Annotated in this window: 53 protein-coding genes (1 of these 53 running past the window's edge); 27 read left to right on the plus strand and 26 right to left on the minus strand. The window is 53.4% G+C overall.

Annotation, left to right across the window (positions count from 1 at the left end; all coding sequences use genetic code 11):
* Nucleotides 1-608: 608 nt before the first annotated feature.
* Both H8L32_RS24995 and H8L32_RS25000 read right to left on the minus strand, forming a co-directional pair.
* Nucleotides 609-1142, minus strand: a complete 534-nt coding sequence (locus H8L32_RS24995) for a PaaI family thioesterase (protein WP_186950535.1) — start codon at nucleotides 1140-1142, stop codon at nucleotides 609-611.
* Nucleotides 1142-1624: a PaaI family thioesterase gene (locus tag H8L32_RS25000; protein ID WP_186950537.1), complete on the minus strand. Its 483-nt coding sequence runs from the start codon at nucleotides 1622-1624 to the stop codon at nucleotides 1142-1144. The genes H8L32_RS24995 and H8L32_RS25000 overlap by 1 nt, the downstream gene beginning before the upstream one ends.
* A gap of 99 nt (nucleotides 1625-1723) precedes the next feature.
* On the opposite strand from H8L32_RS25000, the gene H8L32_RS25005 reads away from it, so the two are divergent.
* The gene (locus tag H8L32_RS25005; RefSeq protein ID WP_186950539.1) at nucleotides 1724-2749 is read left to right on the plus strand and encodes a GlxA family transcriptional regulator; all 1026 of its coding nucleotides are present in this window, start codon (nucleotides 1724-1726) and stop codon (nucleotides 2747-2749) included.
* Between the two features lie 192 nt (nucleotides 2750-2941).
* On the plus strand, nucleotides 2942-3604 hold the full coding sequence (locus H8L32_RS25010; protein ID WP_186950541.1) for a PilZ domain-containing protein: 663 nt from the start codon (nucleotides 2942-2944) through the stop codon (nucleotides 3602-3604).
* Nucleotides 3605-3643: 39 nt separating this feature from the next.
* Here H8L32_RS25010 and H8L32_RS25015 read toward each other — a convergent pair whose 3' ends face one another.
* Nucleotides 3644-4369, minus strand: a complete 726-nt coding sequence (locus tag H8L32_RS25015; protein ID WP_222619486.1) for a glycine-rich domain-containing protein — start codon at nucleotides 4367-4369, stop codon at nucleotides 3644-3646.
* A 271-nt stretch (nucleotides 4370-4640) separates the two neighbouring features.
* Between H8L32_RS25015 and H8L32_RS25020 the strand changes: the two genes are divergently transcribed.
* The 6 genes from H8L32_RS25020 to H8L32_RS25045 all read left to right on the plus strand — a co-directional run bounded on the left by H8L32_RS25020 (nucleotide 4641) and on the right by H8L32_RS25045 (nucleotide 11806).
* Nucleotides 4641-6320 (plus strand): methyl-accepting chemotaxis protein, encoded by a 1680-nt coding sequence (locus tag H8L32_RS25020; RefSeq protein ID WP_186950544.1) that lies wholly within the window; start codon nucleotides 4641-4643, stop codon nucleotides 6318-6320.
* A 61-nt stretch (nucleotides 6321-6381) separates the two neighbouring features.
* Complete coding sequence (locus H8L32_RS25025; RefSeq protein WP_186950546.1) at nucleotides 6382-7233, plus strand: HDOD domain-containing protein; 852 nt, start codon at nucleotides 6382-6384, stop codon at nucleotides 7231-7233.
* A gap of 163 nt (nucleotides 7234-7396) precedes the next feature.
* Nucleotides 7397-8377 (plus strand): MBL fold metallo-hydrolase, encoded by a 981-nt coding sequence (locus H8L32_RS25030; protein ID WP_186950548.1) that lies wholly within the window; start codon nucleotides 7397-7399, stop codon nucleotides 8375-8377.
* Between the two features lie 78 nt (nucleotides 8378-8455).
* Nucleotides 8456-9694 carry a cytochrome P450 gene (locus H8L32_RS25035; RefSeq protein ID WP_186950549.1) on the plus strand — a complete coding sequence of 413 codons (1239 nt, stop codon included), beginning with the start codon at nucleotides 8456-8458 and terminating at the stop codon, nucleotides 9692-9694.
* Nucleotides 9695-9726: 32 nt separating this feature from the next.
* Complete coding sequence (locus H8L32_RS25040; protein ID WP_186950551.1) at nucleotides 9727-10893, plus strand: ABC transporter substrate-binding protein; 1167 nt, start codon at nucleotides 9727-9729, stop codon at nucleotides 10891-10893.
* 16 nt (nucleotides 10894-10909) lie between these two features.
* The gene (locus tag H8L32_RS25045) at nucleotides 10910-11806 is read left to right on the plus strand and encodes a polysaccharide deacetylase family protein (protein ID WP_186950553.1); all 897 of its coding nucleotides are present in this window, start codon (nucleotides 10910-10912) and stop codon (nucleotides 11804-11806) included.
* 3 nt (nucleotides 11807-11809) lie between these two features.
* Here H8L32_RS25045 and H8L32_RS25050 read toward each other — a convergent pair whose 3' ends face one another.
* The 3 genes from H8L32_RS25050 to H8L32_RS25060 all read right to left on the minus strand — a co-directional run bounded on the left by H8L32_RS25050 (nucleotide 11810) and on the right by H8L32_RS25060 (nucleotide 13629).
* Complete coding sequence (locus H8L32_RS25050; RefSeq protein WP_186950555.1) at nucleotides 11810-12130, minus strand: DMT family transporter; 321 nt, start codon at nucleotides 12128-12130, stop codon at nucleotides 11810-11812.
* A gap of 368 nt (nucleotides 12131-12498) precedes the next feature.
* Nucleotides 12499-12720, minus strand: coding sequence for a SlyX family protein (locus H8L32_RS25055; RefSeq protein ID WP_186950557.1), 222 nt, complete (start codon nucleotides 12718-12720; stop codon nucleotides 12499-12501).
* A gap of 81 nt (nucleotides 12721-12801) precedes the next feature.
* A complete protein-coding gene (locus tag H8L32_RS25060; RefSeq protein WP_186950559.1) occupies nucleotides 12802-13629 on the minus strand; it encodes an NIPSNAP family protein in 828 nt (275 codons plus the stop codon).
* Between the two features lie 285 nt (nucleotides 13630-13914).
* On the opposite strand from H8L32_RS25060, the gene H8L32_RS25065 reads away from it, so the two are divergent.
* On the plus strand, nucleotides 13915-15324 hold the full coding sequence (locus H8L32_RS25065) for a glycoside hydrolase family 18 protein (protein ID WP_186950561.1): 1410 nt from the start codon (nucleotides 13915-13917) through the stop codon (nucleotides 15322-15324).
* Nucleotides 15325-15364: 40 nt separating this feature from the next.
* Here the strand turns inward: H8L32_RS25065 and H8L32_RS25070 are convergent, their stop codons facing one another.
* Together H8L32_RS25070 and H8L32_RS25075 are read right to left on the minus strand one after the other, a co-directional pair.
* Nucleotides 15365-16747, minus strand: coding sequence for a formylglycine-generating enzyme family protein (locus H8L32_RS25070; RefSeq protein ID WP_186950562.1), 1383 nt, complete (start codon nucleotides 16745-16747; stop codon nucleotides 15365-15367).
* 257 nt (nucleotides 16748-17004) lie between these two features.
* Nucleotides 17005-18033 (minus strand): alpha/beta hydrolase, encoded by a 1029-nt coding sequence (locus H8L32_RS25075; RefSeq protein WP_230412409.1) that lies wholly within the window; start codon nucleotides 18031-18033, stop codon nucleotides 17005-17007.
* A 281-nt stretch (nucleotides 18034-18314) separates the two neighbouring features.
* On the opposite strand from H8L32_RS25075, the gene H8L32_RS25080 reads away from it, so the two are divergent.
* Nucleotides 18315-19373 carry an HDOD domain-containing protein gene (locus H8L32_RS25080; protein WP_186950564.1) on the plus strand — a complete coding sequence of 353 codons (1059 nt, stop codon included), beginning with the start codon at nucleotides 18315-18317 and terminating at the stop codon, nucleotides 19371-19373.
* Between the two features lie 207 nt (nucleotides 19374-19580).
* Here the strand turns inward: H8L32_RS25080 and H8L32_RS25085 are convergent, their stop codons facing one another.
* Nucleotides 19581-19910, minus strand: a complete 330-nt coding sequence (locus H8L32_RS25085; protein WP_186950566.1) for a hypothetical protein — start codon at nucleotides 19908-19910, stop codon at nucleotides 19581-19583.
* A gap of 434 nt (nucleotides 19911-20344) precedes the next feature.
* Between H8L32_RS25085 and H8L32_RS28060 the strand changes: the two genes are divergently transcribed.
* Together H8L32_RS28060 and H8L32_RS25090 are read left to right on the plus strand one after the other, a co-directional pair.
* Nucleotides 20345-20467, plus strand: a complete 123-nt coding sequence (locus H8L32_RS28060) for a hypothetical protein (RefSeq protein WP_268977653.1) — start codon at nucleotides 20345-20347, stop codon at nucleotides 20465-20467.
* 198 nt (nucleotides 20468-20665) lie between these two features.
* The gene (locus tag H8L32_RS25090) at nucleotides 20666-22231 is read left to right on the plus strand and encodes a B12-binding domain-containing radical SAM protein (protein WP_186950568.1); all 1566 of its coding nucleotides are present in this window, start codon (nucleotides 20666-20668) and stop codon (nucleotides 22229-22231) included.
* A 100-nt stretch (nucleotides 22232-22331) separates the two neighbouring features.
* On the opposite strand, the gene H8L32_RS25095 is transcribed toward H8L32_RS25090, so the two are convergent.
* The 6 genes from H8L32_RS25095 to H8L32_RS25120 all read right to left on the minus strand — a co-directional run bounded on the left by H8L32_RS25095 (nucleotide 22332) and on the right by H8L32_RS25120 (nucleotide 26715).
* A complete protein-coding gene (locus H8L32_RS25095) occupies nucleotides 22332-22766 on the minus strand; it encodes a hypothetical protein (RefSeq protein WP_186950570.1) in 435 nt (144 codons plus the stop codon).
* A gap of 102 nt (nucleotides 22767-22868) precedes the next feature.
* Nucleotides 22869-23234, minus strand: coding sequence for an Imm41 family immunity protein (locus H8L32_RS25100; RefSeq protein ID WP_186950572.1), 366 nt, complete (start codon nucleotides 23232-23234; stop codon nucleotides 22869-22871).
* Between the two features lie 49 nt (nucleotides 23235-23283).
* The gene (locus H8L32_RS25105) at nucleotides 23284-24129 is read right to left on the minus strand and encodes a substrate-binding periplasmic protein (protein WP_186950574.1); all 846 of its coding nucleotides are present in this window, start codon (nucleotides 24127-24129) and stop codon (nucleotides 23284-23286) included.
* 32 nt (nucleotides 24130-24161) lie between these two features.
* The gene (locus H8L32_RS25110) at nucleotides 24162-24476 is read right to left on the minus strand and encodes a metal-sensitive transcriptional regulator (RefSeq protein ID WP_329605228.1); all 315 of its coding nucleotides are present in this window, start codon (nucleotides 24474-24476) and stop codon (nucleotides 24162-24164) included.
* Nucleotides 24477-24562: 86 nt separating this feature from the next.
* On the minus strand, nucleotides 24563-26041 hold the full coding sequence (locus tag H8L32_RS25115; RefSeq protein ID WP_186950578.1) for a sensor histidine kinase: 1479 nt from the start codon (nucleotides 26039-26041) through the stop codon (nucleotides 24563-24565).
* Complete coding sequence (locus H8L32_RS25120) at nucleotides 26041-26715, minus strand: response regulator (RefSeq protein ID WP_186950580.1); 675 nt, start codon at nucleotides 26713-26715, stop codon at nucleotides 26041-26043. The genes H8L32_RS25115 and H8L32_RS25120 overlap by 1 nt, the downstream gene beginning before the upstream one ends.
* 356 nt (nucleotides 26716-27071) lie before the next feature.
* Between H8L32_RS25120 and H8L32_RS25125 the strand changes: the two genes are divergently transcribed.
* From H8L32_RS25125 to H8L32_RS25170, 10 genes are all read left to right on the plus strand, one after another.
* Complete coding sequence (locus tag H8L32_RS25125) at nucleotides 27072-28187, plus strand: ABC transporter substrate-binding protein (RefSeq protein ID WP_186950582.1); 1116 nt, start codon at nucleotides 27072-27074, stop codon at nucleotides 28185-28187.
* 77 nt (nucleotides 28188-28264) lie between these two features.
* Entirely contained in the window at nucleotides 28265-29275 is a 1011-nt protein-coding gene (locus H8L32_RS25130) for a Bug family tripartite tricarboxylate transporter substrate binding protein (RefSeq protein WP_230412410.1), read from the plus strand.
* Nucleotides 29276-29408: 133 nt separating this feature from the next.
* Nucleotides 29409-30485 (plus strand): ABC transporter substrate-binding protein, encoded by a 1077-nt coding sequence (locus H8L32_RS25135; RefSeq protein WP_230412416.1) that lies wholly within the window; start codon nucleotides 29409-29411, stop codon nucleotides 30483-30485.
* 120 nt (nucleotides 30486-30605) lie between these two features.
* Entirely contained in the window at nucleotides 30606-32384 is a 1779-nt protein-coding gene (locus H8L32_RS25140) for an ABC transporter permease (protein WP_186950586.1), read from the plus strand.
* 73 nt (nucleotides 32385-32457) lie between these two features.
* Nucleotides 32458-33522, plus strand: a complete 1065-nt coding sequence (locus H8L32_RS25145; protein WP_186950588.1) for an ABC transporter ATP-binding protein — start codon at nucleotides 32458-32460, stop codon at nucleotides 33520-33522.
* Nucleotides 33523-33692: 170 nt separating this feature from the next.
* Entirely contained in the window at nucleotides 33693-34112 is a 420-nt protein-coding gene (locus H8L32_RS25150; protein WP_186950590.1) for a hypothetical protein, read from the plus strand.
* A gap of 54 nt (nucleotides 34113-34166) precedes the next feature.
* Nucleotides 34167-35108 (plus strand): 4-hydroxy-tetrahydrodipicolinate synthase, encoded by a 942-nt coding sequence (dapA, locus tag H8L32_RS25155; protein WP_186950591.1) that lies wholly within the window; start codon nucleotides 34167-34169, stop codon nucleotides 35106-35108.
* Nucleotides 35109-35147: 39 nt separating this feature from the next.
* The gene (locus H8L32_RS25160; RefSeq protein WP_186950593.1) at nucleotides 35148-35795 is read left to right on the plus strand and encodes a nucleotide-binding protein; all 648 of its coding nucleotides are present in this window, start codon (nucleotides 35148-35150) and stop codon (nucleotides 35793-35795) included.
* Nucleotides 35796-35813: 18 nt separating this feature from the next.
* The gene (locus H8L32_RS25165; protein ID WP_186950595.1) at nucleotides 35814-36311 is read left to right on the plus strand and encodes a hypothetical protein; all 498 of its coding nucleotides are present in this window, start codon (nucleotides 35814-35816) and stop codon (nucleotides 36309-36311) included.
* Between the two features lie 22 nt (nucleotides 36312-36333).
* The gene (locus tag H8L32_RS25170; RefSeq protein ID WP_186950597.1) at nucleotides 36334-36957 is read left to right on the plus strand and encodes a hypothetical protein; all 624 of its coding nucleotides are present in this window, start codon (nucleotides 36334-36336) and stop codon (nucleotides 36955-36957) included.
* 89 nt (nucleotides 36958-37046) lie between these two features.
* Here H8L32_RS25170 and H8L32_RS25175 read toward each other — a convergent pair whose 3' ends face one another.
* The 7 genes from H8L32_RS25175 to kdpF all read right to left on the minus strand — a co-directional run bounded on the left by H8L32_RS25175 (nucleotide 37047) and on the right by kdpF (nucleotide 46292).
* The gene (locus tag H8L32_RS25175; RefSeq protein ID WP_186950599.1) at nucleotides 37047-37790 is read right to left on the minus strand and encodes a TorF family putative porin; all 744 of its coding nucleotides are present in this window, start codon (nucleotides 37788-37790) and stop codon (nucleotides 37047-37049) included.
* 179 nt (nucleotides 37791-37969) lie between these two features.
* Nucleotides 37970-38689, minus strand: a complete 720-nt coding sequence (gene kdpE / locus H8L32_RS25180; protein WP_186950601.1) for a two-component system response regulator KdpE — start codon at nucleotides 38687-38689, stop codon at nucleotides 37970-37972.
* Nucleotides 38686-41448, minus strand: coding sequence for a two-component system sensor histidine kinase KdpD (gene kdpD, locus H8L32_RS25185; protein ID WP_186950603.1), 2763 nt, complete (start codon nucleotides 41446-41448; stop codon nucleotides 38686-38688). The genes kdpE and kdpD overlap by 4 nt, the downstream gene beginning before the upstream one ends.
* A 42-nt stretch (nucleotides 41449-41490) precedes the next feature.
* A complete protein-coding gene (gene kdpC / locus H8L32_RS25190; protein ID WP_186950650.1) occupies nucleotides 41491-42063 on the minus strand; it encodes a potassium-transporting ATPase subunit KdpC in 573 nt (190 codons plus the stop codon).
* Nucleotides 42064-42153: 90 nt separating this feature from the next.
* Entirely contained in the window at nucleotides 42154-44274 is a 2121-nt protein-coding gene (gene kdpB / locus H8L32_RS25195; protein WP_186950605.1) for a potassium-transporting ATPase subunit KdpB, read from the minus strand.
* Nucleotides 44275-44358: 84 nt separating this feature from the next.
* Nucleotides 44359-46203, minus strand: a complete 1845-nt coding sequence (gene kdpA / locus H8L32_RS25200) for a potassium-transporting ATPase subunit KdpA (protein ID WP_186950607.1) — start codon at nucleotides 46201-46203, stop codon at nucleotides 44359-44361.
* Nucleotides 46203-46292: a K(+)-transporting ATPase subunit F gene (kdpF, locus tag H8L32_RS25205; protein WP_186950609.1), complete on the minus strand. Its 90-nt coding sequence runs from the start codon at nucleotides 46290-46292 to the stop codon at nucleotides 46203-46205. Before kdpF ends, kdpA begins: the two co-directional genes overlap by 1 nt.
* A gap of 388 nt (nucleotides 46293-46680) precedes the next feature.
* On the opposite strand from kdpF, the gene H8L32_RS25210 reads away from it, so the two are divergent.
* Nucleotides 46681-49686 (plus strand): bifunctional diguanylate cyclase/phosphodiesterase, encoded by a 3006-nt coding sequence (locus H8L32_RS25210; RefSeq protein ID WP_186950611.1) that lies wholly within the window; start codon nucleotides 46681-46683, stop codon nucleotides 49684-49686.
* On the opposite strand, the gene H8L32_RS25215 is transcribed toward H8L32_RS25210, so the two are convergent.
* Nucleotides 49668-50561, minus strand: coding sequence for a Dyp-type peroxidase (locus H8L32_RS25215; RefSeq protein WP_186950613.1), 894 nt, complete (start codon nucleotides 50559-50561; stop codon nucleotides 49668-49670). The two genes, H8L32_RS25210 and H8L32_RS25215, sit on opposite strands and share 19 nt — an antisense overlap.
* Before the next feature lie 296 nt (nucleotides 50562-50857).
* On the opposite strand from H8L32_RS25215, the gene alaC reads away from it, so the two are divergent.
* Nucleotides 50858-52111, plus strand: coding sequence for an alanine transaminase (alaC, locus tag H8L32_RS25220; protein WP_230412411.1), 1254 nt, complete (start codon nucleotides 50858-50860; stop codon nucleotides 52109-52111).
* A gap of 69 nt (nucleotides 52112-52180) precedes the next feature.
* On the opposite strand, the gene H8L32_RS25225 is transcribed toward alaC, so the two are convergent.
* Nucleotides 52181-53347, minus strand: coding sequence for a mandelate racemase/muconate lactonizing enzyme family protein (locus H8L32_RS25225; RefSeq protein ID WP_186950615.1), 1167 nt, complete (start codon nucleotides 53345-53347; stop codon nucleotides 52181-52183).
* Nucleotides 53348-53451: 104 nt separating this feature from the next.
* Between H8L32_RS25225 and H8L32_RS25230 the strand changes: the two genes are divergently transcribed.
* Nucleotides 53452-54342 (plus strand): LysR family transcriptional regulator, encoded by an 891-nt coding sequence (locus H8L32_RS25230; protein WP_186950617.1) that lies wholly within the window; start codon nucleotides 53452-53454, stop codon nucleotides 54340-54342.
* Nucleotides 54343-54743: 401 nt separating this feature from the next.
* On the opposite strand, the gene H8L32_RS25235 is transcribed toward H8L32_RS25230, so the two are convergent.
* Complete coding sequence (locus H8L32_RS25235) at nucleotides 54744-55481, minus strand: siderophore-interacting protein (protein WP_186950619.1); 738 nt, start codon at nucleotides 55479-55481, stop codon at nucleotides 54744-54746.
* Between the two features lie 38 nt (nucleotides 55482-55519).
* Here H8L32_RS25235 and H8L32_RS25240 point away from each other — a divergent pair, with 38 nt between their 5' ends.
* Nucleotides 55520-55990 (plus strand): MarR family winged helix-turn-helix transcriptional regulator, encoded by a 471-nt coding sequence (locus H8L32_RS25240; protein ID WP_186950621.1) that lies wholly within the window; start codon nucleotides 55520-55522, stop codon nucleotides 55988-55990.
* 39 nt (nucleotides 55991-56029) lie between these two features.
* Entirely contained in the window at nucleotides 56030-57091 is a 1062-nt protein-coding gene (gene hisC / locus H8L32_RS25245) for a histidinol-phosphate transaminase (RefSeq protein ID WP_186950623.1), read from the plus strand.
* Between the two features lie 227 nt (nucleotides 57092-57318).
* On the opposite strand, the gene H8L32_RS25250 is transcribed toward hisC, so the two are convergent.
* A protein-coding gene (locus H8L32_RS25250; protein ID WP_186950625.1) for a hypothetical protein crosses the window boundary here: on the minus strand, nucleotides 57319-57671 show its 3' portion. 145 nt of this gene lie beyond the right edge of the window; only the last 353 of its 498 coding nucleotides appear in the window; the start codon falls outside the window, past its right edge — the gene reads right to left on this strand; the stop codon is at nucleotides 57319-57321.

The raw sequence follows: 57671 nt of genomic DNA on the forward strand, positions 1-57671 counted from the left end.
TCGCTTCTTTCTGCCAAATTCGCAGAGTGGGAGTAGTGATTCCTGTGGCTTGGGCTAACTCCACAATGGCACGATTGATGGGCGGCGTCATTTGTTGTATTACCCATTCTTTTTGTTCTGCTGTATACCGTACTCGTTTCATCTTACTCTGTCTTCCGCCCTCCAGCGGGTTGGATTTCTGATGACGCGACATCTATCCTGACATGGAGGGAAGCAAAAGAAAGTATCTCGGCCGCCGGGCCGAGACCCGGCCTGTGTCCACGAAGGGCAATTGTTTAAATCAACGTACAGCAAACAACAACCGCCAATGGAGCGCCACCCGATGTGCTCCAACTTTGACAGTGACGAATATGTGCTTAATACGCCCATTGTTGGGCTGATAAAGCGTAGCCCAACCTACACAACTACGAAGGGCAATAAATTTAACCAAAGTACGGCATGCAACAAACGCCGCTGGCCTCCAGCCTTCGCTGGAGCGACGATATGATGATTGCCGTTCATCGACAGAACCCCATCCTCATCCCCACCTTCTCCTTGAAGGAGAAGGAGTAAAACCAGCCGCTAACGGCGTGCCACCGACGGCACAAGCTCATGACACCAAGCACAGACTAAGGCAATGGAAACACCAGACACGTCGTCGTCGCATGCGCATAAATCCTCCCCGCAGCATCCACAATACGCCCCTCTGCCGTACCCACTTGCCTGCCCACCTGTATGACTTTGCCTTCAGCCCGTACCGGCCCGGTCTTGCTGTTCATGGCACGTATCAGATTCACCTTGATTTCCAGCGTGGTATAGCCCATGCCTTTGGGCAGCATGGATTGCACGGCACAACCCACTGCTGAATCCAGCAGGGTACAGAAATAGCCGCCATGCACGCTGCCCAGCGGGTTGTAATGCTGCACACCGGGCGTGCCCTGGAACACGATACGGCCAGGCTCACCTTCTACCGGAATGAAATCCATGGTCTTGCCTATGGGCGCGACCGGATAATCGCCATTCAGGATACCCAGCAAGAAATCGATACCGCTGACGGCTTTCAGTTGATCCAGCGTCGCAACGCCGGGTTCTGCCATGCGTGCGCGCACTTCGGCTTCACGGGCCAGCCATTGCTGTAAGACTGCTTCGGTTTCTATACTCATCATGCATCCTTACGGGGAAATAAAATCATTTGTGTACAACGAAACAGGGCAATGGTCTTGCCCTGGTAACTGACCACGGCATCCCAGACCTGGGTTGTGCGGCCCAGATGCACGCCCGTGGCAACGACGCTGATAGTGCCTTCACGGGCTGTGCCCAAGTGATTTGACTTCAGTTCCACCGTGGTGAAACTTTGTGCCCCTGGTGGCAGACTGCTGATGCAGCCATACCCGCAGGCAGTATCCGCCAGCGTCACCACACTGCCGGCATGCAGGTAGCCGTTAGGGGCCAGCAAATGTGGTTGCACCGGCAATTCTGCCGTGACGCGTCCTTTTTCTACCGACAGGATGCGTATGCCCAGATAACCGGGCAGGAATGGGGCACCGAACTGGTTCAGGCGCTGCGCCTGCTCATCCTGTGCATCCTGTACGTCGGTGCTGGAGTTAAGGTCTGGGTCTGGGTCTGGATCTGCTTCGGCTTGCATGATGGTCTTTCGTGTTGAATATCCTTACCGGACATTCTAGATATTGCAGTAAAAGACGGACAGTGTCAGTATTGACTCTTTTAATGCAGATTACGACAAATGATTGATATCGAAGTCTGGCTGTACCCGCAATGTATGGCATCTGCCGTCACTGGTCCGCTGGATGTGTTTGCGGTTGCGAATGCCATCTGGGCCATCAAAAATCGGGATGATGTCGGCCCGCTGTTCAAGTGGAGCCTGCGTTCACCTGATGGTCAGGCCGTCATGACGCCAGCCGGTATCAGTCTGGTTGCTGATGGCCCCATTTGCGCTGACAGCAAGGCGGATGTGATCATTCTGCCTGGCATTTATGTCGGCAATGGTGTTGCCGGCCTGCTGGGTAATTTGCATGATATGCGCGATGTCTTCCCCATCCTGCGTGAAAAACACCGTCAGGGTACGGTACTGGCATCGAATTGCAGTGCCACTTTCGTACTGGCCGAAGCTGGTTTGCTGAATGGCGGACATGCCACCACCACCTGGTGGCTGGAACGGGCTTTCAAGGCCCGCTATCCAGAGGTGCAACTGCGCCTGGCCCAGGTGTTGAATGAATATGAAAATATACTGACCAGCGGTGCGGCTACCAGCTATCTGAACCTGGCCTACCACCTGGTAGAAAGATTTGGCGGACAGGATGTTGCCACTGGTGTTTCCAAAACTCTGCTGATCGATGCCAATCGCGCATCACAGATGCCATACATGCAAATGCTGACCCTGACCCAGCAAGATACCCAGCCGCATGAAAACCTGCTGGTACAGCGTGCCCAGAAATGGCTGAACCAGAATCACCACCTGCCTTTCCGCCTGCCTGCACTGGCCGAACACCTGGCAGTCAGCGAACGCACGGTAATACGGCATTTCCACCAGACCCTGGATACCACGCCTGCCAGTTACGCCCAGCAGATCAAGATGGATATCGCCAAGCGCCTGCTGGAAAGCACCACACTGACACTGGAACAGGTAGCCGAACGCACCGGCTACAGCGACCCCAGTTCCTTCCGTCGCCTGTTCAAACGACATTCGGGATTGTCACCGGCCAGTTACCGTGAACAGTTCAGACCGGCAAAACGGGCGGTGAGTACCTAAGCCACACACATGCACTGCATACCTACGCGGCCTGGCAAAATCTGATCATCCCGGCCATCACAATATAGAAAAGAAAGTTCTGTCTTCTTTTGATGTAGTGACTGACAATCACAGGTATACAAAGCTTTTGATGGGAAATGAGAATAATTTCCACATGGAAATTATTTCGGTTTTTTTCTATATAATGGTGTCATGCACAAACTGCCCGGAAAAAGAAAAGTCTCTTATGGCGCTGATACGGTAGCGCCAGAAACGCCTGTCGTCTTGCGGGACAAGGATGTGGAAGATGCGAAAGATGCGGTCGTTGATGCTCCCTTAGTATCAACATTAGTATCACCACTAGCGTCACCCCTGGCGCCCTTAACACCGCCCTTTGTTGTCTCCAAGGCTGATCCGGAACCGGCTTTTGTGGTTCCGGTGCAGGATGCCCCATCCCCTGAAGGCACACCTGCTTCAACGATTCTTGCCAAATTCAATGAGATCAGGACGCAACTGCCGCGTTCCCACAGTCGCTATCTGGTGAAATGGAAAATCGCGCTTATCCATGAATTCAGTGGCAAAAAACTGACCTATCACGGCAAGATCAATGACATTTCAGAAAATGGTCTCAGCATGTTCTGTGAATACAATGTCTTTTTCAGTGGCAGAGTCAAACTGATCATGACCTTGCCACCTTTGAATGTGGGCCTGCATGCCCAGAAAATAGAAGTCGAAAGCAAGATGGTGTACACCATACTGTCGCAATTTTCTTTCCGTATCGGGCTGGAATTCCTGAATTTCCAGGATGGTGAAAAGAAAATACTCATGGACAGGCTGGAAAGCAGCAACGCCGCCCTCAAACCGGGCAGCGGCTAAAGCCTGCCGCCATAGCCAGCCCCACTTCAGCCGCCAGCCTTAATCACTGCCACCGCAGCCACCGCTACAACCACCACTACATCCCGAACTGTCGCCACCACTGTCACTACTGCCGCTGTCGGTACTGCAACCACTGCCGCTATCCCGTGCAGTATCACTAAAATCATACGGGCTGTCGCTGCTCCCACCGCCATAAAAATCACCGCCGCAATACACCGTGCCATCTGTATTGGTGCGCAGGGCGCTGCAATTGGGTTCATAGCGAAAACCGTCGGCAATATTCCATTTTGCATCCAGCGCAAACAGCAGGGGCAAGCGGGTGGCACGACGGGGGTTGATGTTTTCTTCCAGGCAGGCAAACCACCAGGTGCGACGCAGGCCATCGTTATTGCGCAGATTGCTGCCCAGCACGGCGGCTGGCGTATGGTGCATATAACGGCCAAATGCCTTTTTACAGAATTGTTCGTAATTTTTTGTATAAAGAATAAACTCGTGCCACAGCTCATCGACGACCAGTGAAGGCATGGCGACATGCTTGTAACCAGATTTCAGATACACCAGAAAAAACTGCCTCAGTGCCCTTGCCACCAGTTGCTGATCTTTTATAGACAGGTCAGTACGCTGTTTGTGGAGCCTTTCCAACAATCCGGGTGGAAACATATAACTGCGTATGTAGTCCGCCTGGGCCGCACGCCGCCAGCGGGTCCAGACAAAAACCAGGCTGACCGAGAGCAACAGCACCACAATAATCATCAATATAGGCATGTAGTAATCCACAGAATTTAACAAAAACTTGCTGTTTTGCTGCTGTGCAGCAAAACAAATTTGGCATAGTATGGAAACAGGGTTCACATTTTCTGCATAGCAATGCAATCAGTATAAAAAGCTACACATCACGCCATACATCAGACCGAAGCTTATTTCACCGTTACAAAGACATACCGGATTTTCTCTTCCCTGGAGTCTGCTATGTTGAATCTTGAAAAATATTTTTTCGCATTTTGTAGCAAACGAAGTTTTTTCTGGGAGATACACGATGAACTTGCGTCACTTGCGCATAGGAACCCGACTCGCGGTCGGTTTTGGTGTAATACTCGCCACCCTCATTCTCATTCTGGTCATTGACAGCATTTTCAGCGCCAGCAACCGCAAGGAAATGGTCGCGGGCCTGGAGCTTTCGCAAGCCAAAATCGAGCTGGCGGCCACCATGAAAAGCAGCATGCTGGAAGGCGGCATTGCCATCCGCAATATCGGCCTGCAAAGCGATATTGGTGAAATCGACAAGCAAAAAGCCATTTCCAAAAAACAACAAACCCGCTTTGCCGAAGCACGCGACAAACTGATCGCCCTTGGCCTGAATGATGAAGAGAAGAAAATCCTCGATACCGTTTCGGAAATGGGTAAGGAAATCGACGTTCCGACCAAGCAAGCCATGCAAATGTTGCTGGAATTTAACGGCGAAGAAGCCGTCAAGGTAATTGCGACCAAAATTGACCCCTTGCAACAAAAAGCCTTACTGGAAATCAATAAACTGGTCGACCTGCAAAACAAGGCCGCCGCTGAACTGTCCAGCATCGCTGAAAGCAAAGGCAAACAACTGACAACCACTCTGTTTGCGATTGGTGCCGTCATTTTGTTGATAGGCGCAGGCTTTTCGGTATTTCTGACACGCGGCATCACCACGCCACTGCGTGAAGCTGTTGTTATCGCCAAACAGGTCGCTGCCGGTGAACTGTCTTTCCGCGAAACCACTGACGGTACCGATGAGATCAGCGAACTGCTGAATGCGCTGAAAGAAATGAATGACAACCTGCACCATATCGTCAGTGAAGTCCGTCAGGGTACCGACGCCATAGCCATTGCCGCAGGTGAAATCTCCAGCGGTAACGCCGACCTGTCTTCACGCACGGAAACCCAGGCCGGTGCACTGGAAGAAACCGCCAGCACCATGGAAGAAATCACCGCCACCGTCAGACACAATGCAGACAATGCCAGACAGGCGAATGGCTTGGTGACCTCGGCGTCCAACTTCGCCATCAAGGGTGGTGAAGAAGTCGGCAAGGTGGTCCACACCATGAATTCCATCAAGGAAAGCTCGCGCAAGATTGTCGATATCATCAGCGTAATTGACGGCATTGCCTTTCAGACCAATATTCTGGCGCTGAACGCAGCAGTAGAAGCTGCACGTGCCGGTGAACAGGGGCGTGGCTTTGCCGTGGTGGCGTCGGAAGTCAGAAATCTGGCACAGCGCAGCGCCAGCGCCGCCAAGGAAATCAAGACCCTGATCAGCGATTCAGTAGAAAAAGTCGATGCTGGCGGCAAGCTGGTTGATGCAGCCGGCAAAACCATGGGTGAGATCGTCACTTCGGTCAAACATGTGGCCGACATCATGACCGAGATCAGTGCTGCCGGCCAGGAACAGAGTTCCGGCATAGAAGAAGTCAATCGCGCCATCACCCAGATGGATGAAATGACACAGCAAAATGCAGCGCTGGTAGAACAGGCAGCCGCTGCGGCTGAAAGCATGGAAGAACAGGCCAATATCCTGGCGCGCGCCGTCACGGCCTTCAAGCTTGATGCAGCCAGTAACCATGTCCGCCGCGCACAGCCAGTCAAAGTCAGTGCCGCCCCGTTGGATGATGAAAATGCGGATTCCAACTTGATTATGTCAACTGCTGGTAAACTAGTGAGAGTATTGGGTTTCAATAAAAGTTAAAAAGTTAAGCGAGAGATAGGAACAGACCCTCGCTTCGGGTCTTTTCTATCTAGAAATGTATATGAACAAGTCGGAAGCACTAAGAAGCATCGTTGAACAGGCCAGCAATGGTGATTTGGTTTTTCCGACCAATGTCAACGCATCACTCAAGATACAGCAAGCTCTGGATGACCCGGATTGCGGCATAGAAACTGCGGCCAAACTGGTCATGACTGAACCTTTGATGTCTGCCCGCGTGGTGGCCATCGCCAATTCTGTCGCCTACAACCGTTTCGGCGGCGGCGTCACCAATATCCGCACGGCCATCACCATACTCGGCTTCAATACCCTGCGTTCCGTTACGGCTGCCGTTGTTATGCGGCAATTAAGTGCCGCCGTTTCCCACCCTGGCATACGCGCCCAGATGGATGCACTATGGCGGCATTCTGCCTACGTGGCGGCGCTGGCGCACCTGATTGCCCGTAAAGTCAGCAAAGTGGATGCTGAAACTGCCCTGTTTGCCGGTATCGTGCATGAAGTTGGTGGTTTTTACCTGTTGTCGCGTGCACAGGAATTTCCGGCCTTGCTGGAAATCGACAGCAACCCACCAGCCCCGGATGCCCTGGCAGAAACCGATGAAACCTTTATCGGCCGTGCCGTCCTGAATAAATTGCTGGTGCCCAAACGTGTGGTCTCTGCCGTGGAAGCACTGTGGTACGGCATGCGCGTCATGCCGCCAGAAACCCTGGGCGACACTTTGCTGCTGGCCAATGAACTGGCCGCCGTGCCATCACCACTGGACCCGCGTTCACCGGAAAGCATACGTCAATCCGCTTCGGAAATTGATTTCGCCGTCGGTGAAGGCACCCTGTCTTCCATCCTGTCCGAATCTACAGAAGACGTCGAATCCCTGACTGCGACCCTGATCAGCTAAGTGTTTGTCGCACATAGTAGGTGTGCAACAACAGACTTGGCAGAAATTCGGCATAATAGTCCGCGCATTCAACCGCAGCAGGCATGGGTACTGCATCTTGCAGCAATGCAGGGATGCTGCCACCTGCTGAATCATTCCACGCACCACATTCAAAGGAAAAACCATGCAATTGAAAAGTTTGCTTCGTTCCGGCCTGTTCAGCACATCCATTCTGGCTGGCGTTGCCGTGTTTGGTATTCCAGCCATCAGCGCGCATGCCGCCGCATCCATGGCAAAAACCAGCGCTCCCGGCTTTTACCGCAGTATGCTGGGTGATTTTGAAATCACCGTATTGTCTGACGGCACAGTCCCACTGCCTGTCGATAAACTGCTGACCAATACCACGCCAGAAAAAGTCGGCAAGGCTCTCGCCAAATACCATCAGCAAAGTCCGCTGGTGACATCGTTCAATGCCTTCCTCATCAATACTGGCAGCAAGCTGATTTTGATCGATAGCGGCGCCGGTGTCTTCTTTGGCCCTACGGTGGGCAAGCTGCAGGCGAATCTGAAAGCATCCGGTTACCTGCCTGAGCAGATCGATGAAATTTACATCACCCACATGCATGCCGACCATATCGGTGGCCTGGTGGATGGTGATAAAGCAGTCTACCCTAACGCCATCGTGCGCATTGACCAGCATGACACCGACTTCTGGTTAAGCCAGGAAAACCTGGACAAGGCCAAAGCCGATGCCAAAGGCAGCTTTGAAAAATCCATCGCTATCCTGAAACCGTATGTACAGGCCGGTAAACTGAAACCGTTTGAAGGCAATACGGAACTTGCACCAGGTATCAAAGCGGTAGCCGCCCATGGCCATACTCCTGGTCACACTACCTACAAAATCGAAAGCAAGGGCCAGACCCTGATGCTGTGGGGTGACCTGATGCATGTTGCCGCAGTACAGTTTGACAACCCTGCGGTCACCATACAATTCGACAGTGACAGCAAGGCTGCTTACGCACAAAGACAAAAAGCCTATGCTGATGCAGCGCAGCAAGGCTATCTGGTCGGTGCCGCCCATCTGGCCTTTCCTGCCCTGGGTTATGTGCGCAAAGAAGGCAAGGGCTATGCCTGGACACCTTTGAACTATGCACCACTGCCATAATCTGAATTGTCATCTGCCTGATTGACAGTACCCGGCAAATCGGACACAGTGCAAACTCTGTCCTTTGCCGGGTTTTTTATGCCTTCTCAGTATCAGAACACCGTCACGTCAGCGCCACTCATCAGCGATGATTTTGACCTGCGCCACCTGCCCGCCGGTTTTTACCAGAACCCCTATCCCTACTACCACGCCCTGCGCGAGCAGACGCCCGTGCGCAAGATGCCGGACGGTTCTTATCTGCTGACGCGCTATGCCGACCTGGTGCAGGTGTACAAGGATGCGAAGACCTTCAGCTCGGACAAAAAACTGGAATTCAAACCACGCTATGGTGATTCGCTGCTGTATGAACATCACACCAAGAGCCTGGTGTTCAATGACCCGCCACTGCACACGCGGGTACGCCGCCTGATCATGGGTGGCCTGACCCCGGCAGCCATGGCCGATACCGAACCCGGCCTGATCACACTGGTGGATGGCTTGCTGGACCAGATGGCAAACAAGCGAGAGGTCGATCTCATCAGCGATTTCGCATCCGCCATCCCGGTAGAAATCATAGGCAACTTGCTGGCAGTGCCGCATGATGAACGTGAACCCCTGCGTGAATGGTCGCTGGCGATACTGGGCGCACTGGAACCCGCCATCACACCAGAATTTTTTGCGTATGCAAATCAATGTGTTGCCGGGTTTTTGGCCTATCTCAAAGAGCTGGTCGCCAAGCGCCGCCTGCACCCTGGTGACCCCAAAACCGACATGCTGACACGCCTGATAGAAGGTGAAGCCAACGGTGAAAAACTGACGGAAACCGAGCTCTTGCAAAACTGTATTTTCTTACTGAATGCCGGACATGAAACCACCACCAATTTAATCGGCAATGGCCTGGTCGCCCTGCAGGAATGGCCGGAACAAAAAGCCCGCCTGATCGCCCAGCCAGAAATGATCAACACCGCCATCGAAGAATTTTTGCGCTTTGAAAGTTCCAATCAGTTGGGCAATCGCATGACAACGGTGGATACGCGAATCGGCGACACCAATATTGCCGCTGGCAGTCGTATCAGCCTGTGCATAGGCGCGGCCAACCGCGACCCCTTGCAATTTCCTGATCCAGACCAGCTCGACCTCAGCCGCAGCCCGAATCGGCATCTGGCTTTTGCATCCGGCATACATCAATGTGCGGGCATGTTTTTGGCGCGGCTGGAAGGCAGGGTGGCGATTTCGCGCCTGCTGGCACGTTACCCAAATTATGCATTGAGCGCACTACCCGTCAGAGGTGGGCGCGCACGCTTTCGCGGTTTTTTATCGGTACCTTGCACATTATAAAAATTCTTCACAACAAAAAATACGGAGACAACATGAAAACAAATACCCAGCTCAAAAAAAGCCTGCTGGCACTGACAGCAACGCTGCTCTGCACAGGCATCAGCGCGCAGGCACAAATCAGGATAGGCGTGACCATTTCATCGACAGGACCGGCTGCCTCTTTGGGCATACCCGAGAAAAATGCGATTGCCATGCTGCCCAAGGAAATCGCAGGCAAAAAGGTCGAATACATTGTTCTCGATGATGCCTCCGACACCACGCAAACCGTGACCAATACCCGCAAGCTGATCTCCGAAGAAAAAGTCGATGCCATCATCGGTTCCACCACGACCCCGAATTCCCTTGCCATGCTGGCTGTGATTGGCGAAGGCAAGACGCCAGCCATCAGCCTGGCATCCAGCAACCGCATCATCGAACCCATGGATGCCAACAAAGCCTGGATGTTCAAGACGCCGCAGACCGACACCATGATGGCAATCGCGATTGCCGAAGACATGAGCAAGAAGGGTGTCAAGACCATGGGCTTCATAGGATTTTCTGATGCCCTTGGTGAAGCCTTCCTGGTGGAAGTGAGCAAATATGCAGAGCTGAAAAAAATCAGGGTCGTGGCCACAGAACGTTTCAGCCGCAATGACAACAGCGTCGTCGGCCAGGTCTTGAAACTGATGGCCAGCAACCCGGATGCCATCGTCGTCGGTGCCTCAGGCACGCCTGCTGCGCTGCCACCCAAAACCCTGGTCGAACGCGGCTACAAGGGCCGTATCTATCACAACCACGGCGTCGCCAACAGCGACTTCCTGCGCGTTTGTGGCAAGGACTGCGATGCCACCTACCTGCCCACCGGCCCGGTCATGGTGGCCAGACAACTGGCCGACAGCAACCCCGTCAAAAAAGCTGCGCTGGATTTCTCCAACAAGTTTGAAGCAACCTATGGTGCAGGTAGTCTGGCCGCATTTGCATCCTATGCCTGGGATGCCGGTTTGCTGTTGCAGCAAGCTATCCCCGTGGCCTTGAAGAAAGCCGCCCCTGGCACCGCCGAATTCCGCGCCGCCTTGCGTGATGCCCTTGAAGCTACTCAAGGGCTGGCCACCACCAACGGCGTCGTCAACATGAGCAAAAGCGACCACCTGGGCCTGGATCAGAGAGCACGCGTGATGGTACAGATCAAAGGTGGGAAATGGGTATATCAGGCAGAATAACGAGACTGAATACACTATGAAAACTGTTTGGATCATGGCAGCGCTGCTGGTCGGCAGTGCCGTACCGGCATGGGCTGCCGACACCTTCGATATTGCCATCACCGTGGACGACTTGCCGGCCCATGGTCAACTGCCACCAGGAATGACACGGGCAGGCATTGCCGCATCCCATATCAAAAGCTTCAAGGCGCACGGTGTGCCGGAAGCTTTCGGCTTTGTCAACGCCGCCCGGCTGGCTGATGATACGGGCAACGCGGTCGTTCTTGATATCTGGCGTCAGGCTGGCTACCCGCTGGGCAACCACACTTACAGCCACATGAACATCGAGAAAGCAGCATCGCTGGAAGCCTGGCAAGCCGATGTGATTGCCGGCGAGCCAGCAGTCGCAAGCAAGATGGAAGGGGCCTTCTGGCGCTATCTGCGCTTTCCCTACCTGTCCGTTGGTACCACCCGGCGCGATGAGGCTTTCGTATTCCTGCGTGATCGCGGCTATAAAATTGCAGATGTCAGCATCGCCTTCAGCGACTGGGACTATACCGATGCCTATGCACGTTGCGTCGGCAAGGCGGATATCGCCAGCATAGAGCGTATGAAAGTCCACTACCTGCAAGGCGTCGATACCGGCATCGCCAACATGAAAGAAAACTCAAGGCGCGTGTACGGACGCGTAATCCCGCAAGTGCTGCTCACCCACATCGGCGGCTGGAGCGCCGTCACGCTGCCCGACGTATTGGCCCGGCTGGATGCCGCTGGTGCCCGTTACGTGACACTGGCCCAGGCACAGGCTGACCCGGCCTATGCAGAACCCGGAGGCGGCAGCGTCATCAGCCGCACCGCCAGTAAAAACAACATCATGCTGGTTAAGGATGCATCCTCTGAGCCCACGCTGGATCTCAAATCCATCTGCAAATAGACCTTAATCTGACGACGACATTTTCATCATCACCAGGCCGGACAGGATAAGTACAGCAGCACAAACGCGAGTGAAATTCAGTTGTTCGCCCAAAAAGACTATGCCTACGATGAAGGCACCAAGGGCACCGATACCGGTCCAGATTGTATATGCAGTACCAAGTGGAAGACTGCGCATGGACAGCGACAGCAAGACGATGCTAATGAGCATGCCAACAATAGTCACGACAGAGGGAATTAATTTTGTGAAGCCATCCGATTGCTTCATAGCGAAAGCCCAGACGACTTCAAAGAGTCCGGCAACAACCAATAATATCCAAGCCATGATGGCTCTCCTTTCAAAGAGCCGGGCCGTCCCGGACATTCGTTCCCAAAGTGGGGAAGGTCGTTCCTTCTGGTGAATCTGTGTCAATTCACATGCATCGGACTTGAATGGTCCGACATATAAATTATAGCTCAGCCAGTAATCATCTGCTTTAGGGCTTGGGATGGGGTTTTGCCGCAAAATTATTGTCAGTCAATTGACCGGAACCCATCCCCACCCTAACCCTCCCCTTGAAAGGGAGGGGATTGATCAGTCATTTTTTTGTCAAGCATATTGCTCCGGATAGCAGTACGCCTGCGCTAAAGTAAGGCCAACAAGAATACGGTTCGTCAATCGGCCAGAATCTGCATCAGCAAACCACACCAGTCTCAATAATGCGGCGGTCTTTCATCCACCACCGCAGTCCGCTGACTGGCCGTCACGGCCACTTCGCGTATGCGTGCCGCCATCGCGGTACACAGCGCTTCCAGCTCATCAATTTTCTTTTGTTGCCTGTAGACCTGGGTATTCAGGGTATCCACCAGATCATCCTGACGTGTCAGGCGTATCTCCAGGTCAATCAATCTTTCTTCGGTTGCGGTGTGTGTCATGATGCAGCTTCCCTTCACAGTAGGCTGACAGTATGCCATACCAGCCTGACTGCAATGACTGCACTATCCGCAAAAAAAGGTTCAAGGCAACAATGACCGCGACGTCGGTTCCAGCATCAATATCTCTGGCCAGCGCTGCAAGGATTTATACAGATCAGCAAAGGCCCGGTCGCGCCATAGTGCATCCTGTGCCAGGCTTGCCAGATAGTGGTCATACGCTGCCTTGTCTGAGTAGCTGGCAAACCAGACGAAGACATTGACGTTTTCGCGCACGGGCAGGCGTTCAAATGTATTCGGGCTTTTTTCCGTGACGAAGCGGCCCATGACATGGGCACCGTGGCGTTCAAACATAGGCATCAACTGGTGATTGAATTTACTGATGAAGTCCGCTGTTACCTCTTGCGGAAAATGATAAATCGTTGCCACCACCAGGCCACCACGCGGAGCCGTGTTGCCAACTGCTGCACGCGTGCGTGTAGCAGTGACGAAACCACTGCCGGGCGAGGCCGGGCGCAACAACAGGACATCATCGTTATCATACAAAGTCGCATTGGCATCATTGCGATACGTCTGCCAGGTCTGGCCTGAATAAAAATCAGCCAGGGCCTGTTTGCGCGCTTCCATATTGCCAAATCCACGTAGCCAGGTGAAATGATAAGGGTCATTCAGATCACGAAACTGGGCCAGCACACGGATGCCGGCTTCTTCCTGGGTGTCGATGAAACGGGTTTCAAACAGCGAGATCAGTGCATCACGCTTGCCGGGATACGTCACATACTGACGCAGCTCTATGACCTGGCAGCATTCTTCTGCAATGACGGCATTTGTTGCCGCAACACCTGAACTAACCGCTCCCAATGAACCCAACAGGGCGGCGGCCATCAAAGTGGATGGCTGAGACAATTTCATCGCTTTTCTCCATCATCAGACATCGCGCCGGATGGCGCGGTAGATGCCAGCATAAGCTGCAATTAGGACGATTTCAGACCTGATTAAATTGCACACCACAACAAAATCTGCTGACGCCCTGATACAGCTTTCCCGCAAAGCCTGCACATGGCATGTCATACCAGTCTGGTATGCTAGTGGACTGGTATGCTCACTACAGAAGCCAATGACCGCAGTGGTATGCCCCAATAATCCAACAGACAAAAATCTGTTGACCCATTTCATCTGTGCTTGCATGCTGTCGCCATGAATAATATTGTCCGCCTCTTCGTTCGCTTCGTACTCCTTGTGCTTCGCGGTTTGCCGGGCGTGCTGGCCTCGCTGATCTTCTGTGCGACTTCTGTCGCAACGGCAACTGAAGTGAAAAAACCTGTCGTCATCGGCTATTACCTGCTGGAAAAAGACCAGATCAACAGCTATGCCGATGGCAAGACAGAGTTCCCGGTATCTGCCATCACGCCAGAAAAAGCGCGCATGCTGACCCATATCAATTACTCTTTCCTCAACATCAGTGAAGAAGGGCAATGTGCGCTGGAAGAGGGTACCGATCCACAAATGGCGCGCAAGGTGTTTGATGAATTACAGGGTCTTAAAAAACACAATGCCGATTTGCGCATCCTGTTTTCCATAGGCGGCTGGTCTTACACCAATGATGACAGCGCCACAGTAGGGCGCTACCGGACCGCTGCTGCCAGCAGCAATGCCAGACAGAAACTGGCGCAATCCTGCATCGCCTTCATGCGTGATTATGGCTTCGATGGCATAGACATAGACTGGGAATATCCGCGTGCAGAAGACAGCGCCAACTTTGTGGCATTGCTGAAAGAAATCCGCCGACAACTGAAGCAGGAAAAACGTGACGGCAAACCCGCCTGGCAACTGACCATCGCTGCTGCCGGTGGTGCCTTCAACATGGCACGCACTTACCAGTATTTGCCACAGATTGCAGCCCAGCTCGATTACATCAATCTGATGACCTATGACTTGAACGGGCCGTGGGAACAGCAGACCAACCACAATGCCCATCTGTATGGCAATACTGGCGAACACCTGTTTGAAAACCCATTGCGTGCACTGCCTTTCAAACCGGCGCTCAGCAAGAAAGTGCTGGAACAGCGCTTTCCCTCACCCTTTGCGCTGACCGTGGATGCCGCCGTCCAGCAATATCTGCGTGCCGGCGTACCTGCCGCCAAGCTGGTGCTGGGCTTGCCATTTTATGGCCGTGCCTTCTTTCAGGTCGCACCCGACAAGCAAGGCTTGTATCAGACCCACGCCACCCCTGCCGGTGACGTTTATGTCGGCGACCCCGGCTTGCTTACAGGCTGCGATGCCTGCACCGCCCGCAAGGATCCACGCATAGCCACGTATGCCGACATCAAAAAACTGCTGGCATCGCCACTGGGATATAAAAGCTATTTCGGCGCGGACACCAAAGTGCCGTGGATATACAACGCCGACAAGAAAATCTTCATCAGCTACGACAATGAAGAATCCTTTGCCTACAAAGTCACTTACCTGAAAAAATATGGCCTGGCCGGTGCCATGTTCTGGCACCTGGGACAGGATGATGAACAGGGCAGTCTCTTGCGCAGTCTCTACATGCACTTGAATCCGGAAACCAGCTTGCAGGGTGGCGTGCAATACATTTCAAAGTAGCTCCCATGGCAGAGGCCGTCTATTCCATGTCATTTCCACATCATTTCAACCTGGCAGCAATCCTGAAACCCACCGAATGATAGGCGCCTGCCGCACTGCGTCCCTCACCACGTCCGGTGGATTTGCCGCTGTTTGATGTCGCATACCATGAACCACCCTTGACCACGTTGACGCTGGTGCCGGCCTCTGCCCCGTTGGATGCAAGGTTCAGGGTGTTGGTCCATTCATAGGCATTGCCGGCCATGTCGTAACAGCCGCACCAGCTTTTGCCTCCTTCGTAGGTGCCTGCGGGTGTCGTATAACCACCATACAGATTCACCAGCGTACGGAATTGATCGGTATTGGCAAAATCTGCCCATGTGCTATTGGCCGATGAATCATATTGCCAGCCGGTGACGCCACCACTAGCATTCATATTCAGGACCTTGCTCAGCAGGGCAGTGTCATTCGTCAGTGCCGTACTGCCATCACTGAGCGTAGTCACCACGGTATCGTTGTAATAACTGACGGTAGCAAAGGCAGCAGAGTTCAGGACATACTGGCTGCACACGGCATTACAGTTGTAAACCGTTGACAGGGCACCGGTACTGCTGCTGTAAGTGATGCCCGCATTCACGCCCCAGGGGAAACTGTAGCTGGTGTTGTTGCCCAGCGCTGCGTATTCCCATTCGCCCTCGGTAGGCACATAAAAGCGATAGCCTGGTATCTGGGTTTCCAGCCAGGTGCAATAGGCCGTTGCGGCTGTCAGGGACACAAATAATACCGGGTGCTGTTCCTTGCCTGCCGGGTAGCTGCCACCATACCAGTATTGGCCAGCGGTCTTTGCCGTGCTGGGATAATAGCTGCTGCCCTGGGCATTGCAAAATGCCTTCCAGTTGGCATTGCTGACCAGATATTTTCCCATCATGTAGGGATTAAGTATGGCGATGCTGCTGGTATCACTCATCACACCAGTGACCGGATCGGTGGTTGAACTGGTGGTGGATGTGTGGAAGTTATAGGCAACCGTACCCGACGCAATCACGGTCACAAAATCGGCCATGGATGGCAGACTGGCTGTCGTACTGGTACCAGCCGTGCGCCAGCTCCAGGGATCAGTCGCTATATTGCTCACCCCAGTGGTCACCCCGGTGGTCGTCCCGGAAGTGGTGCCGGTGGTAGTGCCGGTGGTAGTGCCTACTGTAGTGCCAGTCGTCGTGCCAGTCGTTGCGGTTGTAGTCGTGGTACTTGATGTTGCGGCAGCACCACTGGCTGAACCACCACCACAGGCAGTCAACAGTTCAGCCGGAGCCAGCATACCCAGCGCCATCCGCAGCAATCTGCGGCGTGATTCCATTGTGGTTGGCGTGTGGGTTGGCGTTTTGGTCGGCATCTTGGTAGATTTATGAGCCGGTATGCGGGAAGCAGATGCTGGTTTGCGCATGTTTTTCCTTCGTGCTTATCATTTTTTTGCCGTCATGCAGCCAGGACGCAAGACGGCGTGGCATAAAATATGGATTGGAATTGAAACAGGAACTGGCTGTAAATAGTAGCCCCTTGCAAAACAAGGGGAGCAGGATTTACCCAGATTTACATTTATCCTGATAGCACAAGAAAAAATGCAGAAAGGCGAAGTAAAGACTGGTAAGTGGAGCCGCACCCAGGCCAGGTGCAGCGTCATTCCAGCTATGACCATGCGGGCTAGGGCAGGGAACTATCTGCCGCCTTCAAAAACCTGTCCACCGCCGCCGTATAGGCACTATCCTGCCCCAGGGTTTTGTTGATATCGGCATGACTCATGGCTTGCGGCAGGGTCTGGGCCAGCATACCCAGCGATTTGGCCTTGCTGACAAAAGCTTCCGCCTGCAGGCAGGGTTTGTCCGGTCTTTGTGAAGAACAGATGGCCAGGAAAGGCGCGGCTGGCTGCTTCAACAACAGGCCTGGTGAAGCAGCCTTCCAGTAAGCTGGGTCATTGCCAAACGCTTCGTCATAAAAACGGTAATGCTTTTGTTCCATGATGCTGTTGATGTCATAGGCAGCACTATCGATGGAAACAGTGGCAAGCCATGGACTGGCACCCGCCTTGCCAGCGATGGCAGGATTACTGGCAAGTACCGACACCAGATGGGCACCGGCAGAATGCCCCATGAGAATGAATTTGCTGCGGCTGCCACCCCATTCTGCCGCACGCCCCTGCGCCATGGCCAGTGCACGGGCCACATCATCAGCCTGTTCCAGCGGTTTGGCATCGGGCAGCATGCGGTAATTGATGGAAATAAACACATAGGCTTTCGGTAGCCAGTGCGCCGCCTTGTTTTCAACCACACCACGCGCAGTCTTGTTACCTATCTTCCAGGCACCACCATGCACCATCAATATAACCGGCATGTCGGGGCGGGCAATCGCAGTAGCTGGCAGGTACACATCCATGGTCTGCCGCCTGTCGCTGCCATAGGCAATATCACGCAGGACGCGGGTACCAGACGGTAGCCCGGCAGCATTGACGGTTGTGGTATCGGCGTCACTCTGGCCGCCATCCGGTTTGCTATCCGATTTTTCATCCTGCATGGCTTTCTGTTCCTGTCGCTCTTGTCGCCGCTCCATCAATTTGTCACGCAAAGTACCGGCCGCGACTGATGCGGGCAAGACACTCATGCCAAGGCTGACACACACTATTGGTAACAGCAATTTTTTATAGCGCCGGGTAAATGATTTGAGGAATAAGTCCATTTTGAGATTCCCTGAATATTCAGACTGACATGTAAGCATGAAAAGCTTAATCTTATGAAAGATGCGTGGATTTGTCCCTGCTGCATATGCAACAAAATGTAGGCAGGCACAGAATGTTCACCAAAAGAAACAGGTAAGATAGGTGCGACAAGCGCGCGCATCCAGACGCACCCACACAGGAGAATCCCGGACATGTTGAAACCCTGCCTCCTGGTTCAGGAAATTTACCCAGCCGTCACCAATGGACAAGGGCGGGGACAGACATCATGCTAGGGCTGGGTATGTTGAAACGCCTTTTTGGCCTGGCGGCAGATTCCGGCAGCGCGGCTGGCAATGACCATGCGCAGCATGCAGGCTCATTGACAACAGGCGCAGCCGGCAAAATGGACGGCTTGGCAGAAGAAGCCCCAAATGACCTGAATTGGAAACCTGCTTTCGATGTCGATGCCCGGTTTTTTCCATGGCTGCTGGGTGACTACGGCAAATCATTCGGCCACGACCTCGAAAAACCCTTGCTGATGGCGCTGGAAAAAGTATGTCGGTCCGAATTTGCCGGTTCCAGCCTGATCCCGCGTGTACCCAGCGTCTTGCCGCAATTGCTGAAAAGCCTGCGGAATGAAAACGTGTCCGGTGATGAACTGGCCAGGCATATCGCCAAAGATGTGTCACTGGTGGCCGAACTGATCGCTGAAGTCAACAGTTCCTATTACAGTACCGGCGACAAGATCAGCAGTCTCGACAATGCCGTGCGCCTGTTGGGTATCAATGGCCTGCGCATGCTGGTGGCACGTTCGGCTTTCCGGCCACTGATACAACTGCAGTCTGGTCATTTGACCAAACAGGTGGCACCGGTCATCTGGCAGCAATCCGAGTATTGCGCGCTGGCCTGTCGCCTGCTGGCGCAGGAAAGAGGGCTGGACAGCTTTCATGCCTATCTGGCCGGTCTGCTGCAAAACGTGGGTTTGATCATTGCCTTCCGCACCATGGATCAAAGCATGCAATATCAGCGCATGCCGCTGTCCACAGAATTCAGGCTATCGTTTTTGCACATGGCACAGTCGCTGTCTTTCCGCGTTGCCCAACAATGGGATTTTCCCGATACCGTAACAGCTGCCCTGCAAGCACAGATCAATAGCGACAGCAGCACACCCAGTCAGCAAAAACTGCAAGATCTGGGTCTGGTCGTCAGACAAGCGAGCGAACTCAGCAAGCTACGTCTTCTGGTCAATGACGATATCGTCAGCCAGCAGGACAAAGAATTGCAATGGGCCGCCGCCAGCAATATACAAAGCTGTTTTGCAGCATTGCAATTGCAGCAGCGAGATAACCAGTCTGCATAATGAGACGGGGCCGCACATCAGTAGCGCTGAATTTTTCAGACCCATTTTCAAAACAAATATCTCCGCTTATTTACTTATCCGCATCGAAGAACTTTGTTTTAAAAACGGGCCACTAGCGCATAAAGAGATGCGTAAAAACAGCGCCGGTCCGGTTCAACTCATCTGCAGCAGGCAGCACATCTTTCCAGTACATGAAACACATGCTTCTCAGCCTTGAACGCGACGGGCTGGTGTTTTTTCAGCCAGTTGTGAACGTTCAAACTGGTCTTCCTTGTCCATTGCCATCTTCTGTTCTGCTGTCAATCTTTTGGCACTGATCATCACGACATGGGTTGCATCCTGTGCAGTATCAAAAGCGATTTTCTGTTCTTCACTCATGCGTTTTGCAACGATGGTGACGCTTTGCACGGCGACATTATCTTGCTTGTCTTGTGCCTGAACCTGAGTATATGCAGAGCCGATTGCCAGTACGCCGGCGACCAGTGCTGTAGACAGAATCAAGCCGCTTTTCATTGTGTTTGCGATTGTGTTTTTCATTTCGTTTTCCTCTTTAGTGGTTGGTTGATGTGTGTACTTTAGAGCTTGCCCTGTCAATCTGCGAGGCCTATGCGACGAAATGCAGAATTCGGAGAATGAAGTGCTTAAAAAGCATTCCAAAGTATTTTTCAACGCACAGAAAATTCAGTAAAAAACTGCCGGAACAAAGCAACAACAGACCCACAGCGGGGCCGCAACACGCAAAACCCAGGGCGATATAAACAAGCAACAGAAGCAACAGAAACAACAAATGGCTCTAAACAACTGCGCCATCAGCAAGCATCTTTTGTCACAGGAAGAGCCACAGCCTCGCTTGGTCGTCAGGATCAGCAGCGGTATTCACATAAACATTGTCATCAACATTTCAAATGTGAAATCAATATGACATTCACAATTCAAATAACAGACATCCAAATATGTGATTGGATTAGCAAGTGTTGATCTTTTATGATGACACTGTATTCATTTTTACAAGGAAAAATACCATGTTGACCATCATCGTCTTTGCACAATTAATCGCCACCATCGTCATGCTGACTGCTGCCCTGACAGACTAATTCGCACTACCTTGCATCTGAACTACCGCATCAGCAACCCATGTTTTGCTTATCGCAAGCCTGACTGCAGAGATAAATACTGAATATTCCTTAATAGTTTGCCAGGCTGACCAAACAAGCTGCCCACACAATAGACAACAGGCAAGGGCTTTACTACAGCGTACAATAGCGCTTTTAGTTGCAGCGCCCTCCTGTACCATGTCCATCCTGCTGACCACCCTCAATGCCCGCTACGCCCACGCCTCACTGGGCTTGCGCTATCTGCTCGCCAACATGGGTGACTTGCAGCCCATCACACAGATACAGGAATTCGTGACCGGTGCACGCAGCACGGATGTCGTCGAAAAAATCCTGGCACACCGCCAGCCCGGCAAAAAATTCATCGTCGGCTTTGGTGTCTATATCTGGAACGTGATCGAGACTACCCAGATCGTCGCCGTACTGAAACGTGTCGCTCCCGATGTCGTGGTCGTACTGGGCGGACCCGAAGTGTCATATGAAACCACCGAACAAGAGATTGTCCGGCTGGCAGATTACGTTATCACCGGCTGGGGCGATGTCAGCTTTCCTTCTTTGTGCCAGCAGATCCTGGCTGGCCCCAAACCGCTGATGAAAGTGCATGCTGGCCTGCAACCACCCATGGCCGACATACAACTGCCCTATAGCCTGTATAGCGATCAGGATATTCGCCATCGCACCCTGTACGTAGAGGCATCACGCGGTTGCCCGTTCAAATGCGAATTCTGTCTGTCAGCACTGGACAAAACCGCCTGGCCCTTTGATATAGACCAGTTTCTGCAAGAGATGGAAGGCTTGTATCAACGCGGCGCACGCCTGTTCAAATTTGTTGACCGCACCTTCAACCTGAATATCAAGACCAGCCTGAAGATCATGCAGTTCTTCCTCGACAAGCTGGAAGCAGCGCCGCATGACCCGGTGTTTGCCCACTTTGAAGTGGTGCCAGATCATTTGCCGGATGCATTGAAGGAAGGCATACAGAAATTCCCCGACGGCACCCTGCAATTTGAAATCGGCATACAAAGTTTCAATCCCGAAGTGCAGGCACTGATCAGCCGCAAGCAAAACAATGAAAAGGCCGCCGAGAACATACGCTGGTTGTGCCAGCATTCCAATGCGCATCTGCATGTGGACCTGATTGCCGGCCTGCCGGGCGAAACCATGGAAAGTTTTGCCCAGGGCTTTAACCGCCTGGTGGAACTTGGCCCTCACGAAATACAGTTTGGCATCCTCAAACGCCTGCGCGGCACGCCTATCATCCGCCACACCGAAGCCTTTGAACTGGCCTTTGATCCGCAACCACCGTACACCATTCTGGCGAATAAACACATCCCCTTTGCCGACATGCAAAGGTTGGTGCGCTTCGCCCGCTACTGGGACATGATCGCCAATTCAGGCCGGTTTTCCCATACCCTGCCACAGATACTGGCAGACGCCCCGTTTGAACATTTCATGGCCCTGTCCGACTGGCTGTATGCCAACACCGACGCCACCCACCGCATCGCCCTCGACCGCCTGGCGACCCTGGTCAGTAAATGGATGCAGGAAGTCCGCGGCATGAGCACAGAAGCCGTGCAGGCCGCCGTTTCCAGCGACTACGCCGGGCAAGCCATACACAGGCAGAGCAGCAACAAAAACGATGCATCTGCACCGGCCAGGCAAACTAAGAAAGAAGCAGCTAAAGAGGCAAAAAACGAAGCTGCACGGGCCCTGCCGCAAAGACAGGCACGCCACCTGGCGGCGTAATATCTACAGTTGCAGGGTGTTGGAAACCATGCGTTCAACAATCAGCACTGTATAAATTGGAAATCAACCCATACTCTATTCGTGTTTTCCTTGTCGGACCTTACGGATATTTATGACTGTTTTGCGACTGTGGTAATGCCCTAACGTCAAGCCGCTCAATTTCAAAATCAACATGGCCGTCACAAAGAATATCTGGTAGCTCAAGCACAAAGCCATGTACTTCAACAAGACCTTTGGATTCGTCAACAACACGCGCACATCCTTTGTACGAGTAGTTTCCGGTGCGCTCAATCCACTCAGACGACAAATTTTCTATTTCATCTGGGGGCCAGTCTGAAAAGTAAGTCGCACTAGCATCTCCGTCCAGAGTGAATAGGCGATTTTCAATGACATCCCCAGCTCGAAGATTACATGGCCAACAAAATGCCACTATTTCGCCAATCTCACTGCGCAGGGTCACGGATGCGCTTTCATCGCCTGGCGAAAACGGCTCGACAGAGATGACAGTGATGGTTTGTTTTTTTGAAATTTCCATACTTTTAAAAGTTGTAAAAGCCCGCGACAGGACGAAATCTACCGTTCGCGGAAGCGGACTGACCTTGATTTAACTGACATACGCAGCCTGGTCAAATTTGAGTTAGGGCAACTCAACCGCGTCCTCAGGAGGCACTGCTCCTGAAAAAACACCGATCACTGCCATATCAAATCTTTCTTTCAATGCATACATATCGTCCGTACTCAGGTTGACGATTTTAAAAACATCATTCTTATTAAAATGCGCAGCAAACAAGCGATCAACATTCGACTGTAGCCTGACAATTGCCGAGGCCAATTCCTTATCCACCGAACTCAGGTTTTTTAATTTATCTGCGGCCAGGACAAGATCCTTATGCAACATCCAGAAAGCATGTTTATCCCATATCCCACATTCAGTTAGCTGCTCATAAAAACTGCCCTTCCAATTTGCATTGCCTGGAAGATTACGGGAAATATTTTCAAACATGGAGATTTGCACATTCACTTTCTATTTCTGAAAATCGTTGGTCAATACCTCATTTATCCCGCAACAACAGGCGATTGATTTCCCCGGATTTTCTTCCGGCGAGTATGGCCAGGTTCAGTTTCTGTATCCACTCATCATACTGCGGTGAAACGGCAGCAAAATGCAGGTCATCTACCAGCAGCGGTTTGGGCAATACCTTGAAACTCTGTTCAATGGCTGTTTCCATATGGCTGGTTTCATTGCTTAACATGTTGATCAACAACTGCTTCACTTCTTCAGGTTGTGAGCGGCGGTCACCAAAGACCATGACATCCATTCTTTTGTTCAGCAGTTTCTTCAGGCGCGCACCATGTGAGCTGACATCCTCTTCCACCAGAAACAGAACATTGCGCATGCTATCAAATTCATCGCCATAACTGGCACCACGGACCACCCCCACGGTTTTGCCTTTAAGATCCTGCATACTGTTGAAGACAAAGCTGGCGTCACTACGGGTGACCAGCCAGACATAATTGGCATAGATGGTTTCAGAAAAACGGAAAGTCGCCAAGCGTTCGCGATTCCTGGATAAACCGAACACAATGCCTTCACCGTTTTTGGCATTGTTCAGCAAGCGTATCCACGGATAACGACGGATTTCAAAACGTATCCGCAATTCACGTTCAAAATAATTGAGTAACTGCCGGATTTCTTCGCGTATGGGAACCAGATCCCCTTCTTCATTACGCAATTCTCTCACCAGCAAGACCAGTTTCTTATCCTGTTTGCCAGCCTCTACGGCGTGCAGGGCAGGTGTTGGCAACAAGAACAGGAAAATGGAAAGCAGCAGCAACACATACCTGAGCACAAGGCGGTCATACCGGTAAAAACCACTAGATGATGTCGACACGCACATGATGATGACCTCGCTTTGTTGCGGGCAATACTTCAGGCAAATTTTTCCAGCAGCGAAGCCAGGCGGCGGGTGCTGGCGATGGCTTCTTCCGTGGTTTCGGCTTTTTCTGCATGCGTGACCACGGCACTGGTGAGGAAAGTCACAAATGAACGGTCCAGCGCCTTGCGTGCGGCCGACATTTGCTGGGCTACCGCTTCGCAATCTTCCGGTACGGCTGCCTTGGCGATCAGTTTTTGCACGCCACGCAACTGACCTTCAATGCGTGCCAGGCGATGCAACAGATCTTTCTTTTGCTGATCATTCAAGGCCGTACCCTGGACTATTTTCAATGGGGGCGTATCTGCCACGATCATGCTCCTTCGCTATAGTGGGATAATGATTGATGCCCGAAATGATCAGGGCCTGCATACTCTACGGAGTATCGTAACACCATTCAGACATGGCGCGGAAAACGGATATGCACGCGCAGGCCACCAGGGCTGGTTTTATCTTCGCCAGCAACAGAAGTTTCATCTGCACCGGCCTGATTATCCGCATCTGCAAATTTGCGTGCATCCCCCAGGACGATGTCGCCGCCATGCAGGACCACAATATCATGCACGATGCATAAACCCAGGCCAGTGCCACCGGGGTTCAGCACACTGCTGCTGGCTGCACGGTAAAAGGGTTCAAACACTTTTTCACGTTCAGATGCGGGGATGCCTGGCCCACTATCTTCAATTTCTATCATCGCCTGTTCATCCTGCAAATAAACCCTGAGGACGATACGTCCCTGTTCCGGCGTATAGCGGATGGCATTGTCGAGCAGATTGCTGAGCATTTCATGCAGCAGCAAGGCCTGGCCCCTGAAAGGTACATCGTCATCCGCTTCCAGCGCCAGGTCGATCTGCTTGCGCACGGCGGGCATCGCCAGTTCCAGGCAAACCTGACGTGCCAGTTGATTGAGTGACAGGTCTTCCAGTTCGGCAGCGGCTGCACCATGGCCGGTACGTGCCAGCGTCAGCAGGCGGTTTGCCAGATGGACAGTGGCATCCGTGGTCTGGGCAATGCTTTGCACGATCTGGCGCATGGCGACCGGGTCATTTTCGCGCAGGGCCAGTTCAGCCTGGGTTTTCAGGACCGTCAGCGGGGTACGTAACTGGTGCGAGGCATCGGCGATAAAACGCTTCTGGCCATTGATCAGGGTTTGCAAGCGTGCCATATAGCCATTCATGGCATTCACCAGCGGGCGGATTTCCTTGTGCACCACGCTGGGGTCAAAATCTGACAGATCGGTAGGCTCGCGCGCTTCGACATCGGCGCGCAACTGCATGATAGGTGCCAGCACGAAACGCAGGGCAACCCACACCATCAGCGCCACGGCCAGCACCAGCGTGGCCTGGCGCAACAGGGTGTCGATCAATATCTTGCGTGACAGGCCACGGCGGGCATCCAGGGTCTCGCCAACTTCGATCAGGGCGATGCCGCGCATCTGGTCGTCATACACTGGCTGGTGCAGGGCGGCGATGCGCACTGCCTGATCCTGGTAGTCGGCATGAAAAAAATGTACCAGCGCCGGATAGATTTCCGAGCGTGGCACATTTTTGGGCAAATCAGGCAAATCTTCATAGCCGGATACAAATTCGCCATTGACGCCGGTAACCTTGTAATACAGCCGCCCCAGGGTATCGGTTTCAAAACTGTCGAGTGCCACATAGGGCACATTGGCGACCACCTTGCCATCCACGATCTCGACTCTTTCTGCCAGCGCCCGGGCAGACGACAGCAAGGAACGGTCATACGCCAGATCAGCCGCATCCAGTGCATTGCGGTACACCGAAAAAGCATTCAGGGCGACCAGCAACACTAGAGGTATCAGCAGCCAGCGTAAAAACTGGCCACGCAGGCTGCCAAGGCGTTCTGGCGATGACATCAGCGCGCTTCCAGCAAATAGCCTATGCCACGCAGGGTCACGATCACCACTTTACCGGCACTGACACCATCGAGTTTCTTGCGCAGGCGATGGATATAAATTTCTATGGCATCCAGATTCGCATCGTCATCCAGGGCAAACACTTCATCAAACAGCTTGTCCTTGGATACTGCCTGGCCGGGGCGGCTGATCAGAGCTTCCAGCACCGCATATTCACGCGGCGTCAGTGACAGCGCCTGGCCGTCATAATGAAACTGACGGGTGACCGTATCAAAGCTGAGGGCACCACAAGTCAGAGTCACGGCTTCATTGCCCTGGGCGCGGCGCAACAGGGCCTTGACCCGCGCTTCCAGTTCGGCCAGCTCAAACGGTTTGGGCAGGTAATCATCGGCGCCGGAATTCAATCCATGTACGCGGTCATTCAGACCGCCACGCGCTGTCAGTATCAGCACGGGTGCCTTGTTGCCACGGGCGCGCATACGTTTCAATACTTCCAGACCATCCATTTTTGGCAGGCTGAGGTCGAGTATCACCAGCGCGTATTCCTGCGTATGCAGCAAGGCGTCGGCGTCGGCGCCGTTATGCGCCGTCTCTACCGTCAGATGGGCATCGCGCAAGGCCTTGGCCAGCCAGTGCGACAGTTCGATGTGATCTTCAACCAACAGGATGCGCATAATTTACCATTGTTATCAATGCCGCCAGACCGCGCAGCCAATCAGGAAAACCCGATTGCCGGGTAGCGTGCTTGCCATGTTTTTAATTCCACTTGCTTGCACTTGCCAACATTGTATATCCGCCTGACAGTGCACATGCCCGCTTATGTTAACTGGTTTATCGCCAGCCTGGTGATGTTGCTGTTGTCATCAGGCACCTCTGTATTTCCTTTTGTACCCTCATTTCTTGTTAAGAAGAAATTCCTGAAGCCTCCAACATATTGCCTGCTCATTGCAAACTCATTGCAAGCAAAGTGAAAGCTCACGCGCTTTAAGCTTCGCCATAAAACTGAAATACAAAAATAACGGAGACTGTCATGCACCACTTACGCCTGGGGTTCGCCCTGCTGGTTTGCCTTGCCCTGCACGCTACTGCCTGGGCAGAAGGGAAAATCCTGCTGGGACAGTCCGTAGAATTATCCGGACAAGCCACCGGCAAGGAAAACCGTGAAGGTGCGTTGCTGTATTTTGACTGGATCAACAAGCAGGGTGGTGTGAATGGCAAGAACATCGAGCTGATCAGCTATGATGACCAGCGTGACCCCGTCAAAACCAAAGAAAACACCCTGAAGCTGGTCAATGACGATCATGTCATCGCCCTGTTCGGCTACCGCAGCACACCCACCATAGAAACCGTACTGCCGCTGCTGGAAAAGTACCGTATCCCACTGATCGCGCCATTTTCCGGGGCCCTGAGCCTGCATCAGCCGCTACAGCCTTATGTTTTCAATCTGCGCGCCAGCTACCGTGATGAAGCAGCCAAAATGGTGGATTCGCTGGCAGACCTGCACATCAGCAAGATCGCCATCCTGCATCAGGATGACAGTTTTGGTAAAGACGGCCTGAACGGTTTTGTCAGCAAACTGGGTGAGCGCAAACTGCAAGCCGCTGTCATCGCCAAATATGATAGGAAGGACATGAAACTGGATGCTGCAGTAGCACAAATCGCCGCCACCACGCCACAGGCTATCCTGATGGCCTGTACCCCTTCAGCCTGTGCCGACTTTATCAAACAAATGCAGAAAACCGGGCAAAAACCACGCTTTTTAATGCTGTCCAACGTTAATTCCGATGAATTCTTTAAATCGCTGGGTGATGACGGGCGCGGCATCGGTGTCATGCAGGTGATGCCCTATCCGCGTGATTTTGGTATTCCTGTGGTGCGTGAGCTGCAAAAAGTCCTGAAATCCATTAAAAATCCGCCACCCTTGTCCTATGCTGTACTCGAAGGCTTTGTTGCTGCAAAATTAATGACGGAAGCACTGCGTCGTGCCGGCAACCGTCCCGATACGCAAAAGCTGACGCAGGCACTGGAAAACATGCGTCAGGTTGACCTGGGTGGTGTGCAGGTCAGCTACAGTGCCAAAGATCACGATGGCTCGCATTTCGTGGAACTGACCATCATAGGTAAAAACGGTGCGATTTTGCGTTGAATATTGTCTTAAATATTGCGCTGAAACCACACCCTGACAGGTGAAAGCGTACTGAAAGATTCATTTCGGTATGATCCATGCAATCAATCAAACATGGTCTCATCATGCAACTGCGGCGCACACATCTGGCACTGATACTGGCAAGCCTGCTTGTCAGTCTTCCTGTTGCCGCTGCACGCCCATCCGTCAGCCAGACCGGCCCGGACCAGGCCTTGTGTCTGGTACCAGCCAAACCTGGCGGTGGCATGGACCTGACCTGCAAGCTGGCCCAGACTACCTCTGCCGACCATCAGATGCAGATCAATTATCTGCCCGGTGGCGTCGGTGCCATCGCCTGGACCACCATCATTTCACAAAGAAAAGCCGAAGCCAATACCCTGGTTGCCTATTCTGGCGGTTCGCTGCTGAACCTGGCCGAAGGCAAATTCGGTAAATCCGAGGCCAGCAATGTGCGCTGGGTCGCCGCCATAGGCACCGACTACGGCATGATCGCGGTACGCAAGGATTCTCCCTACAAAAACCTGCGCGAACTAATGGATGCCATCAAAAGCAAGCCTTCCCAGATCGCCATCGGTGCCGGCGGCACCGTCGGCAGCCAGGACTGGCTGAAGATGGCACAAATCGGCAAACAGGTAGGCATCGATTCAAAAACCATGCGCCTGGTCGCCTTTGAAGGCGGTGGTGAATCATTTACCGCCTTGCTGGCAGACCATGTGCAGGCCGTATCCGGCGATGCTTCTGAAGCCAGCCTGCATGCGCGCGACGGCAAGATACGCGTGCTGGCAGTGTTATCCGATGCACGCCTGCCAGGTCCGCTATCAAATGTACCGACTGCCCGCGAGCAGGGCTTTGATGTCACCTGGCCGATTATCCGCGGTGTGTATATGGGGCCACAAGTCAGCGAAACGGACTACCAGAAATGGGTCACGCATTTCCAGCAGGCCATGAACACACCGGCATTTGAAGAACAAAGAAAAATCCACGGCCTGTTTCCCTTCGCCATGACCGGCAAGGAACTGACCGATTACATCAACAAGGCGGTCAGCAATTACCGCCTGCAGGCAAAAGAATTTGGCATGGTGCGCTAGGGCTAAAGCTAAGACTAAGCTAAGGCCAAAGTCTCAGCTGGCGCAGCATGGTAACAAATGATCAGGCAGTATTTATCTCAAACAAAAAAACAGGAGAAGACAAATGAAAGCAACAAACTACTTCGTCAAGAGCATGGCGGCACTGGCCGTCGGCAGCATCATGATGCTGAATGCCCAGGCCCAGGCACCGGCTGGCTATCCGGCTGACTACAGCAAGATCGTCGATGGTGCCAAAAAAGAAGGCAAGCTGGTCATCTACAGCGCCACCGATACCAAGGCCGTAGAACCGCTGATCAAGGATTTCCGCACCATGTATCCGGACGTGCAGGTCGAATACAATGACATGAATTCCACTGAAGTCTATAACCGCTATATTTCTGAAATGGCTGCCGGCGGCAACAGTGCCGACCTGATGTGGTCATCTGCCATGGATTTGCAAACCAAACTGGTCTCCGATGGTTATGGCCTGCAATATGCGTCGCCAGAAATCAGCGGCATACCGCAATGGGCGATCTGGAATAATTCTGCCTACGGTACTACATTTGAACCAGCGGTTTTTGTTTATAACAAACGTCTGGTCAGTGCTGATGAAGTACCAAAAACCCATGCCGAATTTGCCAAGCTCATCAACAGCAAGCTGGATAAATTCAAGAACAAGGTCACTACGTACGACATCGAAAAATCTGGCGTAGGTTTTATGTTCATTACCCAGGACAGTCGTGAAAACAAGGATTTCTGGGAACTGGCCAAAGCCTTCGGTAATGCCAGCGTCCGCGTGCAGTCATCTACCGGCACCATGCTGGAACGCCTGTCTTCCGGCGAAAACCTGCTGGGCTACAACATCCTTGGTTCATACGCCCTGGTACGTGCGGCCAAAGACCCATCCATCGGTGTGCAGATCCCTAAAGATTACACACTGGTGCTGTCACGCGTGATGTTCATCAGCAAAGCCGCCAAGCATCCAAATGCTGCCAAGCTGTGGCTGGATTACACGCTGTCCAAACGTGGCCAGACCATGATTGCGAATGAAGCCAAGCTGTACGCGATACGTGCCGACGTCAAGGGTGAAACCACCTATTCTGACCTGGCAAAACTGATCGGTATCGGCCTCAAGCCTTTGCCAGTCAACCCGATGTTGCTGCAATACCTGGATCAAACCAAACGCCTCGCTTTCCTGAAACAATGGAAAGAAACCGCAGGCAAAAAATAAGCCTGAGGGCATGGTGCATGTTTACATTTGCACCATGCCAGCCTGTTCTTCCTGTGGGTCTTTTTTCCACACTGTCTTTTTGCAATCAACTGAATCTCAACCCTTGATATTGGGCCAAGCATGAGCACCCTGAGTCTACCTCCGCGTGGCAGATGGTCACAACTGAACTGGCCACGTGGCCTGGTCGTGACGCTGACACTGCTGGCGATTTTTACGCCACTGTCACTGATACTGTTCCAGAGTTTTTTGAATGCCCCCTTCTTTTCGCCGGTAAAAGAACTGGGACTGGATTCTTATCGTTTCATTTTTGATGATCCTGATTTTCGTCAGGCATTCTGGAATGGCCTGATCCTGGCCTCTGGCCTGGCTGGCATCGCCGTACCCATGGGTGCCTTGCTGGCCTTCCTGATGATACGTACCGACTTGCCGGGACGCAGCTGGATAGAACCCATGCTGCTGGTACCGATTTTTGTATCCCCCATGGTGATGGGTTTCGGTTATGTGGTGTCGATGGGCCCGGTTGGTTTCTATACCTTATGGGTCAAGCAACTGACCGGTGTCGAACCATGGAATATCTATTCCTTCTTCAGCATCGTCATGATTGCCGGTCTGACCCATGTGCCGCACGTCTACCTGTATTCATCTGCCGCGCTGAAAAGCCTGGGCTCGGATGTGGAAGAAGCAGCACGGGTCGCCGGTGCATCGCCTTTCCAGGTGGCGCTGCATGTGTCGCTGCCCATGATCATGCCGGCACTGGCCTTTGCTGCCGTGCTGGTATTCTTCCTGGGCTTTGAAGTCTTCGGTCTGGTACTGGTGCTGGGCGATCCGGAAGGCCATCTGGTGCTGGCAACTTATCTCTACAAGCTGACCAATAAGCTGGGTACACCGTCGTATCACCTGATGGCGGCAGCGGCTGTCTGTCTGGTTGCGGTCACCATGCCACTGGTCATGGTACAGCGCTGGTTGCTGAAATCAGCCAACAAATACGTATCGATCAAAGGCAAGGGTTCACGCCAGAAACCGCTGCCCCTGGGCAAGTGGAAATGGCTGGCCTTTGCCGTACTGGCAGCATGGCTGATCTTTACCATCGTCTTGCCACTGTCCGGCATCGTACTGCGCGCCTTTGTGTCTTACTGGGGTGAAGGTGTGAAACTGGCTGACGTGATCACGCTTCAGCATTTCCGTGACATCCTGGAACAGCCTTCGCTGATGCGTGGCATTTTCAATACCGTGCTGATCGGCATCATCGGTGGTGCGCTGGCAGTCATTTGCTATGCCGGTGTGGCGCTGGCCATGCACCGCAAGCCAGACGGCATTACCCGCCTGCTGGACTATAGCGTGCTGGTACCGCGTGCCATTCCTGGCCTGCTGGCCGGTTTGTCCTTCCTCTGGGTATTCCTGTTCGTGCCAAGCTGGCTGGAAGGCGGCCTGAAAGGGTTTGACAATGCCTTCTGCATCTGGCTGATCGAGAATGTCATTCCACAATTGCGGGCCTTGCGTTCCACCATCTTCTCGGTCTGGATTGCGTATTCCGTGGTGTGGATGGCATATGGTCTGCGCCTGATTTCCACTGCCCTGCTGCAAGTCGGGCCGGAACTGGAAGAAGCCGCCCGTGCCGTCGGTGCCAGCCGTGGCCAGGTGACACGTGATGTCACCCTGCCGCTGGTCAAATACGGTTTGCTGGGTGCCTGGCTGATGGTATTCCTGATTTTTGAACGTGAATATTCAACCGGCGTGTATCTGCTGTCGCCGGGTACAGAAGTGATCGGTGCATTGATCGTGTCATTGTGGGCAGGTGGTTCGGTGGATCTGGTGGCGGCATTGTCCTTCATCAATATCACCCTGGTCGCTATCGGTCTGGGTCTGGCATTGCGCTTTGGCGTCAAGCTCAGCCACTGATCAAACCCTGTTGTCCATCTGACTTCCATCTGATATCCATCAACGCGACACACTATAAAAACGAGAGAACATTATGTCTGAACTGAGCGTACAAGATTTAACCCTGGAATATGGTTCCGGCGCGACCGCCAACCCCATTCTTAAAGGCGTATCCATGAACTTGCAGCGCGGCGAAGTGGTCGCCCTGCTGGGCCCTTCGGGCAGCGGCAAAACTACCTTGCTGCGTGCGGTAGCCGGTCTGGAATCACCCAAGACCGGCACCATCACCATTGGCGAACGCGCCATCTTTGATGGTGCCAAGGGGCTGGAAGTACCTGCCGAACAACGCAACCTGGGGCTGGTGTTCCAGTCGTATGCGCTGTGGCCACACAAAACCGTGTTTGACAACGTGGCCTATGGCCTGAAGTTGCGCAAGATGAATACCACCGATATCGCCGCCAAGATCAAGGACGTGCTGGGCCAGCTGGGTCTGGGTCATCTGGGCGAACGTTTCCCGCACCAGTTGTCCGGCGGCCAGCAACAGCGTGTCGCCATCGCCCGTGCACTGGTGTACAACCCACCGGTCATCCTGCTGGATGAACCGCTGTCGAACCTGGATGCCAAACTGCGTGAAGAAGCCCGTGCCTTCCTGCGTGAACTGATCGTCAGGCTGAACCTGTCAGCCCTGATGGTGACGCATGATCAGGGTGAAGCGATGGCAATTTCAGACCGCATCCTGTTGCTGAACAACGGCGTGATTGAACAGCAGGGCACGCCACAAAGCATGTATGAAACACCGAACACCCTGTTCACTGCCGAATTCATGGGCAGCAATAACAAGCTCAAAGGTAAAGTCGTACAACGCGACGGCGACAGCGCCACGATACAGGTCAGGGGCACACCGTTGAAAGCCACGGTACGCGGTAAAAACCTGGGCGAAGAAGTAACTGCCATCATCCGCCTGGAAAAAGTAAAAATCGCCGACAGTCAGACAGAAAATGCCATCAAATTGCCATTGACCACCTGCATGTACCTGGGTGACCGCTGGGAGTGCCTGTTTGGCCACGCAGAAGATGGCTTGCGTGCCTATTCACCCTACAAGCTCGATCAGGGTGAGTACTACCTGCAACTGGATGCAGACAAGCTCTGGCTGTATTAAGCAAATTGCACCAGATGCAAAACCCCCGTGCTGCCATGTGGTCACGGGGGTTTTTCTTTTGTACGGTCAGTAAAATTTACGCGACGTTTACGACGCAGGCCCTGCTTTTTAGAGAATCTTTATACCTCAACTGCTAATCTTGAACTGTGTCAAACAGCCAGAGATTATCCATGAACCAGCATACCAGGGTGTCGTCGTCAACACGCTATCGTTACCTGAATGAAGATTTTACCGATGCCTTGCAGACATCCAAGCGAGAAAAGTTCCTGTTCGAAGATGGTAATGAACGCAGGCAACACAGCCCGGCCATGCCCATCATCAGTTATCGCAAGGCGCCGGTATTGAAGCAGGATGATTTCATCATGCGCATTACCGTTGATGCCGCTGCCATTACGGAACTGCGTCATCTGATACTCAGGAACTGCGGTGACCTGGTGCTTTTCATGCGGGTCAAACCGGTCGACCATGCCAGCAAGATGAAGGTCTGGCTGTGTCTGAGAAAATCGTCCGTGGACACCATCATCAGCCATATCATACGCGCTCTGCCCAAGGCAGAGTTCGGCAAGATCACGCCGTTGTTACCGGTCTGAATTTAACTTGAGCTATCTGCTCAAGCATCTTTTCAACTATTTTTTCAAACTATCATGTCCCAATTTGAAGGTATCTGGGTTCCCCTCGTCACGCCTTTCCGGCAGGGTGAACCCGACTATGAACAAGCACAACTGCTGGCCCAGCAACTGATACTGGCTGGCGTACATGGCCTGGTGGTCTGCGGCACGACAGGTGAAGCCGCCTGCCTGAGCGAATATGAACAGGCACACATGCTGGCTGCCATACTCGAAGTGACAAAAAATACCTGCCCGGTGCTAATGGGCATGGGTGGCAGCGATACCCGAGTACTGACAGAAAAAATCCGCCGCTATGACGACCCGCGCCTGACGGGTTTCCTGGCCAGTGCACCGGCCTATGTACGTCCGGCACAAGAAGGCATACGCCGGCATTTTGAAGCTCTTGCCACGGCAACCGACAAGGCGCTGGTGCTGTATAACATTCCCGCACGCACTGGCGTAAATATTGATCTGGGTACCTGCATCGCCTTGCAAAGACACAGCAATATCGTCGCCATCAAGGAATCTGCCGGCCTTGCCACACAATTGTCCGGCCTGATCAACTGCACTGGCCTGAAGGTATTGTGTGGCGATGACGCTCTGCTGTTTGACGCCCTCGGTCTGGGTGGGCATGGTGCCATTTCTGCCGCTGCCCACGTGCGACCAGATCTGTTCGTGGCCCTGTATGAGCTGATGCGTGCCACCCGTTATGCGGAAGCCAAGCTCTTGTTCGAACAATTGCTGCCCTTGATACGCCTGTTGTTTTCAGAACCCAATCCGGCACCGGTCAAGGCCGCACTGGCCTTGCAGGGTTACATCCATGACGAACTGCGCTTGCCAATGACACCGATGTCGCTGGCTGGCAAAACGAAGCTGGCAGATGTACTTGACAGCCTGACACAGGTATCAGGACAAGGACCACATCATTCGATGGCCACTGACCATACCGGACACGCCCTGCTGAAATTGCTGAGCTGAATGCGGCAATCATAAATTTATCATATTCCATCACATACCATGATCATCACCATTGCCGACGGCGCCGGTGGCGCGGCCAAATCCATTCTTGCTGACAACCTGGCAGCCCTGAGAACACTCGCAGGCCACAAGGTCATCTTGCTGGACAATGATCCCCAGCTTGCTTCGCTGAAATGGAGCTGTGAAAGACGCAATAACGGCCATACCGTTCCCATCACCGCCAGAAAAATCAGCGGCAAGGGCCTGCAGCCCGAACTGGAGAATTTACGTTGCCACTACCAGGATATCGTCATCGACAGTGCGTCCCGCGATTGCATGGGCAGCCGCTCAGCCTTGCTGGCCGCCCACGTAGCGGTGATCGCGGTGGATCTGGATCAACTGGATCAATTGCATGAAGAAGAACTGTTGCAGCGTGTGGAAAAGGCATGTGCATTCAACCCCGGCTTGCGCATTATGGTGGTGATGAGTTCTGTCCACATCCAGCCTTCGCCCGAAAAAATAGCGCTGGTGCGCAATTTTTCGCAAAAATTTAAGTCCGCCCAGTTATTTGCCAGGGTCATTCATTCCGGTTATGCGCTACAGCTGGCCTATCGCGATGGTTTGTCGATCAGCGAATATCTGCCTGCCGATCATCTGGCGGTAGCAGGCATGCAGGAATTATTTGGTGCCGTGTTTGCCGCACATTGAAATCTGCCTGCTTAGCCCATGTTTCCCTTGTTTATGACCCTGCTGCTGGTACTGAATAGCCTCGCCCAGGCAGTACCGGCAAGTGTTGTCGCTGGTTGTGGCCGCTTGCTGGCGACAAGCCTGTCGGCACTGGCTGGTATGGCTCTGTTGCACCTGCTAGGTTTGATGCCAGCCATGCAGTTATTTGCCGGCCTGGGCTTGTTGCTGCTGGCCTTGCACATGCTTTCACGCAAGTGCAAGCTGTGCCGCTATGTCATGGCCACCGTCGTGCTTGCCTGCCTGTTGTGTCTGGCGATGATGCAGGCAAAAGAGATACTGGAAATATTCACGGCATTGGCTGGCGCCATCTGCACGGCTATGGTGCTGGCAGGGGTCAGCAGCCTCATGCAAGGATCGCCATATCGTTACCGCTTTGCCATCGCCGCCGCGGCAGCCAGGCATTTCTGCGCTTTTGTGCTGGCAGCCATTGCCGTACAACATATCCTGATGGGGATACGTCAGCAATTGCTGACATAAATATGTGTGACAGGTATAAAGTATGCTGTTAAGCCTGGTTTCTGCCTGTGGTGCCGGTTTTCATACCAGTCAATACGCCAGCCAATACGGCGGCCTTGCTGCTGCCATCGCACAACGTCGCGCGCTGGCGGGCAGGAATGTATTATTGCTGACGCAATGCATGGCGGACAAGCAGGCTAATCAATACAAAAAACCCGCAGAAAACCGGATGTGGCAGATCAGAGAAATGAAAATCGCCGCTACTAGCCGCACGGTAAAAAGTGAGGCCTTGATGGCTGAACTGGCGATTGCCAGGCAATCCACCTGCGATGTCGTCCTGGACTTGCAGCAAGTGCATACAGATGTCGCCCTGCATCTGCTGGTCGAAAGCCACATGCTGGTTTTTTATATACAGACCGCATTGTGGAAGCGCAACAGGCACACCAGGATGATGCAATGTATTCGTGCTGCAAGAGAAAAAAATCAATCACTACCCGTGCTGTTCATACTTGATGACATCAACAGCAAGACTGGACAGGATCTGGTCAACAAACTGGCGCGACAATTGCACGATGTGCGTTTCCTGTTGGCGAATACATCTGCCGATCTGGCTCTTGCCAGTATCTACAAAAGCATCTTCCTACCTGCCGCCTTACAAACCATCTGAACACATCAGACACCTGAACAAACACCTGAACGGCCTGAAGCCTGAATCATTGCGATTCGTGGCTTCAGGCCGAAAAAATAGCAGGCTTATCAGAAAGTTTTACTTATTGCCACCACCACAGCCGTCTTGCCCAGGAACTTGCCATTCGCTGGTGATGCGTAGGCGACTTCACTGGCATTGGTTCCTATGACTGCCAGGGATGCAGTGAGTACACCGAAGTCCTTGCTGACACCCAGTTTCCAGTCGGTATAGCTGGCGGCACCCGTGTTCTTCACCTGTTGATGACCGGCATGCAGGTTCAGTGTCAGGCCGCTGCTGATGTTGCTGATATCGATATTCGCACCCAGGTCCAGGTAACCGCTATTCTTGCTGTCGGCAAAGCCGAACAGGTTGGTGACTGAATGCGAATACTTGGCATACGCAGGGCCGTAGGATAATTGTCCATAAATTTCCGTGGTGTTGGCACTGACTGCCAGGCCATTCGATGGATAGACATAGCTCAATACGCCGACATCATAGCTGACATCCTTGCTGATTTCGCCGCGCTTGCCGGCATACAGGTCGATTTCCACATCGCCACCGCCACCGGCATCCTTGGTCCATTTGATGCTGGATGCCCAGGCACCTGCATAAAAACCGCTAGGATTGTGGGTGTAATCGGCCCCGCCTTGCAAGGCTGGCTGCAAGCGGGTTTGGGAAATACCGCGATAGCGATAATCGGATGTGACAGCGGCATTGAAACTGACTTCATTGTCAGGCTTGGCATCTTCTGCAGCGGCGATGCCGGTAAAAAATACGCTGCTGATAGCGGCTGCCATGATCAACTTCTTCATATTACTTCCTCTCACTATTAAGGACGCTTCGTCCTGGTTGGTGCTGATGTCACCAGACTACATCAGGGTGTGTTGATGACATCAGTCACGTTAAAATTCATGCCTATACAAAATTTCGGGCGCAAAAGTCCCTCCGGCAAAAGACGTGTTGCCGGGTATTCAAGCCGCTTTATCAGTTTTTAATTTGGCAGAAGAAGCCGATAGCCTATGGCCGTCTCCGTCAGCAAATAGCGCGGTTGTGCGGGATCGTCTTCCAGTTTGTGGCGCAAGTGGCCCATATAAATACGCAGATAATGTCCATTTTCGGCATGGCTGGGGCCCCATACCTCACGTAATAATTGCGGGTTGGTGACAACCCGTCCGACATGGGTGACCAGCACCATCAATAGCCTGAATTCTGTCGGTGTCAGTTTCACCATTTGCCCGGCCTTGGTCACCAGGCGTGCTTTCATATCGACCTTGACATCACCAAACTGCAGCACGCCACCAAGGCTGATGCCGGGCTGACGTTGGCGCCTGAAAGTGGCACGCACCCGTGCCAGCAATTCACCGACACCGAAAGGCTTGCTCAGGTAATCATCGGCACCGGCATCGAGTGCCTTGATCTTGTCTTGCTCACTGACACGGGCAGACAAAACAATGATGGGTACGCTGGACCATTTGCGCACGTCGCGGATAAAGTTGAGGCCGTCACCGTCCGGCAAACCCAGATCAAGCACGATCAGGTCAGGCTGGCGGGTACCGGCATCGACCAGCCCGCGTTGCAGGGTGGCAGATTCGAAAACCTGCCATTCTTCGTCTTCAAGAGCGCTGCGGACAAAGCGGCGGATTTGTGGTTCGTCTTCCACTAGCAGGGCAGTGGGTGTACTTGCAAGAGCACTTAAAAGGCTGGGTGTCATGATGCTGTGATCAGGTTCTGTTCTTCAGGTTCAGGTTCAGGTTCAGGTTCAAGCTCTGGCAGGGCCGGTGGGGTACCCAGTGGCAAACTGAATACGATGCAGGCACCGCCATCAGGTGAATGACCAGCGCCCATGCTGCCGCCATGGGCGCTGACGATGGCGCGACAAATTGCCAGGCCCAGGCCCACACCCGGCAAGGCAGATTCACGTTCACCACGGGTAAATTTTTCAAATACGGCTTCTTCACGGCCGACCGGCAAGCCAGGGCCGTTGTCATAGACGCGGACTTCCAGCAGGTCGCCACTGGCCTGGGCCGCAATCGTGATCAGGGATGCTGGTGGCGTATATTTGGTCGCGTTTTCCAGCAGATTGCACAAGACGCGTTCTATCAATACGGCATCAAAACTGATCAGTGGCAAATCGCGGTCCAGCCGGGTTTCCACCCTGTGCTGCTGCAACTGGAAGGCGCAGATGCGCAAGGCACTGCCCACCACTTCTTCAAACGGTTGCCATTGCAGATTCAACCTGACTTCACCACTTTCTATTCTCGCCATATCCAGCAGATTGGTGACCAGGGCGCTCATGCGCAGGGTTTCATCACGCAGGGCCTGGGCCATTTTCAATTGTGTGTCCGCCAGTGCCGGTTTCGACATCGCCAGTGATTCTGATATACCGACCAGTGAGGTCAGTGGTGTACGCAAATCATGCGACAGCGCCGCCAGCAGGGAATTGCGCAGGCGTTCCGATTCCATATGGATCAGGGCATTTTGCGCCACTTCAATATAGTGCACGCGTTCCAGCGCAATCGCGGCCAGCGCGGCAAAGGTATCCAGTTGCTGTCTTTGCTCGGGAATCATGATCCAGCGCCGGCTTTCCGGCTGTATGGCCAGCAAACCACGCGTGCGCATGGGCGCCACTAGCGGCAGATAAAAGAAATTTCCCGCGGGCAGGGTGTCGGTGCCTATACCTGCCGCTTCCACCTTGTCAAAGGCCCATTGTGCAATGCCTATGTCCAGACCAGGCACGCTCGTGGCTGGTGCCTGCAAACGTCCATTTTCATCTGGCAGCAACAAGGTCGCCTGCGCCCGGAACGCTCTTTGTATGATGACTTGCGTGGTTTCGGAAATCTGCTCTGCCAGCAGCACGCCAGACAAATCACGTGCAAATTCATACAATGCACGGGCGCGGGATTCACGGTGTGAAGCCACCCGTGCCTGATAGCGCAGATCGGCGGTCAGATGCCCGGTAATCAAACCAACCACCAGCATGACGACAAAGGTCATCAGGTATTGCAGATCACTGACAGCAAAAGAAAAACGTGGCGGTACAAAAAAGAAATCAAACACGGCAATACCGATAACGGTAGCCACCACCGACGGGCCACGCCCGAAACGCACGGCCACCAGTACCACTGTCAACAGGAACAGCATCGCAATATTGACCAGATTGAATACATCAATCAGGGGTGTAGCGATGAGGCCGGTAAATATACTGGCCAGTGCCGCAAACACATAGCGCCAGTGGCGCGGCGCTACACGCGGGCTGGCGTACTCGGCAGAACGCGGCGACGTGGTGTCCTTGTTGCTGGCGGATTCGGCAACGGCATTGGTGGCCTCGCCCACTTCTATCAAATCGAGGTCTGGCGCATACGCGGCAATGCGTTGCAGTTGGGAGGCACGATGCCATTGCAAATGCCATTTGTGTTGCTGCTGGCGACCCAGTACGATGCGTGAAAAATTATGGCTATGGGCATAATCGACGATGGCCTGGGCGATGTCTTTGCCTGTCAGCACCGCTGTGCTGGCCCCCAGGTCTTGCGCCAGTTTCAGATTTTTCAGGATACGTTCACGCTGTGCCGACGGCAGGCGTTGCAGTTGCGGTGTTTCCACATACACGGCATGCCATTCGGCATTCATCTGGCTGGCCAGGCGGGCCGCACTGCGTACCAGATGGCCGGATTCTGCCTGTGGCCCGACACAAGCCAGCAGGGCAGCATCGGTTTTCCAGATCGCGCCTATGGATTTTTCTATGCGATAGGCCTGTACGTCATCTTCTATGCGGTCTGCGGTACGGCGCAGGGCCAGCTCGCGCAAGGCGATCAGGTTCCCCTTGCGGAAAAAATTCTGGGCTGCGCGTTCAGCCTGCTGCATTTTGTAGACCCGGCCTGATTTCAGCCTGGCCAGCAATTCGTCAGCGGGTATATCCACCAGCACCACTTCATCGGCTTCGTCAAATACCTTGTCGGGCAAGGTCTCGGCCACGCGTATGCCGGTGATGCCGCCCACCACATCATTCAGGCTTTCCAGATGCTGGACATTCACCGTGGTGAACACATCGATACCGGCAGCCAGCAATTCATCCACATCCTGCCAGCGTTTCGGGTGGCGTGAACCGGCTGCGTTTGAATGTGCCAGTTCATCCATCAGTATCAGGGCAGGGCGGCGCTGTAGTGCCGTGTCGATATCAAATTCTGTGAGTGTCTTGTCGCGATAAGCAATGGCACGCGGTGGCAAGACTTCCAGCCCATCGAGCAGGGCTGCGGTTTCATCACGGCCATGGGTTTCTATGACGCCTATCAGTACTTCATGGCCTTCTGCGATCAGCTTGCGGGCGGCAGTCAGCATGGCATAGGTTTTGCCCACACCGGCGGATGCACCGAAATAAATGCGCAGGCGGCCACGGCTGGCACGCCTTTCCTGCTCCTGCACGTGGGCAAGCAAGACATCGGGGTCAGGACGCTGATCGCTGTGATTGGCCATAAAGTAATGAATTCGTCGAATAGAAACCGTAGATGACTATGATTATCCTTTTTTATCCAGTGCCATGTTCAATTCCAGCACATTCACCCTGGCTTCGCCAAGTACGCCAAACACCGGCTGTTTGCCAAATTGTTCGATCAGGGCATTCACCTGCTTCAATTCCAGTTTGCGCTCACGCGCTATCCTTGCAGACTGATAATACGCTGCTGCCAGACTGATGTCAGGGTCCAGCCCGCTGGCGGATGCGGTTACCAGATCGACCGGGATTTTGGCGGTATTGCCAGGGTCAGCTGCTTTCAGGGCGTCGATACGGCCTTTGACTGCATCGGTTTGTGCCGGATTGGTGGGGCCAAAGTTGGAGCCGCTGGATGCCAGGGCATTATTCGGCATGGGGCCGGTAGCCGATGGCCTGCCCCAGAAATAGCCGGGGGAAGAAAAAGCCTGGCCGATCAGGGAAGATCCCACGGTCTTGCCGTCACGCACGACCAGACTGCCTTCTGCCTGGTCATTGAAGGCAACTTTGCCTATGCCTGTCATGGCATACGGATAAATGACACCGACGACCAGGGTCAGGCCGGCAAACAGGGTCAGGGCCGGACGCAGGGTTGAACTGATGCTGTTGGAGCTGACGCCGTTAGAACTAATGATGCTAGTCATGATGATTTCCTTTTTCAGTGTAATGGTGAACGCAGATCAGGCCACAGATCAAGCCAAATTCAGCAGGGCCAGAATGACGTCAATCAACTTGATACCGATGAAGGGCAACACGATGCCACCCAGACCATAAATCAGCAGATTGCGACGCAACAGCAGGGATGCACCGATGGCGCGGTATTTGACGCCTTTCAGGGCCAGCGGGATCAGGAACACGATAATCAGGGCATTGAAGATCACCGCCGACATGATGGCTGACGACGGGCTGGTCAGATGCATGATGTCGAGCGCCTTTAACTGTGGATAAGTGGCGACAAAGGCCGCCGGAATAATCGCAAAGTATTTGGCGATGTCATTGGCGATGGAGAAGGTGGTCAGGGAGCCACGTGTCATCAGCATCTGTTTGCCGATTTCCACAATCTCCAGCAACTTGGTGGGATTGGAATCGAGGTCCACCATATTGCCAGCCTCTTTTGCGGCCTGGGTACCGGAACTCATGGCGACAGCAACGTCGGCCTGTGCCAGCGCCGGGGCGTCATTGGTGCCGTCACCGGTCATGGCAACCAGACGGCCTTCTGACTGGTAGCTGCGTATCAGTTTGAGCTTGTCTTCAGGCGTGGCTTCTGCCAAAAAGTCATCAACACCTGCTTCTGCGGCAATGGCGGCAGCAGTCAGCTTGTTGTCACCGGTGATCATGATAGTTTTGATACCCATGCGGCGCAGTTCGGCAAACCTTTCCTTGATGCCGCCCTTGACGATATCTTTCAGTTCTATCGTACCCATGACTTTGCCGTCATCCACCACCACCAGCGGTGTGCTGCCGCGACGGGAAATGTCTTCCACTACACGCGATACGTCAGCAGGAAATGGCCGGCCCATGGATTCCACATATTTTTTGACAGAATCGGCTGCGCCCTTGCGTATCTTGCGTTCAGCAATATCAACACCGCTCATGCGGGTCTGTGCCGTGAATTGCACGAAGCTTGCGTTCAGCGATGCCATTTCACGTTCACGCAAGTTGTAGCGCTGTTTGGCAAAAATGACGATGCTGCGACCTTCTGGCGTTTCATCCGCCAGCGATGCCAGTTGGGCAGAATCCGCCAGTTGCGGCAGGCTGACGCCAGGTGCCGGGAAAAAATCCGAAGCCTGACGGTTACCCAGAGTGATGGTGCCGGTTTTATCCAGCATCAGGACATCCACGTCACCCGCAGCTTCCACTGCACGACCAGAAGTGGCGATGACGTTCGCCTGCATCATACGGCTCATGCCAGCCACACCAATAGCTGACAGCAAACCACCGATGGTAGTGGGGATCAGGCATACCAGCAAGGCAATCAGCACGGTAATCGAAATAGGTGCCGAGGCAATACCAGCGGCCTTGGCCGCATCCACACTGAACAATGAAAATGGCAATAAGGTCACGGTGACAGCCAGGAAGATGATGGTCAACGCCACCAGCAAGATGGTCAGGGCAACTTCGTTCGGGGTTTTCTGGCGCTTGGCACCTTCTACCATGGCGATCATGCGGTCAATGAAGGCTTCGCCGGGATTCGACGTGACTTTCACGACCAGCCAGTCGGACAGCACGCGGGTACCACCTGTGACAGCAGAAAAATCACCGCCGGATTCACGTATCACCGGTGCAGATTCACCGGTAATCGCGCTTTCATCGACGGTGGCCACGCCTTCGATGACTTCGCCATCAATAGGGATGACATCATTGGCTTCGACCAGCACCACATCGCCTTTGCGCAAGTCATTGGCAGATGCTGGCAGCCAGGTAGTGCCGTGTTTTGGCGTCGCCAGCTTTTTGGCCATCACGGTTTGCTTCAATGCGCGCAGTGAAGCTGCCTGGGCCTTGCTGCGACCTTCTGCCAGGGCTTCGGCAAAATTCGCAAACAGAACGGTGAACCACAACCAGACAGAGATGGCGAGAATGAAACCAGGGCTGGCTTCCCCTTGCCCCATAAGTGATTGCACGAACAGGGCGCTGGTGATGATGCTGCCGACATACACGACGAACATCACCGGGCTGCGCAATTGCGTGCGTGGACTCAGTTTTTTGAATGAGTCGATAACAGCTGGCAGTATGAGGCTGGAATCGAACAAGGACAGGCGTGGCTTGCTGCCACCAAGGCTGTCCGCGGTTTTTTGTACACTAGTACTAGACATGAAAATCCCCTTAAACTACGTGTGGGCCTGAAGCGCGCGGCGAAGAACGTGGAATCGGCCGCGCCTCTGATTCAGGCATCCGCTTTATTTCGTCATGAGCTGCAAATGTTCGACCACCGGACCCAGTGCAAGCGCAGGTACATAGTTGAGTACACTGATGAGGACGACGGTACCGACCAGCAAGGCAATGAACATGGGTCCATGCGTGGGCATGGTGCCGGCGTTCGCTTCCAGGCGTTTCTTGCTGGCCAGTGAACCGGCAATCGCAAGAATGGGAACGATCATGGCAAACCGGCCAAACCACATCGCTATCGCCAGCATGATGTTATAAAACGGTGTGTTGGCGCTGATGCCGGCAAAGGCACTGCCGTTATTATTGGCAGCCGAGGTAAACGCATACAGCACTTCAGAAAAACCATGCGCACCGGGGTTCAGAATACCGGCCTTGCCGGCATCCGCCATGACTGCAATCGCAGTGCCCGCCAATACCAGTACCGGTGTCACCAGGATGGCGATGGAGGTCATCTTCATTTCATAAGCCTGGATTTTCTTGCCCAGGTATTCGGGTGTGCGGCCTATCATCAGGCCGGCAATAAATACCGCCAGTATGGCGAAGATCAGCATGCCATACAGGCCACTGCCGACACCACCAAACACCACTTCACCAAACTGCATCAGAACGATGGGGACAAGGCCACCGACAGGCATCAGAGAATCGTGCATGGCATTCACTGCGCCACAAGATGCTGCCGTGGTAATCGCTACAAACAGGCTGGAAGCGCTGATGCCGAAGCGGGTTTCCTTGCCTTCCATATTGCCGCCGGCCTGCAGGGCAGAGCTGGCCTGGTCCACATTCATGGATGCCAGTAACGGATGGGCTTGTTGTTCCGACACCATGACCGTTACCGTCATTGCCACAAACAGGATCGTCATGGCAGCCAGCACCGCCCAGCCCTGACGCATATCCCCCACCAGGCGACCAAAGGCAAAGCAGAGTGCCGCCGGGATCAGGAAGATGGCAATCATCTGCATGAAATTCGTCAGATAGCTTGGATTTTCATACGGATGGGCAGAGTTGGCATTAAAGAAACCGCCACCATTCGTACCCAGCATTTTGATCGCTTCCTGCGAAGCAACCGGCCCCATGGGCAGAGTTTGTACCGACGTTGTCAGGGTTTCCATGACGGGTGCACCCTTGTCATCCTTCAGTGGCTGACCATCGGTGCCCAGCTTGGGCTGGCTGTAGGTAACAGGGTCCAGCAACTGCACATCTTTATAACCGGAAAAATTCTGTATCACACCCTGTGCCATCAGAAAGACGGTAAAAATGACCGACAAAGGCAGCAACAGATACAGGGTGGAACGCGTGATATCGATCCAGAAATTGCCTATGGAAGCGGCAGAGTGACGGGTAAAACCGCGTATCAGCGCAAATACGACCGCGATACCGGTGGCGGCAGAAAAGAAATTCTGCCCGGCCAGTACCAGCATCTGGGTCAGGTAACTCATGGTGGATTCACCCACATAGCCCTGCCAGTTGGTATTGCTGACAAAACTGACGGCAGTATTGAATGAGGAATCAGCGCTGACATTGGCAAAACTCTGGGGATTCAATGGCAACCAGAGTTGCAGGCGCTGCACCGCATACACGGCCAGCGCACCCACGGTATTGAAGACGATCAGGGCAATGACATACTGTTTCCAGCTCATGCCGTTTTCAGCTTTAGTATCAGCTTTAGTATCAGCTTTAGTATCCACCTTCACACCAGCCAGACGATACAGTCCCTTTTCCAGCCAGGCCAGCCAGCCCATGCCGGGCACAGTTGCCTTGTCATCGGCGATTCTGGCGATCAGCAAACCCAGGGGATAAGACAACACCAGCAACACGCCGAGAAACAACACCAGTAACACTATCGCTTGCGTAGTCATCACAGCTCCTCTGCATTCAACAAGGCTACTACCAGATACACAAACAAGGCGGCAGCCACCACCGTGCCGATGACGTAAAACGTGTTCATGCTTTTGCTCCCAATTTGTCACAGGCCTGTATCAAGGCCCAAACCAGCAGGAAAAAAACACCTAACCCGCCGACATATAAAATTTCCATCAAATAATCCATGTGCTTCCCCATTGATTTTTTACACAGTGAAGAATAGCGAGCAGGCAGTAAAAAATTTATAAAGACTTGGCGGGGCCGCGTAAAGAAAGTGTAAAGATGGGAGGAAAAATACGTCCTGTCGACCGTAACGGCGGGGGATTTTATATTTGCGACAATACTTTCATGCAATTGCACCTGCTCCTGACATGCAGTCAGCGTGTAAGCAGGTGATTTGTAGCAATAGTTCACTTATGCGTTTCGTGCTTTGCAGCATAATGGGGATTCATCAAGGTACTTATACAAATGTTATGGCTAAGCTCCCGCCAGTTGGTCGTTCCACGGAAATTCGACAAGAAATCCGGATCGGCCATTTTCTGCTGCTGATGCTGGCGTATTTTTGCGCTGGCCGTATCGGGCTGGCCATTCCTTATGTGAACCCGAATGTCAGCCTGATCTGGCTGCCTACCGGCATCGCCATCACCGGCTTTTTGCGGTACGGCAAAGCCGCCCTGCCAGCCATTTACCTGTCAACCCTGTTGCTGGAATTGTCAGCCGGCTTTGGCTTGCTGGTATCGGCCAGCATCGCCATCGGCAATACCATGGGGCCATGGTTCAGCCACTGGCTGTTGCGCCGGCAATCCTTTCGCCACGAGTTTTCACGCCGTCGTGACGTCATCGGTTTTGGCCTGGCTGTCATGGCGGGCATGTGCATTTCTGCCACCGGCGGCGTACTGTGCCTGTGGGCACATGGCCTGAACAACGACCTGGCCACGGTCTGGCTGACGTGGTGGGCCGGGGATACCGTCGGTGCCTTGCTGGCCGCACCTTTATTGCTGTCTTTTTCCTGGAGGTCGGCGTCTGAGCTGATGCAGCGACGCAAGGAAATCATCGGTTTTCTGGGTTTGTTCGTGCTCTCCAACTGGCTGATTTTTGTGTCGCCCTACAGCCGCCTGCACCTGACTTTCATCCCGGTAGGCATCATGATCTGGGCCGCCATGCGCTTTGGTATTTCGGGTTCTTCATTTGCGGTGCTGGCGACCTCGCTGTTTGCTGCCTGGGCCACCTCGCACGGCATGGGACCGTTTTATGACGGTGGCCAGGCCAGTCTGCTGATCCTGTGGGCATATATGACAACCATGGTGCTGATCACCCTGATCATTACCGCCCTGCAAACCGAAAGCATAGATGCCACCCGCCGCATACAGGATGCCTACAAGCGCATCAACAAGGTAGCATCGCGCCTGCCTGGCCTGGTACTGCAATACCGCATACGCCCTGATCACAGTGGTTCCATCCCGTTTGCCAGCGATGCCATCGTACAGATGTTTGAAGTCACGCATGAAGAAGTACGTGAAGATGCGCTGCACCTGTTTGCCCGCGTGGACAGCCGCGACATCCAAAGCGGCACCGAAATCATTCGCCATGCCATGCGCAATCTGTCGCCATGGCAAAGTGAATTCCGTATGCGACGCAAGGATGGCAGTGTGCGCTGGCTGTATCTGGATGGCTTGCCAGAACCAGAGGCAGATGGCTCCATGCTGTGGCATTGTTTTGTCACCGATATTACCGAACGCAAGCAGGCCGAGCAGGATATGCGTATCGCTGCCTGCACCTTTGAATCGCAGGAAGGAATTTTTGTCACGGATCCTGACTGGACCGTGCTGCGGGTCAACCAGGCGTTTACCCGCATCACCGGCTATCACCCGGAAGACCTGATAGGGCGACGCCCGCCCATGCACAAGACCAAACAGCAGGACAGGGACTTCTATGTGCAGATCAATGAATCGCTGACACAACATCGCTACTGGCATGGCGAATTGTGGAGCCGTCGCAAAGGCGGTGAAATTTATCCGCAGATGATCACGCTGACCGCGATTACCGACAACCGCGGTGAAGTCAGCAATTACATAGGTTCTTTCACCGACATCAGTCGCCACAAGGGCTACGAAGCCGAGATCCGTAACCTGGCTTTTTATGATTCGCTGACGCAGTTGCCGAACCGGCGTCTGCTGATGGACCGTCTGCAGCACCTGATTTCAGTCAGCAACCGCAATGACAGCCATAGCGCGATTCTGTTCATTGACCTGGACAATTTCAAGACCCTCAACGATACACGCGGCCATGATGCCGGTGATTTGCTATTGATAGAAACCGCCAGCCGCCTGCAGACCTGTGTGCGTGACAGCGACACCGTGGCGCGACTGGGCGGGGATGAATTTGTGGTGGTGCTGGAAGAACTCAGCAGCCAGCGCGATGACGCCTTGCGCCAGGCAGACCGCATCGCTGAAAAAATCCGCCTGCTGTTGAGCCAGCCTTACCAGATCACGGATTTTGAACACCATGGCTCCAGCAGTATTGGCGTCTGCCTGTTCCAGGGTGGCGATGTTACCGTCAAGGATCTGTTCAAGCGCGCCGATACCGCGATGTATGAAGCCAAGACAGCCGGTCGCAATGCGGTACGTTTCTTTGACCCCGCCATGCAGGCTATACTGGTGGTACGCATGATGCTGGAATCGAATCTGCGGATCGCACTGGCAAACCGCCAGTTCATGCTGTATTACCAGGTACAGGTGAATTCGGACGGCAAGCTGATCGGTGCCGAAGCCCTGCTGCGCTGGCAACATCCGGATCGCGGATTTATTTCACCGGCTGAATTCATACCGCTGGCAGAAGAAACCGGTCTGATTATCCCTATCGGTCTGTGGGTACTGGAAACTGCCTGTGCCCAGATCAAGCAATGGGAAGAACAGCCAGAAACACGCAACCTGACCCTGGCGGTGAACGTCAGCGCCAAGCAATTCCAGCAAAGCGATTTTGTCGAAAGCCTGAGTGAAATCGTGGGACGCCATCAGATTGATCCTACCCGCCTGAAGATAGAACTGACGGAAAGCACGATTCTTGACAACGTCGATGCCACCACAGAAAAAATGCATCAACTGAAAAAACTGGGCATCGCTTTTTCCATGGATGATTTTGGTACTGGCTATTCTTCACTCGCCTATCTGCAACGCCTGCCGTTGAATCAGTTGAAGATCGATCAATCCTTTGTACGTGATCTCAATCATGATGAAAACGACGCGACCATCGTGCGTGCCATCATTTCACTGGGTGTCAATCTAGGCCTGAACGTGATTGCCGAAGGGGTAGAAACCAGCGCCCAGCGTGCCTTCCTGATCGAACATAACTGCTATGCCTTCCAGGGCTATTTCTTTTCCAAGCCCTTGCCGCTGGAAGGTTTTATGGCGCTGCTCAAGAGTGATAGGGCGGCCCACGCTGCCGACCCTGCCGATGATAATCAGACGATACCGAGCTGACGCAAATCCAGCTTCCCGTCCAGCATGGGCGGACACCAGAAATAACTGCCTGTCTGCGGCTGGGTGAACTGGAACAGGGCATCAACGATGCCATCTTCAGCGCCACTCATGCGTCGCAACTGCACTTCAAAAGGGTAGAAGGAACTGGCAAAGGCGACGAAGAACAGGCCCGCCTTGTCCTGCGCTGACCAGGGCATGGAACGCCTGAGCATGAAGGCTTCAGGCGTGAAGTTTTCTTGCGCCGTGCGTTTGACGTGGGCAGATTCTGGTGCGTCTTCCAATTCTTCGTTATCGCTTTTGCGGCGTCCGACGGCATTGTCCTGCTCATCACCTGGCATGGCATCAAAGCGTTCAAACCTGTGCAGCCATTGCTGGACGGCGACAAAGCTGGAACCGTCCAGCCCTGCCGCTGTACCATCGACAAAGGCCGCAGCCAGTGCTGCATCATCTTCGGGGTTTTCGGTGCCGTCTTCGTAACCGCTGAGATCACGGCCTTCCTGATATTTGAAGGCATCGACCTGTTGCTGCAATTCAAACGCGGGTGCCAGTAGCGGCATCAATTGGCGCAATTGATGCACCAGCGCTCCGCGTTCACTTTGACGCAGCCAGCAAAACAGGGCGGCCGGTGTCGCTGGCAGACGCATGCGACTGCCTTCGACGCCTTGAAACTCTTTCAGGCCATCGACATTTTTCCCCAGCGCCTGCAACAGGCTGGCCCCCAGGCCTGTAACCAGGGTATCGCCATCTGTCAGTGCAGCCAGGTTGCGCACTACCTGTTGTACGGTCGCGATTTCGACAGCGGCCTTGAGTTGAAAGCTAAGATAAATGGCATGGGCAGGTATAGGTTGCAAAATACCTTTCTGGTACAACGGCATGAATAACTCCTTGGCGTAAGGCTATGTAGATGTTGAGAAATGAGTGTTGAGAAATGAGTGTTGGAAAATGAATGTTTGAAAATGAGTATTGGAAAACAAATACCGGTAAATTAAGCGACTGTTGTGGCAAGGATACCGCAGCTTGTGCAATTTGGGATTGCTGGCTACAATCAAAGCAGATTTCATTTTTGTTGAAAAATGGATTCCAGAGGCAATCGCCTCGACGTCGCTCGGACGGTTCCGGGCGCCCGTTCTGATGGTCAGTTTTGACTGTTTGAACTACGTACAATTTGATCATGACAAATACATCTACTCCGCCGGGCCGGGGTTCGGTTGTTGAGGGCACGCCTGCGCCTGCAACAAAGTTCTCCTTCGCTCGTATCAATCGCCTGCCCCCTTACGTATTCAATATCACTGCCGAACTGAAGATGGCAGCACGCCGTCGCGGCGAAGATATCATCGATATGTCCATGGGTAATCCTGACGGTGCCACACCTGCACACATCGTTGAAAAACTGGTGGAAGTTGCCCAACGCCCCGACACCCACGGTTATTCGGCGTCCAAAGGCATACCACGCCTGCGTCGTGCGATTGCACACTGGTACAAGGACCGCTATGACGTCGACCTGAATCCGGATTCAGAAGCCATCGTCACCATAGGTTCCAAAGAAGGCCTGGCGCATCTGATGCTGGCGACGCTGGACAAGGGTGACACGGTGCTGGTGCCGAACCCCAGCTACCCCATCCACATTTATGGCGCGGTCATCGCCGGTGCCGATATACGTTCAATACGCATGAGCCCCGGCGTGGATTTTTTTGCTGAGCTGGAAAGAGCCATACGCGAAACCTATCCCAAGCCCAAGATGATGATCTTTGGCTTTCCGTCGAACCCGACCGCGCAATGCGTGGAGCTGGAATTTTTCGAACGCGTGGTCAAGCTGGCGAAAGAACACAATATCCTGGTGGTGCATGACCTGGCCTATGCCGATATCGTGTATGACGGCTGGAAGGCCCCCTCCATCATGCAGGTACCGGGCGCACGTGATGTGGCAGTCGAATTTTTCACGCTGTCAAAAAGCTATAACATGGCTGGCTGGCGCATAGGCTTCATGGTCGGCAATAAAGAATTGGTGGCTGCACTTGCGCGTATCAAAAGTTACCACGACTATGGCAGCTTCACACCTGTGCAGGTGGCTGCGATTGCAGCACTGGAAGGCGACCAGACTTGTGTCAACGAGATACGTGACCAGTACCAGCGCCGCCGCGATGTCCTCGTCAAAGGCTTGCATGAACTGGGCTGGATGGTGGAAAAACCAAAGGCATCAATGTATATCTGGGCGCATATCCCGGAGCATTACCGTCACCTTGGTTCACTGGAATTTGCTAAACAGATGCTGGAAAAAGCCAAACTTTGCGTGTCACCCGGTATAGGCTTTGGTGAATATGGCGATGAATACGTACGCTTTGCTTTAATCGAAAATGAATCGCGCATACGCCAAGCTCTGCGTGGCTTGAAAACCATGTTCAAGGATGATGGCGTAGCCAAATAAATCCTTTGCACCGGATGTCAGACATGCCTGCATGATCATGCAGGCATGTCTGGTCTCAAGCGGTAAAAATCACTCAGCGATTTTGCGCATCTCCGCATACAAATCTGCCTTGCCTTCAAAGCCTATGCCCGGCAATTCTGGCAGCAGGATGTGGCCGTTGACTACCTTCACGCCATCCGGGAAACCACCATACGGCTGAAACAGGTCTGGGTAGGATTCATTGCCACCCAGCCCAAGGCCAGCAGCAATATTCAGTGACATCTGATGACCACCATGAGGTATGCAGCGTTTGGCTGACCAGCCATGTTCATGCAGCATATCCAGCGTGCGTAAATATTCCACCAGCCCATAGCTGAGGGCACAGTCAAACTGCAGCCAGTCGCGGTCTGCACGCATGCCGCCATAGCGTATGAGATTGCGGGCATCCTGCATGGAGAACAGGTCTTCACCTGTCGCCATGGGATTGGGGTAGTAATTGCGCAGCGTTGCCTGCAATTCAAAGTCCAGCGGGTCGCCCGGTTCTTCATACCAGAACAAGTCGTATTGCGAGAGTGCCTTGGCATATTTGATGGCAGTGTCGAGGTCAAAGCGACCATTCGCATCGACCGCGAGTTTTTGGCCATCACCCAGCACGCTCAGGATGGAATCGATACGGCGCAGGTCTTCGTCCAGCGAAGCGCCACCTATCTTTTTCTTGACCACGGTGTAGCCACGGTCAATATAACTGCGCATTTCATCCTTGAGTTTGTCGTGGTTCTGGCCGGGATAATAATAGCCCCCTGCTGCGTAGACAAAGATGTTACGGTCCGGCGTGCCATTGCCATAGCGTTCTGCCAGTAACTGGAACAGTGGCTTGCCAGCGATCTTGGCGACGGCATCCCAGACTGCCATGTCGATGGTGCCGATGGCTACCGAGCGTTCACCATGGCCACCTGGTTTTTCATTGGTGAACATGCAGTTCCATATCTTGTGCGGGTCAAGATTGTCACCGGCATCGTTGATCAGGCTTTCTGGCGCGGCTTCCAGTACACGGGGAATGAAACGCTCACGCATGAGCTTGCCCTGCCCGTAGCGGCCATTGGAATTGAAACCATAACCAATGACAGGCTTGCCATCGCGAATGACATCGGTCACGACCGCGACTAGACTCAGGGTCATCTTGCTGAAATCGATGTAGGCGTTGCGTATGGGGGAACTGATGGGTACGGTTTTTTCGCGGATTTCAAGAATTTTCATTTGGCTTTGTCCTGACAAGTATAAAAAGGAATCTGTATGGTCAAAGCTTACTCTTCATTTATAGATATATAATTAACTCATATTGAAACCATTATTTACTTCAAGTGAATATAGACATTGCACCTGAGCTGACTTTCTTTGTCTTGCTGGCCAAACTGGGCAGCCTGTCGGCGACGGCACGTGAACTGGGTATCACTCCACCTGCGGTGACCAAGCGGCTGATGCTGATGGAGCAACGCCTGGGCGTGCGCCTGGTCAACCGCACCACACGCCGCCTGAGCCTGACCAGTGAAGGCGAGTCTTATCTGGCGCAGGCAAGCCAGATCCTGGCTGGCATCCGTGATATGGAAGAGTCGGTATCAAGCAGCCGTGCCACACCCAAGGGCTTGCTGCGGGTGAATGCGACACCAGGCTTTGGACGTACCCATATCGCACCACTCATATCGCGCTTCGCCCATCTGTATGCTGAAGTGGAGGTGCAGTTGCAATTGACTGATCGCCCTATCAGCCTGGTGGAAGAGGCATATGACCTGGCGATACGCTTTGGTGAACTGCCGGATTCGCGTCTGGGTGCACGCAAGCTGATGGCCAACCGGCGTTTTTTATGTGCTTCACCCGCCTATCTGAAGCAGGCCGGATACCCACAAACCCCGGCCGAGCTACATCACCATCGCTGCATCCTGCATCGCCAGAATGATGATGTATATGGCACCTGGCGTCTGGAAAAAGGACGCCAGGTGGAACTGGTCAAGGTGCGTGGTGCGGTCTCAAGCAATGATGGCGACGTGGTACTGAACTGGGCACTGGATGGCCACGGCATACTGGTACGTTCGGAATGGGATTTGAACAAATACCTGGAAAGCGGACGGCTGCAAATCGTCTTGCCCGCCTACACACTACCGGCGGCTGATCTGTATGTGTATTACCTGAGCCGCCGCCAGCAACCGGCCAGGGTCAGGGCATTTATTGATTTTCTGGCGGAAGAGTTCAAATGAGAATCCGGCTGTAGTCCACTACTGGCCGGAATTACTTGCTTAACAAAAAATGGCGGGTAAATTCCCTCCCTTTCAAGGGGATGGCGTCGGGGTTTCACAAAGCATGCTTTGTGCCGACAGAATCTAAGCCGCTTGCAAGCGGCGCAGTGGACGGCTTAGGGAGGGGATGGGTTTCGGGCGATTAACGATAGATGAATTTACGTCGGAAACCCATCCCCATCCCAGCCTTCCCCCTGAAGGGGAAGGTGCTTTAACACGACCTTCGGAAAAAATATTCAATTGCAGAATTAAACCTCGGATACAGAAAAATCTATACGATACTGTTCGATTTTGATGCTCAGAAGGTATCAAGATAACTATTCCGAACGGTGATGAACTGTAGCCAGCTTCCATTCATTGACCTAACTCTCCAAATTCTCATGATGCGCGATAAGACCACGCTTCCAGTAAGCTGCTACCCGCATGGCAGCACCAGCATGGCCTTTTTCTTCTGCCAGTATGCGGCGTGTTGCTGCCATGGTCGCAGCTTCACCGGCACACCAGGCATAACCATCGCCTGTTGGCAAAGGCAGGGCGCGCAGGGTATCGAGAAACTCTTGTGCACTGTCTACCCAGACGATGCTGATGTCGGCTGCACTGCTTAAATCGCGGCGTTCGGCTGGCGGTACCTGCAGGATGACGATGGCGCGCACACCCGCCGGTAATTCTTCCAGGCGTCTGGAAATAGCAGGCAGGGCGGTTTCATCACCAGCCAGCAGATGCCATTCATAGTCAACCGGAATCACCAGCGAGCCACGCGGCCCGGCAACAGTGACCGTCTGGCCAATATCTGCCTGGCTGGCCCAGGCCGCAGCGGGGCCATCGCCATGGATGGAAAATTCCAGTACCAGTTCGCCTTTGACAGGGTCGTAATGCCTGGGCGTGTAGTCCCGCATGACGACATTGTCTGTGTCGGCGGCCAATATCAATTTAAGATGATCATCAAAGGATGCGCTGATAAAGCCCGGCAGGTCAGCACCTGTCAGGGTAATACGGCGGAAGTGCGGGGTCGGGCTTTCAACACGGACAACTTGCAGGTTACGGCGTTTGATTTCATGGCGTATGCGTTGTACGCGGCTGGTTTCAGAGGCTATACTCATTTATTCACCTATCAAATTAGTTGATAATATCTACTATAATGCGCAAAACAAATGACAATGTCAACCATTCCCGGCAAAATAATGAGGATGGGGTGCTGGATCTTATCCATACCGTCATGCACCAATACCGGTCCATGCAATACCAGGCTTTGCGTGACGGCCCGCACGACATCACGCATATGGAAGGCAAGGTATTGAGTTTTTTTGGGCGTCAGCCCAGGGCTACCCAGAGTGATCTGGCCAAACACAGCGGGCGCGACAAGGCGCAGCTGGCACGCCTGATCAAGGGCTTGCGTGACCGTGGGTTGCTGGATGCCGAAGCCGATGCAACGGACCGCCGCAATGTCCATCTGGCGCTGACCGCCGATGGCCAGGCGATATTGAGTGGCCTGCATCAGCAGGCAAAACGCCTCAACAGCAAGGCTGTCAGCGGCATGGATAGCGCGGAGCAACAGCAATTGCTGCAGTTTTTGCTGCGTGTCAAAAACAATCTGGATGCGACGGAATAAACGCCCGCCAGTCTCAATTTTTATGTAAAAACCAATATCATGAGTCAATACTGGAGTGAAGTCGTACACAAGCTGACACCATATGTCCCCGGCGAACAGCCAAAGATAGACAGGCTGATCAAGCTCAATACCAATGAAAACCCGTATCCGCCATCACCCCAGGTGCTGGCAGCGATACAGCAGGCAGCCAGCGCAGACTTGCGCCTCTATCCCGATCCCGGATCAGACAGCCTGCGCGACACCATCGCTGCCTATCACGGCTTGCAGGCAGAGCAGATATTCATTGGCAACAGTTCGGATGAGGTGCTGGCACATACCTTCCAGGCTTTGCTGAAACATGAACAGCCCTTGTTATGTCCGGACATCAGTTACAGTTTTTACCCTGTGTATTGCGGCCTGTATGGCATCAGTTATCGCAGCATCCCGCTGGATGCAGATTTTCGTCTGAACGTGGAAGATTATCTGCAAGCCAATGGCGGAATTATTTTCGCCAACCCGAATGCGCCTACCGGCTGTCTGCTGGGGCTGGATAAAATTGAATTCCTGCTGCAACACAATCGCGATTCTGTCGTGGTGGTGGATGAAGCTTATGTGGATTTTGGCGGCAGCACAGCGATAGCGCTGATCAACAAGTATCCCAACTTGCTGGTGATACAGACGCTGTCAAAATCACGTTCACTGGCCGGATTGCGGGTAGGTTTTGCGGCAGGTCACCCTGATCTGATCGCCGGCCTGAACCGTGTCAAGAACAGTTTCAACTGCTATCCGCTGGACCGGCTGGCGGTCGCTGGTGCGATTGCCTCATTTGAAGATGAAGCGCACTTCCAGCAAAATTGTGCCGCCGTCATCGCCAGCCGCGACCGGCTCACAGCCAGTCTGAATGATCTGGGCTTTACAGTCTTGCCGTCAGCGGCCAATTTTGTTTTTGCACGGCACCCGCAACACAATGCCTTGCAACTGGCGCAAGGCTTGCGTGCAAGCGGCATCATCGTGCGGCATTTCAAACAGGAACGCATCAGCGAATTCTTGCGCATTTCCATCGGCACCGATGTCGAATGCGAAGCACTGGTGTCAGCGCTGAAGATACTGTTACAGGCTTAAACTCGTTTCAGAATCAGAGATGAATTCTAATCAGGACTTACGCAAAATTGTCCCAGCAAGATTATCGCTTTTAGGAAACATCCCTTGCAAGGGATGTTCGTTTCGTCGGCAGGCAACATGTTGCCTGAAACCCTCGACTCCACCGTCAGCGACGAAGACAGTACTTTAGTACGCGGCTCCTGGGAGAGGAGCTGCAACGCAGCTAGGGCAGTTTTGCGTAAGTCCGTTTACTGTTCAGGCCAGATCGACAACACCAGCTCTTCAATATTGTTAGGATCACTGATCTTCTTTTTGGCATCTGCCCAGTCTGCTGGTGCCGGTACGGCTTTTTTGGTATGCACGGCAGTGTCTATCGCCATCTTGATGCCAAACACCAGGATGCCGCTGGTGACGTCTACCGGTGGAAGTTTCTGCACTATTTCATAGATCTGATTGTCATAATATTCATGCACGGCTGGCGCCATGTCCAGCCAGGATGTGACGGCACCATCAGAGCGTATGGCCACCACCAGATAACCGGCGCTTTCCGGCATTTTGACTTTTTTCAGCGCCCTGTAGATCTGTGTCTGCAAGGCCCGTG

The sequence above is a fragment of the Undibacterium hunanense genome, assembly GCF_014284335.1.
In the GTDB taxonomy this organism is placed as follows: domain Bacteria; phylum Pseudomonadota; class Gammaproteobacteria; order Burkholderiales; family Burkholderiaceae_D; genus Undibacterium; species Undibacterium hunanense.

Excerpts from the sequence above, each read along its gene's own strand:
- hisC (WP_186950623.1), top strand. The coding sequence starts at position 56,030 with ATGAGTCAATACTGGAGTGAAGTCGTACACAAGCTGACACCATATGTC.
- H8L32_RS25005 (WP_186950539.1), top strand. The coding sequence starts at position 1,724 with ATGATTGATATCGAAGTCTGGCTGTACCCGCAATGTATGGCATCTGCC.
- H8L32_RS25085 (WP_186950566.1), bottom strand. The coding sequence starts at position 19,910 with ATGAAAAACACAATCGCAAACACAATGAAAAGCGGCTTGATTCTGTCT.
- H8L32_RS25080 (WP_186950564.1), top strand. The coding sequence starts at position 18,315 with ATGTTGAAACGCCTTTTTGGCCTGGCGGCAGATTCCGGCAGCGCGGCT.
- H8L32_RS24995 (WP_186950535.1), bottom strand. The coding sequence starts at position 1,142 with ATGAGTATAGAAACCGAAGCAGTCTTACAGCAATGGCTGGCCCGTGAA.
- H8L32_RS25235 (WP_186950619.1), bottom strand. The coding sequence starts at position 55,481 with ATGAGTATAGCCTCTGAAACCAGCCGCGTACAACGCATACGCCATGAA.
- H8L32_RS25120 (WP_186950580.1), bottom strand. The coding sequence starts at position 26,715 with ATGCGCATCCTGTTGGTTGAAGATCACATCGAACTGTCGCACTGGCTG.
- H8L32_RS25150 (WP_186950590.1), top strand. The coding sequence starts at position 33,693 with ATGAACCAGCATACCAGGGTGTCGTCGTCAACACGCTATCGTTACCTG.
- H8L32_RS25130 (WP_230412410.1), top strand. The coding sequence starts at position 28,265 with ATGCAATCAATCAAACATGGTCTCATCATGCAACTGCGGCGCACACAT.
- kdpB (WP_186950605.1), bottom strand. The coding sequence starts at position 44,274 with ATGTCTAGTACTAGTGTACAAAAAACCGCGGACAGCCTTGGTGGCAGC.
- kdpF (WP_186950609.1), bottom strand. The coding sequence starts at position 46,292 with ATGAACACGTTTTACGTCATCGGCACGGTGGTGGCTGCCGCCTTGTTT.
- H8L32_RS25215 (WP_186950613.1), bottom strand. The coding sequence starts at position 50,561 with ATGCCGTTGTACCAGAAAGGTATTTTGCAACCTATACCTGCCCATGCC.
- H8L32_RS25050 (WP_186950555.1), bottom strand. The coding sequence starts at position 12,130 with ATGGCTTGGATATTATTGGTTGTTGCCGGACTCTTTGAAGTCGTCTGG.
- H8L32_RS25055 (WP_186950557.1), bottom strand. The coding sequence starts at position 12,720 with ATGACACACACCGCAACCGAAGAAAGATTGATTGACCTGGAGATACGC.
- H8L32_RS25210 (WP_186950611.1), top strand. The coding sequence starts at position 46,681 with ATGGCTAAGCTCCCGCCAGTTGGTCGTTCCACGGAAATTCGACAAGAA.
- H8L32_RS25075 (WP_230412409.1), bottom strand. The coding sequence starts at position 18,033 with ATGGACTTATTCCTCAAATCATTTACCCGGCGCTATAAAAAATTGCTG.
- H8L32_RS25070 (WP_186950562.1), bottom strand. The coding sequence starts at position 16,747 with ATGCGCAAACCAGCATCTGCTTCCCGCATACCGGCTCATAAATCTACC.
- H8L32_RS25020 (WP_186950544.1), top strand. The coding sequence starts at position 4,641 with ATGAACTTGCGTCACTTGCGCATAGGAACCCGACTCGCGGTCGGTTTT.
- H8L32_RS25000 (WP_186950537.1), bottom strand. The coding sequence starts at position 1,624 with ATGCAAGCCGAAGCAGATCCAGACCCAGACCCAGACCTTAACTCCAGC.
- kdpA (WP_186950607.1), bottom strand. The coding sequence starts at position 46,203 with ATGACTACGCAAGCGATAGTGTTACTGGTGTTGTTTCTCGGCGTGTTG.
- H8L32_RS25045 (WP_186950553.1), top strand. The coding sequence starts at position 10,910 with ATGAAAACTGTTTGGATCATGGCAGCGCTGCTGGTCGGCAGTGCCGTA.
- dapA (WP_186950591.1), top strand. The coding sequence starts at position 34,167 with ATGTCCCAATTTGAAGGTATCTGGGTTCCCCTCGTCACGCCTTTCCGG.
- H8L32_RS25100 (WP_186950572.1), bottom strand. The coding sequence starts at position 23,234 with ATGTTTGAAAATATTTCCCGTAATCTTCCAGGCAATGCAAATTGGAAG.
- kdpD (WP_186950603.1), bottom strand. The coding sequence starts at position 41,448 with ATGGCCAATCACAGCGATCAGCGTCCTGACCCCGATGTCTTGCTTGCC.
- H8L32_RS25165 (WP_186950595.1), top strand. The coding sequence starts at position 35,814 with ATGTTTCCCTTGTTTATGACCCTGCTGCTGGTACTGAATAGCCTCGCC.
- H8L32_RS25090 (WP_186950568.1), top strand. The coding sequence starts at position 20,666 with ATGTCCATCCTGCTGACCACCCTCAATGCCCGCTACGCCCACGCCTCA.
- H8L32_RS25170 (WP_186950597.1), top strand. The coding sequence starts at position 36,334 with ATGCTGTTAAGCCTGGTTTCTGCCTGTGGTGCCGGTTTTCATACCAGT.
- alaC (WP_230412411.1), top strand. The coding sequence starts at position 50,858 with ATGACAAATACATCTACTCCGCCGGGCCGGGGTTCGGTTGTTGAGGGC.
- H8L32_RS25225 (WP_186950615.1), bottom strand. The coding sequence starts at position 53,347 with ATGAAAATTCTTGAAATCCGCGAAAAAACCGTACCCATCAGTTCCCCC.
- H8L32_RS25115 (WP_186950578.1), bottom strand. The coding sequence starts at position 26,041 with ATGTCATCGCCAGAACGCCTTGGCAGCCTGCGTGGCCAGTTTTTACGC.
- H8L32_RS25140 (WP_186950586.1), top strand. The coding sequence starts at position 30,606 with ATGAGCACCCTGAGTCTACCTCCGCGTGGCAGATGGTCACAACTGAAC.
- H8L32_RS25125 (WP_186950582.1), top strand. The coding sequence starts at position 27,072 with ATGCACCACTTACGCCTGGGGTTCGCCCTGCTGGTTTGCCTTGCCCTG.
- H8L32_RS25015 (WP_222619486.1), bottom strand. The coding sequence starts at position 4,369 with ATGCCTATATTGATGATTATTGTGGTGCTGTTGCTCTCGGTCAGCCTG.
- H8L32_RS25010 (WP_186950541.1), top strand. The coding sequence starts at position 2,942 with ATGCACAAACTGCCCGGAAAAAGAAAAGTCTCTTATGGCGCTGATACG.
- H8L32_RS25135 (WP_230412416.1), top strand. The coding sequence starts at position 29,409 with ATGGCGGCACTGGCCGTCGGCAGCATCATGATGCTGAATGCCCAGGCC.
- H8L32_RS25105 (WP_186950574.1), bottom strand. The coding sequence starts at position 24,129 with ATGTGCGTGTCGACATCATCTAGTGGTTTTTACCGGTATGACCGCCTT.
- H8L32_RS25095 (WP_186950570.1), bottom strand. The coding sequence starts at position 22,766 with ATGGAAATTTCAAAAAAACAAACCATCACTGTCATCTCTGTCGAGCCG.
- H8L32_RS25060 (WP_186950559.1), bottom strand. The coding sequence starts at position 13,629 with ATGAAATTGTCTCAGCCATCCACTTTGATGGCCGCCGCCCTGTTGGGT.
- kdpE (WP_186950601.1), bottom strand. The coding sequence starts at position 38,689 with ATGACACCCAGCCTTTTAAGTGCTCTTGCAAGTACACCCACTGCCCTG.
- H8L32_RS25025 (WP_186950546.1), top strand. The coding sequence starts at position 6,382 with ATGAACAAGTCGGAAGCACTAAGAAGCATCGTTGAACAGGCCAGCAAT.
- H8L32_RS25175 (WP_186950599.1), bottom strand. The coding sequence starts at position 37,790 with ATGAAGAAGTTGATCATGGCAGCCGCTATCAGCAGCGTATTTTTTACC.
- H8L32_RS25145 (WP_186950588.1), top strand. The coding sequence starts at position 32,458 with ATGTCTGAACTGAGCGTACAAGATTTAACCCTGGAATATGGTTCCGGC.
- H8L32_RS25160 (WP_186950593.1), top strand. The coding sequence starts at position 35,148 with ATGATCATCACCATTGCCGACGGCGCCGGTGGCGCGGCCAAATCCATT.
- H8L32_RS25035 (WP_186950549.1), top strand. The coding sequence starts at position 8,456 with ATGCCTTCTCAGTATCAGAACACCGTCACGTCAGCGCCACTCATCAGC.
- H8L32_RS25040 (WP_186950551.1), top strand. The coding sequence starts at position 9,727 with ATGAAAACAAATACCCAGCTCAAAAAAAGCCTGCTGGCACTGACAGCA.
- H8L32_RS25240 (WP_186950621.1), top strand. The coding sequence starts at position 55,520 with ATGCGCAAAACAAATGACAATGTCAACCATTCCCGGCAAAATAATGAG.
- H8L32_RS25030 (WP_186950548.1), top strand. The coding sequence starts at position 7,397 with ATGCAATTGAAAAGTTTGCTTCGTTCCGGCCTGTTCAGCACATCCATT.
- H8L32_RS25065 (WP_186950561.1), top strand. The coding sequence starts at position 13,915 with ATGAATAATATTGTCCGCCTCTTCGTTCGCTTCGTACTCCTTGTGCTT.